Origin of the sequence: Azospirillum oryzae, from assembly GCF_008364795.1 — a bacterium.
Lineage (GTDB): Bacteria > Pseudomonadota > Alphaproteobacteria > Azospirillales > Azospirillaceae > Azospirillum > Azospirillum oryzae.
This window is the reverse complement of the sequence record NZ_VTTM01000004.1, coordinates 56,537-114,207: the sequence shown is the minus strand read 5'-3', so window position 1 is coordinate 114,207 and position 57,671 is coordinate 56,537. Positions and strand designations below refer to the sequence as shown.

31 protein-coding genes (2 of these 31 running past the window's edge) are annotated in these 57,671 nt (G+C 67.9%); 19 read left to right on the top strand and 12 right to left on the bottom strand.

Annotated features, from left to right (window positions below):
- From FZ938_RS13995 to FZ938_RS13980, 3 genes are all read left to right on the top strand, one after another.
- A protein-coding gene (locus tag FZ938_RS13995) for an ABC transporter permease subunit (protein WP_149199105.1) crosses the window boundary here: on the top strand, window positions 1–226 show its final stretch. It extends 719 nt beyond the left edge of the window; only the last 226 of its 945 coding nucleotides appear in the window; the start codon falls outside the window, past its left edge; it ends in the stop codon at window positions 224–226.
- The gene (locus tag FZ938_RS13990; RefSeq protein WP_149199104.1) at window positions 223–1,056 is read left to right on the top strand and encodes an ABC transporter permease subunit; all 834 of its coding nucleotides are present in this window, start codon (window positions 223–225) and stop codon (window positions 1,054–1,056) included. Before FZ938_RS13995 ends, FZ938_RS13990 begins: the two co-directional genes overlap by 4 nt.
- Before the next feature lie 534 nt (window positions 1,057–1,590).
- Complete coding sequence (locus FZ938_RS13980) at window positions 1,591–2,622, top strand: agmatine deiminase family protein (protein WP_149199102.1); 1,032 nt, start codon at window positions 1,591–1,593, stop codon at window positions 2,620–2,622.
- A gap of 23 nt (window positions 2,623–2,645) precedes the next feature.
- Here FZ938_RS13980 and FZ938_RS13975 read toward each other — a convergent pair whose 3' ends face one another.
- Complete coding sequence (locus FZ938_RS13975; protein ID WP_174757024.1) at window positions 2,646–3,854, bottom strand: MFS transporter; 1,209 nt, start codon at window positions 3,852–3,854, stop codon at window positions 2,646–2,648.
- 203 nt (window positions 3,855–4,057) lie between these two features.
- Here FZ938_RS13975 and FZ938_RS13970 point away from each other — a divergent pair, with 203 nt between their 5' ends.
- The gene (locus FZ938_RS13970) at window positions 4,058–5,953 is read left to right on the top strand and encodes an AI-2E family transporter (protein ID WP_149199100.1); all 1,896 of its coding nucleotides are present in this window, start codon (window positions 4,058–4,060) and stop codon (window positions 5,951–5,953) included.
- Here FZ938_RS13970 and FZ938_RS13965 read toward each other — a convergent pair.
- The 5 genes from FZ938_RS13965 to FZ938_RS13945 are packed head-to-tail and all read right to left on the bottom strand — an operon-like array spanning window position 5,950 to window position 10,309.
- Window positions 5,950–6,762 carry a GGDEF domain-containing protein gene (locus FZ938_RS13965; protein WP_149199099.1) on the bottom strand — a complete coding sequence of 271 codons (813 nt, stop codon included), beginning with the start codon at window positions 6,760–6,762 and terminating at the stop codon, window positions 5,950–5,952. The two genes, FZ938_RS13970 and FZ938_RS13965, sit on opposite strands and share 4 nt — an antisense overlap.
- The gene (locus tag FZ938_RS13960) at window positions 6,759–7,661 is read right to left on the bottom strand and encodes a sensor histidine kinase (RefSeq protein WP_149199098.1); all 903 of its coding nucleotides are present in this window, start codon (window positions 7,659–7,661) and stop codon (window positions 6,759–6,761) included. The genes FZ938_RS13965 and FZ938_RS13960 overlap by 4 nt, the downstream gene beginning before the upstream one ends.
- Window positions 7,662–7,681: 20 nt before the next feature.
- A complete protein-coding gene (gene siaC / locus FZ938_RS13955; protein WP_149199097.1) occupies window positions 7,682–8,056 on the bottom strand; it encodes a biofilm regulation phosphoprotein SiaC in 375 nt (124 codons plus the stop codon).
- Window positions 8,057–8,076: 20 nt separating this feature from the next.
- Window positions 8,077–8,622 (bottom strand): SiaB family protein kinase, encoded by a 546-nt coding sequence (locus tag FZ938_RS13950; protein WP_149199096.1) that lies wholly within the window; start codon window positions 8,620–8,622, stop codon window positions 8,077–8,079.
- 19 nt (window positions 8,623–8,641) lie between these two features.
- On the bottom strand, window positions 8,642–10,309 hold the full coding sequence (locus tag FZ938_RS13945) for a SpoIIE family protein phosphatase (protein WP_149199095.1): 1,668 nt from the start codon (window positions 10,307–10,309) through the stop codon (window positions 8,642–8,644).
- A 478-nt stretch (window positions 10,310–10,787) separates the two neighbouring features.
- Between FZ938_RS13945 and FZ938_RS13940 the strand changes: the two genes are divergently transcribed.
- The 4 genes from FZ938_RS13940 to FZ938_RS13925 all read left to right on the top strand — a co-directional run bounded on the left by FZ938_RS13940 (window position 10,788) and on the right by FZ938_RS13925 (window position 16,216).
- Complete coding sequence (locus FZ938_RS13940) at window positions 10,788–11,624, top strand: substrate-binding periplasmic protein (protein WP_246457217.1); 837 nt, start codon at window positions 10,788–10,790, stop codon at window positions 11,622–11,624.
- 118 nt (window positions 11,625–11,742) lie between these two features.
- Window positions 11,743–12,510: a response regulator transcription factor gene (locus tag FZ938_RS13935; protein WP_149199094.1), complete on the top strand. Its 768-nt coding sequence runs from the start codon at window positions 11,743–11,745 to the stop codon at window positions 12,508–12,510.
- 85 nt (window positions 12,511–12,595) lie between these two features.
- A complete protein-coding gene (gene polA, locus FZ938_RS13930; protein ID WP_149199093.1) occupies window positions 12,596–15,499 on the top strand; it encodes a DNA polymerase I in 2,904 nt (967 codons plus the stop codon).
- A gap of 132 nt (window positions 15,500–15,631) precedes the next feature.
- Window positions 15,632–16,216 carry a hypothetical protein gene (locus FZ938_RS13925; protein WP_149199092.1) on the top strand — a complete coding sequence of 195 codons (585 nt, stop codon included), beginning with the start codon at window positions 15,632–15,634 and terminating at the stop codon, window positions 16,214–16,216.
- Between the two features lie 66 nt (window positions 16,217–16,282).
- Here FZ938_RS13925 and FZ938_RS13920 read toward each other — a convergent pair whose 3' ends face one another.
- Window positions 16,283–18,571, bottom strand: coding sequence for an FdhF/YdeP family oxidoreductase (locus FZ938_RS13920; RefSeq protein ID WP_149199091.1), 2,289 nt, complete (start codon window positions 18,569–18,571; stop codon window positions 16,283–16,285).
- A 364-nt stretch (window positions 18,572–18,935) separates the two neighbouring features.
- Here FZ938_RS13920 and FZ938_RS13915 point away from each other — a divergent pair, with 364 nt between their 5' ends.
- Window positions 18,936–20,468 carry a PAS domain-containing sensor histidine kinase gene (locus FZ938_RS13915; protein WP_149199090.1) on the top strand — a complete coding sequence of 511 codons (1,533 nt, stop codon included), beginning with the start codon at window positions 18,936–18,938 and terminating at the stop codon, window positions 20,466–20,468.
- Between the two features lie 208 nt (window positions 20,469–20,676).
- Window positions 20,677–21,378: a LuxR C-terminal-related transcriptional regulator gene (locus FZ938_RS13910; RefSeq protein WP_149199089.1), complete on the top strand. Its 702-nt coding sequence runs from the start codon at window positions 20,677–20,679 to the stop codon at window positions 21,376–21,378.
- 19 nt (window positions 21,379–21,397) lie between these two features.
- Here FZ938_RS13910 and FZ938_RS13905 read toward each other — a convergent pair whose 3' ends face one another.
- Entirely contained in the window at window positions 21,398–22,960 is a 1,563-nt protein-coding gene (locus FZ938_RS13905; RefSeq protein WP_149199361.1) for a hypothetical protein, read from the bottom strand.
- A gap of 319 nt (window positions 22,961–23,279) precedes the next feature.
- On the opposite strand from FZ938_RS13905, the gene FZ938_RS13900 reads away from it, so the two are divergent.
- Complete coding sequence (locus FZ938_RS13900; RefSeq protein WP_149199088.1) at window positions 23,280–23,480, top strand: hypothetical protein; 201 nt, start codon at window positions 23,280–23,282, stop codon at window positions 23,478–23,480.
- A gap of 104 nt (window positions 23,481–23,584) precedes the next feature.
- On the opposite strand, the gene FZ938_RS13895 is transcribed toward FZ938_RS13900, so the two are convergent.
- Both FZ938_RS13895 and FZ938_RS13890 read right to left on the bottom strand, forming a co-directional pair.
- Window positions 23,585–24,919 (bottom strand): HlyD family type I secretion periplasmic adaptor subunit, encoded by a 1,335-nt coding sequence (locus tag FZ938_RS13895; RefSeq protein ID WP_149199087.1) that lies wholly within the window; start codon window positions 24,917–24,919, stop codon window positions 23,585–23,587.
- A 42-nt stretch (window positions 24,920–24,961) separates the two neighbouring features.
- Complete coding sequence (locus FZ938_RS13890) at window positions 24,962–29,026, bottom strand: peptidase domain-containing ABC transporter (RefSeq protein ID WP_246457216.1); 4,065 nt, start codon at window positions 29,024–29,026, stop codon at window positions 24,962–24,964.
- 339 nt (window positions 29,027–29,365) lie between these two features.
- Here FZ938_RS13890 and FZ938_RS13885 point away from each other — a divergent pair, with 339 nt between their 5' ends.
- Window positions 29,366–45,751 (top strand): tandem-95 repeat protein, encoded by a 16,386-nt coding sequence (locus FZ938_RS13885; protein WP_149199086.1) that lies wholly within the window; start codon window positions 29,366–29,368, stop codon window positions 45,749–45,751.
- 48 nt (window positions 45,752–45,799) lie between these two features.
- Here the strand turns inward: FZ938_RS13885 and FZ938_RS13880 are convergent, their stop codons facing one another.
- On the bottom strand, window positions 45,800–46,276 hold the full coding sequence (locus FZ938_RS13880) for a MarR family winged helix-turn-helix transcriptional regulator (protein ID WP_149199085.1): 477 nt from the start codon (window positions 46,274–46,276) through the stop codon (window positions 45,800–45,802).
- Between the two features lie 254 nt (window positions 46,277–46,530).
- Between FZ938_RS13880 and FZ938_RS13875 the strand changes: the two genes are divergently transcribed.
- Both FZ938_RS13875 and FZ938_RS13870 read left to right on the top strand, forming a co-directional pair.
- Window positions 46,531–47,229 carry an HAD family hydrolase gene (locus FZ938_RS13875; RefSeq protein WP_149199084.1) on the top strand — a complete coding sequence of 233 codons (699 nt, stop codon included), beginning with the start codon at window positions 46,531–46,533 and terminating at the stop codon, window positions 47,227–47,229.
- 247 nt (window positions 47,230–47,476) lie between these two features.
- On the top strand, window positions 47,477–47,662 hold the full coding sequence (locus tag FZ938_RS13870; protein ID WP_149199083.1) for a hypothetical protein: 186 nt from the start codon (window positions 47,477–47,479) through the stop codon (window positions 47,660–47,662).
- 278 nt (window positions 47,663–47,940) lie between these two features.
- Here FZ938_RS13870 and FZ938_RS13865 read toward each other — a convergent pair whose 3' ends face one another.
- On the bottom strand, window positions 47,941–49,224 hold the full coding sequence (locus FZ938_RS13865; protein WP_149199082.1) for an MFS transporter: 1,284 nt from the start codon (window positions 49,222–49,224) through the stop codon (window positions 47,941–47,943).
- A gap of 826 nt (window positions 49,225–50,050) precedes the next feature.
- On the opposite strand from FZ938_RS13865, the gene nifJ reads away from it, so the two are divergent.
- From nifJ to FZ938_RS13835, 5 genes are all read left to right on the top strand, one after another.
- Entirely contained in the window at window positions 50,051–53,581 is a 3,531-nt protein-coding gene (nifJ, locus tag FZ938_RS13855; protein WP_149199359.1) for a pyruvate:ferredoxin (flavodoxin) oxidoreductase, read from the top strand.
- A 330-nt stretch (window positions 53,582–53,911) separates the two neighbouring features.
- On the top strand, window positions 53,912–55,417 hold the full coding sequence (locus FZ938_RS13850; RefSeq protein WP_149199080.1) for a tagaturonate reductase: 1,506 nt from the start codon (window positions 53,912–53,914) through the stop codon (window positions 55,415–55,417).
- Window positions 55,418–55,482: 65 nt separating this feature from the next.
- Window positions 55,483–55,779 (top strand): hypothetical protein, encoded by a 297-nt coding sequence (locus tag FZ938_RS13845; RefSeq protein ID WP_149199079.1) that lies wholly within the window; start codon window positions 55,483–55,485, stop codon window positions 55,777–55,779.
- A gap of 33 nt (window positions 55,780–55,812) precedes the next feature.
- The gene (locus tag FZ938_RS13840) at window positions 55,813–56,877 is read left to right on the top strand and encodes a LacI family DNA-binding transcriptional regulator (protein WP_149199078.1); all 1,065 of its coding nucleotides are present in this window, start codon (window positions 55,813–55,815) and stop codon (window positions 56,875–56,877) included.
- Between the two features lie 103 nt (window positions 56,878–56,980).
- Window positions 56,981–57,671: the 5' portion of a serine hydrolase domain-containing protein gene (locus tag FZ938_RS13835; RefSeq protein ID WP_246457215.1), read on the top strand. The gene runs 428 nt beyond the window's last position; only the first 691 of its 1,119 coding nucleotides appear in the window; it begins with the start codon at window positions 56,981–56,983; the stop codon falls past the right edge of the window.

Below are 57,671 nucleotides of genomic sequence, written 5' to 3'. Positions count from 1 at the left end.
CGGGTCGCTGCTGGTCTTCATCCCGGCGGTGGGCGAGTTCGTGACGCCGGAACTGCTGGGCGGTCCCGACACGCTGATGATCGGCCGCGTGCTGTGGAACGAGTTCTTCGCCAACCGCGACTGGCCGGTGGCGTCGGCCGTCGCCATCGCCCTGCTTCTGGTCCTGGTGGTGCCGATCATGATCTTCCAGCATGTGCAGGGCAAACAGGCGGAGGCCGGGCGATGAAACGGTTCGGGTTCCTGTCCTGGGCGCTGCTGTTCGGCTATGCCTTCCTCTATGTCCCCATCGCGCTGCTGATCGTCTTCAGTTTCAACGAGTCGCGGCTGGTGACGGTGTGGAGCGGCTTTTCGACCAAATGGTATGGCGAGCTGATCCACAACGACACGCTGCTGGACGCCGCCCTGCTGTCCTTCCAGGTGGCGGCGGTGTCGGCAACGCTGGCGGTGCTGCTGGGCACCTGCGCCGGTCTGGCGCTGACCCGTTTCGGCCGGTTCCGCGGCCGGACGCTGTTCGGCGGCATGATCACCGCGCCGCTGGTCATGCCGGAGGTCATCACCGGCCTGTCGCTGCTGCTGCTGTTCGTGGCGATGGAGCAGTGGGTGGGCTGGCCCGACGGGCGCGGCGTCACCACCATCACCATCGCCCACACGACCTTCACCATGTCCTATGTCGCGGTGGTCATCCAGTCGCGGCTGGCCGGCATGGACGGCAGCCTGGAGGAGGCCGCGATGGATCTTGGCGCCCGCCCGGCCAAGGTCTTCTTCGTCATCACCCTGCCGCTGATCGCCCCGGCGCTGGTCGCCGGCTGGCTCCTGGCCTTCACCCTGTCGCTGGATGACGTGGTGGTGGCGAGCTTCGTCTCCGGCCCCGGATCGACGACGCTGCCGATGGTGATCTTCTCCAGTGTGAAGTTCGGCATCAGCCCGCAGATCAATGCCCTGGCGACCCTGATGGTGCTGGTGGTGGCGACCGGCATCTTCGTCGCCAGCATCGTGATGGCCCGCCAGGAACGCCAGCGCAAACGCGACGAGCAGATGGCGATCCAGAACGGCTGACCGAAGTCTGGAGGCCGGCCGGACGTCATGGTCCGGCCGGTCCACAGATCATGTCGGCACCCCATCCATCCGCGCAGAGGAGAATTCTGCCGCCATGGATGGCAATTGCCCGCTTCTTTTGCTATGTTGAAGCCATCTGCAACAGCGAAAGAGGCCGTGCCATGCGCGCGCTCCTGTGGTTCCCCTTGTTGAGGCTTGGATTCTTCAGTCCCGTTTCCAGCGCTTATTCGAACACCCGTACGGTCACCGCCCGCCGCGCCCTGCGCCCGCCGTCCGGCGCCTGATCGGCCGCTGACGGCCTTCATGCCGGCCCCCCTCCCGGCATGCCGACGCGATGTCGCGTCCGTTCAAAAGTTCCTCTGCCATAAGGCCAAGTGCCCGCTGCCGTGGACGCGATTGCCAAACGCGCGCTCCCGTGGTTAGGGTGGACCGGGACGGAAAATGTCCCAGTCTTGCGGTTTGAGGCTCGCGGCTTTTAGTCACGCGGCCGCCGTGACGGGCAGGGACTTTTAAAAAGGGTAGGGGGATCGACGCATGACGACACCGAACGCCCCGATGCCGACGGGCCAAGGCTTCCACATGCCCGGCGAATGGGCTCGCCACAGCGGATGCTGGATGGCGTGGCCGTGCCGGCCGGAAACCTGGCCGGAGGGTGCCTTCGACGCCGCGTGCGACGCCTACGCCGAGGTTGCGCAGGCCATCGCCCGCTTCGAGCCGGTGACGATGGTGTGCGACCCGGCGGATGTGGCGGAAGCCTCGCTCGCCTGCGGCCCCGGTATCCAGATTCTGCCGCTGCCGATCAGCGATTCCTGGATTCGCGACACCGGCCCCAGCTTCGTCATCGATGGCAAGGGCGGGCTGGCCGGCGTCCATTGGGGCTTCAACGCCTGGGGCGGCAATTACGAGGGCTGCGAGAAGGACCGTGAGGTCGGCCGCCTGATCCTCGACCACCTCAAGCTCCCCTGCTATTCCGCGCCCCTGGTGATGGAGGGCGGCTCCTTCCACGTGGATGGGGAGGGGACGCTGATCACCACCGAACAGTGCCTGCTCAACCCCAACCGCAATCCCGGCCTGTCGCGCGAGGAGATCGAGCGGCAGTTGAAGGACCATCTCGGCGTCGAAACGGTGATCTGGCTGGGGCAGGGCTATCAGGACGACGAGACCGACGGCCACATCGACGAGATCGCGCTGTTCGTCCGCCCCGGCGTGGTGATGGCGATCACCACCGATGATCCGGGCGATCCCAACTTCAAGATCTTCCAGGACAATCTCGACCGGTTGAAGCGCGCCCGCGACGCAAAGGGCCGCGAACTGGAGGTCATCCCGATCCAGCAGCCCGCTCGCCGCGACCTGAACGGCGTGCGCCTGACCCTGTCCTACACCAACCTCTACATCGCCAACGGCGGCATCGTCATGCCGGCCTTCGAGGATCCGGCCGACGACGAGGCCTTCCGCGTCGTCCGCAAGGCCTTCCCCGACCGCGAGGTGGTGCAGATCGCGGCCTTGGACATCGTGCGCGGCGGCGGCGGCATCCACTGCATTACGCAACAGCAACCGCTTCCCTGAAACCGGCGCTCTGATCCGGCCGGTCAGGCCGCCATGGCCGGGGACGGCCGCAACGCGCGGCGCGCCAGTTCGAACGGGATCAGCCCGACGGCAACCAGCGCCAGCAGCGCGCAGCCGAACTCCACGGTGACGAGGTCGCTGCCGGTCCGGTCGCGGATCAGGCCGGCCAGCATCTGGATGAGCGTCATCAGGATATAGAAGACGGTCATGAACCAGCCCAGCGACCATGCCGTGTCGCCCGGGGCGGAGTGGCGGGCCGGCAGGGCCAGGATGCCGCCAGCCGGCAGGCCGAGGAACAGGCCGACGATGATGCAGCTCAACATGGGCGGCGCTCCCAGGCTGAAGGCCGTCCCCGCCGCCGCGGCACCCAGCGATCCGACCGCCACCGGCATCAGCGGCCGGCCGCAACGGTCGGTCAGCAGGCCGCCCAGCGGCATGGTGGCCATGGTCACCCAGACGGTCAGGCTGACGGTGCGCGACGCCTCGGTCACCGATATGCCGGTGGAGGCCAGCAGGGCCGGCGCATAGGTCAGGAAAATCACCTGCCCGACATTGTAGGCGGTCCAGATGATGCCGGCCAGGGTGGGGAGGATGCTTTGCCGCCGGGCGATCAGGCGCAGGCTGGGCATGCTCCGCCGCCCTGCGGCGGTGGGCGTGGCGGTGGGCGTGGCGGCGACGGTGCCGGGGGGCGAGCGGTAGGTCAGCGCCACCAGAGCCGCCACCGTCAGGCAGACCAGGGTCGTCAGATGGCAGGCCCAGCGCCAGGACGCCGCCTCCGCGATCGCCGGGAACACCGCCAGCGCGACGGCAAGGCCGAACTGCCAGCTGATGAACACGATGGACAGCGCCGTCGACAGGTCGCGGTCACGGAACCATTCGGCCACCATCGCCGACACCAGCACGCTGAGCACCGCGTTGCCGGCCCCGCCGACCAGACGCCCGGCCAGGGCGGTGCCATAGTCGTGACTGACCGAAAACAGCGCGCTGCCGCCGGCCAGCAGAAGCAGGCTGAAGACCGCCAGCCGCCTCAGCCCGAACCGGCTGCTCAGCATGCCCGCCGGCAAGGCCAGCACGATGCCCGGCAGCATGAAGAGGCCCATCAACTGGCCCATGGCCGCATAGTCGCTGTCCAGATCCACCCGCGCGAACGGCATCACGGCGCCGAGGATCTGGAACTCCAGCGCCATGCAGGTGCGGGCGATGAACAGGATGGCAAGAATGAACCAGCGCATGGTCGTCGCGTCCCCTGTCCGCCGTGATCGCCGCCGTGCCCGTGCCGAAGATGACACCGAAACGCGCCTTGTCCAGCGTCCGCACCGGATCGGTGTGTTCCCGCGCGGAATGCCTGCGCCTCCTTCAAGCGCGGCGGCAGGGAACGTGGCGGCACGGCCGGTGTTCCTGTCGGGCATTCTCCCTTCCGGAAAGCCCGACGATCATGGCCGAGGACACCGCCCGCCGGCTGCAGGCACGCCCCATCGCGGTGACGAAGGCCGCTCCCCCCGTTTCCACCCAGACCATCCTGCTGATCATCACGCTGATCGTGGTGACGCTGTATCTGGCGGCGGACATCCTGATGCCGATCGCCCTGGCGGTGCTGCTCGGCTTCGTGCTGACGCCCATCGTCAGCCGGCTGGAGCGCTGGCGCCTCGGCCGCGTGCCGTCGGTGCTGGCGGTGGTGGTCCTGCTGCTTCTCGCCATCATCGGATTCGGCGCGGTGGTGGGCAGCCAGCTCGGCGATCTGGCCGACAATCTGCCGACTTATCAGCGAAACATCCACACCAGGATCGAATCCCTGCGCAGCGCCACCACGTCGACCGGCGACCGCGGTGTCATCAAGCAGGCGACCGAGGCCTTCCGCGATCTCAAACAGGAGTTGGAGAACGCCACCGGCAGCGCGACGCCGGAGCAGCAGGGCACCACCGCCGCGCCGTCGCCGCAGGGCGGTCCCGCCACCCCGCCGCGCCGCGAACCCGTGCCCGTGCGCATCGACCAGTCCGACACCGGCGTGTTCGACCTCGTGCGCCGGTTTCTCGGTCCGGCGATGACGCCCATCGCCACAGCCGGCATGGTGCTGGTCTTCACCATCTTCATGCTTCTGAAGCGGGAGGATCTGCGCGACCGCCTGATCCGTCTGGTCGGGTCCGGCGACCTCAGCCGCACGACGGAGGCGATGAACGACGCCGGCGAACGGGTCAGCCGCTATCTGCTGATGCAGGTGGTGGTGAACGTCACCTACGGCATTCCCATCGGCGTCGGGCTGTGGCTGCTGGGCGTGCCGAACCCGCTGCTGTGGGGATTGATGGCCACGGTGTTGCGCTTCATTCCATTCCTGGGGCCGGTGATCGCGTCGGCCTTTCCGATCCTGCTGTCCTTCGCGGTCGACACCGGCTGGACCCTGCCGCTTCTGTGCATCGCCCTGTTCGTGGCGGTGGAGCTGTTCTCCAACAATGTGGTGGAGCCCTGGCTCTACGGCACTGCGACCGGCTTGTCCTCCCTCGCCATCATCGTCGCGGCGGTGGTGTGGACGACGCTGTGGGGGCCGGTCGGGCTGCTGCTGGCGACGCCGCTGACCGTCTGTCTGGTGGTGCTGGGGCGCCATGTGCCGCAGCTGCATTTCCTGGAAGTGATGCTGGGCGACCGTCCTGTCCTGCCGGACGAGGCGAAGGTATACCAGCGCCTGCTCGCCCGCGATCCCACCGAGGCGACGGAGCTTGCCGAGGAGCGGCTCGCCGCATGCAGTCCGGTCGAACTGGCCGACGGCCTGCTGCTTTCCGTCCTGTCGCTGGCCGAGCAGGACCGCCAGCGCGGTACCCTGAACCCGGAGGGCCGCCAGGCGGTGGCCGAGGGCATGGCGAGCCTGCTGGACGAGTTGAGCGACACGGTGGCCCCGGCCGGCGACGCCCCCCATGTGCTCTGTGTCGGCGTCCGCAACAATCTGGACGAGGCGGCGGCCGGGCTTCTGGCCTATCTGCTGACCGGCCGCGGCATCCAGACCGATGTCGTGCCGTGCGAGAAGGTGTCATCGCGCACCATCGCCAGCCTGGGCACCGCCGGGGTGGATGCGGTGGTGCTGTCCTCCCTCAACCCGTCCGCCCTCGGTCACAGCCGGCGGCTGGTGCGCCGCCTGCGCCTGCATTTCGGCCCGCGCGTGCCGATCCTGCTCTGCCTGTGGAGCGCCCATCCGGAAGCCGAGGTGCCGGAGCGCGCCAGCGCCGAGACCGACGCCAGTCTGGTCGCCACCGGCATGGCCGGCGCCCTGGCGCAGCTGGAGGAACTAAACTTCGGTATGGTTGCGGCCCCGGCTGCGGAGCCGACGTCTCCGCAGCTTTAGGCCGCCGCGGCCCAGCGGTTGCGCCCGGCGCGCTTGGCGATGTACAGCGCATCGTCGGCCGCCTGGATGCAGGCATCGGCCGTCCGCCCCTCGCGGTACGCGGCGACGCCCAGGCTCAGAGTCACGATGATGGCGTGGTCCTGATGAGTGATGGGTTGGCGGGCGATGATCTCCCGCAACTTTTCCGCCACCGCTTCGGCGTGGACCTGATCGGTGTCGGGCAACAGGATCAGGAACTCCTCGCCGCCCCAGCGGGCGCACAGATCGTGCCCGCGCAGGTTCCGCCGAAGGAGGCCGGCGGTTTCCACCAGAACATGGTCGCCGGCGGCATGGCCGAAGGCGTCGTTCACTTCCTTGAAATGGTCGATGTCCAGCATGATGAGCGCGAAGCCGCCACCGCTGCGGCCGACGCGGCACAGCTCAGCCTCCAGCCGTTCGATCATCTGGCGGCGGTTGGGCAGATCGGTCAGCGGATCGGTCTGCGAGGCGGCGTGCAGCGCCCGCGCCATCTGGCGGGTGTCGGTCTGCATGCGGTCGCTGATCTTGGCGATCTTGGTCAACTGCCGCATCAGCTTCAGATGGTCGTCGGCGAGCGCGCGGAATTCCCCCATCAGCGGATGGGAGGCGTAATCCGGGTTCTCCGCAAGGCGGGCGAGCCAGTCCTGGATCTTCTGCTCCTGCAGCATCATGCCCACCGTTCCCCGCCGCAAGGCCCAGCGCCTGGGCAAACCCGTCACCTTCGCACCCTCAAGCCCGGTGCCAAGCCCGGTGCCAAGCCCGGTGTCAGCGGATTTGGTGTCGCCGGTCATGACGCCTCCTCTGCCACCGGGACCGTGGCGGTCGCACGAACCTCGGCCCGCGATACCGGCAGCCGGACGGTGAAGGCCGATCCCCGCCCCAGTTCGCTCGTCACCGAGATACCGCCGCCGTGGGTGTCCACGATGCAGCGGGCAAGGTGGAGCCCAAGCCCGGCACCGGTCGTCCCGGCGGCGTTGGACGCGCGGAAATACTTGTCGAACAGCCGCGCCGCGTCGGCCGCATTGACGCCGATTCCCTCGTCCGCGATCCGCACCGTGACCTGACCCTCGCCGGCCGAGAGATCGACACGGATCGTCCCCCCGTTCGGCGAATATTTGACAGCGTTCTCCAGCAGGTTCGAAAACACAATGGCCAAAAGGTCGCGGTCGCCAGGGATCGGGAGCGGACGGTCGGCGCCATGCAGTTCGACCCGGTGACCGCAGGCCGAAGCACCCACCTCGCCCGTCAGGGCGGTCAGCATCGCCGCAAGGTCGAAGGCCATCGGCCGCGCCGCCGCGGTGCCCAGCCGGTCGTTGGTCAGGCAGCGTTCGATCAGGTGCAGCATCCGCTGGACCGCGTTGCGGATCTTTCCCACCCGCGGCATCGCCGAAACCGGCAGCTTCGGCTCGAGCTCCAGCATCTGCGAGGCGCTGTCGATGATCGCCAGCGGCGTGCGGAATTCGTGGCTGACCATCAGCACGAACTGGCGCTGCTGGAGCGCCATCTCCTTGGTCTCGGTCTGGAGGCGGTCGCTGATCTTGGCGATCTTGCGGAACTGGCGCAAAAGCTTGCCGTGCCGTTCCGCCAGCGCTTGGAATTCCGCCAGCAGCGGGTTGTCGGCATTGGCCGGATCCTCGGCCAGCCGCTGAAGCCACTGACGAAGCTCCTGTTCCTGCGACCGCATCGTCATCCCGGGTGCTCAGTGCGCGATCAGTGCGCCAGAATTTCGAAAGGCAGCGACACGTCCTCGGCAAATTCCTCGGCCATGTCGAGCGCGCGGTCATTGTCGCGGTCGTAATGCCAGCGCACCGACACCGTCTGCCCGTTCTGATGGGCGCCGTCCAGCATCTCCAGCACGTCGATCATGCATTTGATGCTGCTGGTGTTGAGATAGCTCAGCCCGATGTCCAGCACCACCGCCGGGGCGGGGGCCTTCAGATACTCCTCCAGCCAGCCGAACACCGGCGCATAGAAGTCGAAGGAGTTCTCCGGATAGGATTCCCCTTCGATGCGCAACAGCCCGGCCGCCGGATCGAAATCGATCAGGGGCGAGCAGGAGGTTGCCTCGATCCGTAAACTGTCCATTATGCGTGTTCCGTGATTTCTTATAGCTGGACTTCAAGGCTGAAGAAGAAATAGGCGTCGTCCACGGCGCGCAGCGAGTATTCCAGCGGCCGGGTGGCCTTGCGCGCCATGTCGATCAGCCCCAGCCCGGCGCCGCTGGCGCCCGGCTCGCGCGGCTTGCGCGACTGTTCCTTGTAGACCGCCTTGAGGCCGGCCTTGTCCAGCCCGCGCAGCTTCTCCAGCATCGCCGACAGGCCGGGAACGTCGTCCGCCTCCACCAGATTGCCGGAGCTGACGACGTAATGGTCGCCATCCTTGCCGATCACCACGATGCCGCTGTTGGCCGGGATCGGCCGGCCCAGCGTTTCGCGCGACGCCGTGTAATTGCGGACGTTCTGGGCCTGCTCCACATAGACGGAGAAGACGTCCATGATCGCCGACTTCTCGATCCGCTCATTTTCCAGATGGTTGCGGACCGCCTTGCCCAGCTCCTCGATGACGCTGTGGCTGAAGGGGCCGCTGAAGCAGATCAGCAGCTTCTGCCGCGACAGCAGTTCCTGCAGGTTGAAGAGTTCGTTGCCTTTCATCGTGACTTGACGACCTGCCTTACGGGTGGACGGGGTGGGATGAGGATGCGTCCGCAGCCGAAACCGCCGCGAATGCCGGTGAAACGGTGAAGCCGACCAGAGTGATGTCGTCGCGCTGGGGCCGCTCGCCCTGATGCTCGGCCAGGGCCTGCACGAAGGCGGTCCTGCGCTCGGCCATCGGGATCGCGTCGTGCTCCAGCAGCATGGTGCTGAAGCGGCGGTTGCCGAAGCCGAAGCCGCGGGCGCCGCCGGCCTGATCGAGGAAACCGTCGGTGGTCAGGTAGAAGCTGCGGCCCGGCGCCAGTTCCACCCGGTGGGTGGCGAAGCGGTGGCCGATGTCGGAGCGGCGATAGCCCAGGCTCTGCGGATCGCCCTTCACCTCGCCGACCTTGTCGGTGCCGGAGTCGACGATGTGCAGGCCGATCCGGCCGCCGGCGAACAGCAGGTCGCCCTGGTCCGGCCGCACCAGGCACAGCCCGATGTCCAGCCCGTTGTCGAAGCGCGGGTTGTCGCGTCCGCGGGCCAGCGCCGCGCGCACCATGCGGTTCAGCCCGCCCAGGATCGCCGCCGGATCGCTGCCCGGCGTTTCCGACAGCACATGGTCTAGGATGGCCGACACCGTCATCGTCATGAAGGCGCCCGGCACGCCATGGCCGGAACAGTCGGCGACGCCGATCAGGAAGCGGCCATCCTCCAACTCGCGGAAGATGTGGAAATCGCCGCCCACCACGTCGCGCGGCCGCCACAGCACGCACAGCCCGTCCAGCCGCCGCGCCATCTCGCGCTCGTCGGGCAGGATGGCCGACTGCAGAAGGCTGGCATACTGGATGCTGTCCATCACCTGCCGATTGACGACGGCCAGCTGGTCGTTGGACTGGCGCAGTTCCTCCGTCCGTTCGGCGACGCGCTGTTCCAGCCGCTCGGTATAGTCGTGGACTGTTTCCGCCATGTGGTTGAAGGCGAGGGTCAGCTGGCCGATTTCGTCGGAACGGCTGTTGCGCAGGCGCACGCGGTAGTCGCCGGCGGCGATGGCCCCCGCCGACCGCGTCAGCCGGGCGAGCGGCGCCAGCACCAGCCGGTTCAGCAGAACGCTGATCATGCCGATGACGGCGAGCAGCGAGAAGAAGACAAGTCCGGCCATCGGCGCCAGCGCCGTCAGGGTGGCGCTTTCCGCCTCCTCCAGCGAATAGGTCATGCGCAGCAGGCCGACCATCGTGCGCTCGCCGTTGCTGCCGGACATCACGATCTGCCGTTCGACGGTCGCCAGTTCCGCCCGGCCGGCCGGCCGGTCCAGTTCCACCAGCGGTTCGCCATGGCCGCCGCGCCCGCCGGTCGCCGCCCATACCTTGACGCCGCGCACCGCCGGGTCCTCGGCCATCAGGCCACGGATCATCGCCTCCACCGCGCGGGTGTCGAACTCCCACACAGCCTGCCCCATGGCCGACGCCTGCAGCGTGCCGACCAGGGTCGCGCGGTGGGTCAGGGCGTCGCGCTGCTGCCGGCCGACCAGCACGGACGACACGCCCATGGCGATCAGCCCGACCAGCAGCGTGCAGCCGACGATCATCAGAATGACGCGTGTCAGCAGAGACGATCCGCCGGCGCGGGCGACCTCGTCACCCGATCCACGGGGGCCGGCGCCGCGAAGCGTATAGGATTCGGTGTCGTCCCATCCCGTGACGCTCATCCACATCCTCCTGACCCGGCCGATCGTGGCCTTTGCATCCATGGCGGGTTTCATGCCACCCCCGGCCCGGAGGTTCGGGGGTGCGGTAGTCCCATTTCCATCAGTAAATCCACCCCCGCGTGCAACATGCCGACAGTCATCAAGCCAGCCGGCGGGCGTCATGCGAGTGGCCGATGAGCCTATCCATAGCACGATCGAATTACTCAGTCCTGAAATAACATTTGGCAAAGGGGTGTTCATTGTCGGAGTGACCGGAAAAATCGGAACGACCGGCAACGGCCGGCGACCAAACCCAACCAAATGCGACGAACTGTGACATGCCCTCCCTTTCAAGTCGCCGAAGCCTTTGCCGGACGCGGGAATTTCCGTGGACGACCGCGCCGTCGTCCATGCTACTTTCCGGGACGGACAGCCTCCGGGCTGGCCGCGGCGGTTGCGGCGGACTTGATCTCAGGCTGGCAAGGACGGAGTGCGAAGGATGGCGTTCGGTGTTCGTGCATTCGCTGCCCCGATGGACGTCGCGGCCCGCCTCGCCCTGATCATCGGACTCGTCTCCGCGGCGCTGCCCGCTGCGGCCCGCCCGGTGACGATCCTGGCGCCGGAACTGCCGCCGATGATGACCGCCGACGGCACCGGGCGCGAGGCGTCCATCATCACGGAAACCCTGGCCGCCTGCGGGCATGAGGCGCATTTCAAGGTTGTCCCCTTCGGCCGCCACTGGAACGATTATCGCGACGGTGTGCAGGCGGGCGGCCACGTGGATGCCGTCACCACCGTTCCGGCGGGAATGGAGATGCCGGGGTCCCGCTCCGTCCCCTATATCTTCTACCAGAACGGCGCCTCGGTGCTGAAAAGCAGCGGCCTGACGGTGCGGTCGCTGGCCGATCTGGCGGGCAAGCGGGTCATCACCTTTTCCGGCGCGCCGGACGTGCTGCCGGGCCTGCGCGCCGCGATCCCCAGCTTCGGCGATTTCCGCGAGCGCGCCGACCAGATGGTGCATTCCAACCTGCTGTTCGCCGGCCGGGTGGATGCGGTGCTGGCCGACGGCCTGATCTTCGCCGAATACAACCGCCAGCTTCAGGAAAAGGCGAAATCTGCCGGCGGGTTGCCGTTCGATCCGGCCCAGCCGGTGCAGTTCACCGCCATCTTCCCGCCGACGTCCTACAGCATGGTTTTCCGCGACGAGTCGCTGCGCGCCGACTTCGACCGCTGCTTTGCCGAGCTGAAGGCGAAGGGCCGCGTCGACGCCATCGACCGCGAGTGGGTTGCGCGCTATGCCGCGACGGTCGGCGACCGTTACCTGTCCAATCGGTAAGGCAGCGGAACCGATATTGCGCGGCTTCGTTTATTCCATTCGTCCGATAGGGTTTGCGTAACCCGTCCAGGCGTTTAAGATAACCTCATACGAATGTGAATTGGGGGCGTGAGGCGTCGTGGCCCGGATCATTGTGGTCGAGGACGAAGCCGACCTTCGTGACGATCTTGTCGAATATCTCGACCGTTGCGGCTTCGAGGTGCGGGGGGCGTCGCGCGGTGCGGAACTGGACCGGCTGCTGGAGGCAGGGCCGGCCGACGTGATCGTGCTCGACATCAACCTGCCGGACGAGGATGGCTTTTCCGTCGCCCGCCGGATCCGCGCCGGCTCGCCGGCCGCCATCATCATGCTGACGGCACGCTCCAGCCTGATCGACCGCGTCATCGGTTTGGAACTTGGCGCCGACGTCTATCTGGTCAAGCCGGTCGATTTCCGCGAGGTGGAGGCGCAGGTCAAGGCGTTGATGCGCCGGATGCAGAAGGGCGCCGATTCGCCGCCCGCCGCGGACCATGTCCCGCCGCCGCCCGCCGCTCCCGTCGGTGCACCGTCGGCGGACCTGCGCAAGGCGTGGCTGTTCGACGACATCGAATGGCGCATCCAGCCGCCGACCGGCGCCGCCGTGCCGCTGACCGCGACGGAGTACAAGTTCCTCTCGCTGCTGGTCACCGCGCCCGGCGAAGCGGTGAGCCGCCAGGACATCTCCTTGGCGCTGACCGGCCGTGACTGGGACCCCTACAGCCGCTCCATCGACTCGCTGGTCCGCCGCCTGCGCATCAAGGTGGAGGAGCGCAGCGGCTGCGCCCTGCCGGTCCAGGCGGTGCACGGCGTCGGCTATGCCTTCGTCGGCCCGGTGGTGACCAGCGCGGTGGAGGACAGCACCGGCTGAGGGCGCTTTACCCCGGTCTCGGCACTCGACTCCCGGCCCTCCTTCGGCGATGGTAGCGCCCGCAAGGAAGGGACGAGAGACCGCCATGACTGATGCCACCGCCTCCGAGAACACCGCGACCGAAGCCAAGGCCAATCCGGGCGGCGACGGCAGCGGCCTGTATCTGGTCGACGGGTCGGGCTTCATCTTCCGCGCCTTCCACGCGCTGCCGATGCTGACGCGGCCGGACGGCACGCCGGTCAACGCGGTGCTGGGCTTTTCCAACATGCTGCTGAAGCTGCTGGCCGACGCCAAGGCGGAAGCGGTGGCGGTGGTCTTCGACAGCAAGCGGCTGAATTTCCGCAACGAATTCTATCCCGACTACAAGGCCCACCGCCCGGAACCGCCGGAGGAGTTGAAGCCGCAGTTCGCCCTGATCCGCGAGGCGACGGAGGCCTTCTGCCTGCCCTGTCTGGAGCTGGAGGGCTTCGAGGCCGACGACCTGATCGCCACCTACGCCCGTCTGGCGCAGGAGGCCGGCCGTCCGGTCACCATCGTGTCGTCGGACAAGGACCTGATGCAGTTGGTCCGCCCCGGTGTCGGCATGTTCGACCCGATGAAGAACAAGACCATCGGCCCCGACGAGGTGTTCGAGAAGTTCGGCGTCCCGCCGGACAAGGTGGTGGACGTCCAGGCGCTGGCCGGCGACAGCGTCGACAATGTTCCCGGCGTGCCCGGCATCGGCGTGAAGACCGCCGCCCAACTCATCACCGAATATGGCGACCTGGAAGCGCTGCTGGCCAATGCCGAGAAGATCAAGCAGCCGGCCCGTCGCCAGAAGCTGATCGAGTTCGCCGATCTGGCCCGCGTCTCCCGCCGTCTGGTCCTGCTGGACGATCAGGTGCCGCCGCCCAAGCCGCTGGACGAGCTGCGGGTGCGCGAGCCCGACCACCAGCGTCTGATCGATTTCCTGAAGGCCCAGGGCTTCCGCAGCATCGTCTCTCGCGTCGAGATGGAGATGCAGAAGGACGGCCGCATCGCCGACGGGGCCGGTGGCACGCCTGCGTCCTCCCATTCGGCAGCCACCCCCGCCGCAACCTCTCCGGCGCCGGCCGAAGGCCCGGCCGGAGAGGACCGCCCGGCCCGCAAGACGGTGCTGCATGTGCCGGAGGTGCGCTATGAGCTGGTGCAGGACGCCGACGCGCTGCGCCGCTGGGTCGAGCGGGCGCGCGAGACCGGCGTGCTGGCGGTCGATACCGAGACCGACAGCCTGACCCCGGCCACCGCCACGCTGGTCGGCGTCTCGCTGTCCACCGAGCCGGGCATCGCCTGCTACATCCCGCTCGCCCATGGCGCCTCGACCGCCGCCGCCGGCCAGCTGGACTTCGACGCCCCGCCGCCGCCCAAGCAGATCCCCACGACCGAGGCGATGGCGATCCTGAAGGACGTGCTGGAGGACCCGTCGGTCCTGAAAATCGGCCACAACTTCAAGTTCGACCACCAGCTGTTCGCCCGCAACGGCATCAATGTCTCGCCGGTGGACGACAGCATGCTGATCTCCTACGTGCTGGAGGGCGGGTCCCACGGCCACGGCATGGACGAGTTGGCGGAACTGCACCTCGCCTACACGCCGATCCCCTTCAAGGAGGTCTGCGGCACCGGCAAGAACCAGATCACCTTCGACCGCGTGCCGCTGGATAAGGCGCTGGCCTATGCCGCCGAGGATGCCGATATCACGCTGCGCCTGTGGACGCTGCTGAAGCCGCGTCTGGTGGACGACCGCATGGTCACCGTGTACGAGACGCTGGACCGCCCGCTGGTCCCGGTGGTGGCGGACATGGAGCGGGCCGGCGTGCGCATCGACAAGAAGGCGCTGTCCGACCTGTCGCAGAGTCTGTCTGTCCGCCTCGCCGAGATCGAGAAGGACGTCCACACGCTGGCCGGCCAGACCTTCAACATCGGCTCGCCCAAGCAGCTGGGTGAGATCCTGTTCGACACGATGAAGCTCGGCACCGGCAAGAAGGGCAAGACCGGCGCCTATTCCACCGACAGCAGCGTGCTGGAGGAACTGGCGGAGCAGGGCCACAGCATCGCCCAGCGCGTGCTCGACTGGCGCCAGCTTGCCAAGCTGAAAAGCACCTACACCGACGCGCTGCAGGAGAAGATCTCGCCCATCACCGGCCGCGTCCACACCGCCTTCGCGCTGGCGGCGACCAACACCGGGCGTTTGTCCTCCACCGACCCCAACCTGCAGAACATCCCGGTACGGACGGAGGAGGGCAAGAAGATCCGCCGCGCCTTCGTCGCCTCACCCGGCCATAAGCTGCTGAGCGTCGATTACTCGCAGATCGAACTGCGTCTGGTGGCGGAGATGGCGAACATCCAGGCGTTGAAGGACGCCTTCCGCGACGGGCTGGACATTCACGCCGCCACCGCCGCCCAGGTCTTCGGCATCCCGCTGGAGCAGATGACGCCGGACATCCGCCGCAAGGCCAAGGCGATCAACTTCGGCATCATCTACGGCATCTCCGGCTTCGGCCTCGGCCGCCAGCTCGGCATCGCGCCGGGGGAGGCCAACGCCTTCATCAAGACCTATCTGGAACGCTTCCATGAGCTGAAGGTGTGGATGGAGTCGATCAAGGCCTTCGCCCGCCAGCACGGCTATGTGGTGACGCTGTTCGGCCGCCGCTGCTACATGCCCGGCATCCAGGAAAAGAACGCCGCCCGCCGCGCCTTCGCCGAGCGTCAGGCGATCAACGCCCCGATCCAGGGCACCGCCGCCGACATCATGAAGCGTGCGATGAACCGCATGCCGGCCGCGCTCGCCGCCGCGGGCAGCAGCGCACGGATGCTTCTGCAAGTGCACGACGAACTGCTGTTCGAGGTGCCGGAAGCGGAGGCGGTGGACGCCGCGCGAATCGTGCGCGAGGTGATGGAGGGGGCGGCGCACCTCGGCGTGCCGCTGGTGGCGGAGGCTGGGATCGGGGATAATTGGGAAGAGGCGCACTGAGGGGGTGTTGCGCACTTCGAGGACGGCAAAATTCATCCGCCGCACCCGAAGTGCGCAACATGTTGAGTCTGCATCGTTATGTGTGTTAGCCCGGACGGATCGAAAATATCCCTTTGATAGGGAGGGGTTATCGTGACGTCCGTTGCCCAGAAGATCGCTTTCGCTCCGGCGGAGACCCGGCGCGCCCTGGTCTATGCCGCCTTGTCGCGGAGCCAGGGGGCGATCGCCAAGAACATGGATGTGGATTCGGTCGAGACATCGATCGACCGTCTCAAACGGGTACTGTTTCCTTGGATGGTGCTGGATTTCCGCGCCGAGCCGACCAAGACGAAGGCGTTGTGCATCTTCAAGATGTTTCTCGGTGACCGTGACGACGACAGCGCCGCCTACGCCAAGCTCGCCAGTGAGATGAAGACGGTCGAGCAGAACTCGAAGCTCGCGAAGAGCATGAGCTGGTTCAAACGTGTGAAGACTTCGAAGTCCCGCACCGTCGACAGCAACATCTTCGACGACATGTTCCTTCTTCATCTGGAAAGCGACCCCAAGGACACACTGAGATACCAGATGAATCAGGAGCTTTTCGCACAAATTCTCCGCACCTCGCCGACGCTCAGCCAGAGCAAGGAACTGCTGGCCGCCGTCCGCAAGGTCCGCCAGACCTGCAAGGATGCCGGCTTCAACCTGAAGAATCTCGGGTTGGGCGACAACTTCACCTGATCCGCTTCGGTGCGGAACGCGCCGGCATCGACGGGCAGCCGCTCAGGCCCCGCCCACTGCCACCCCCTACACAACAATCCGCACCGGCACCCCCTTCGCCGCCGGCGTCTTCGACGCCTCGTCGTGGTACCATAGCGGAATCAGCGGGTTCATCTCCGGGTAGTACGCCCCGACGCAGCCGCGCGGCAGGTGGAAGGGAGTCACCGTCAGCCCGCCCACCCGGCGGTCGACATCGTCGCCGGCATCGCTCGCCAGCGCGACCACCTGACCCTCGCGCAAGCCCGCCGCGGCGATGTCGAGCGGGTTCATCAGCAGCACGTCGCGGGTGCCCTCGATCCCGCGCAGGCGGTCGGAATAGCCGTAGATCGTCGTGTTGAACTGGTCGTTCGACCGCATCGTCATCAGCCGCCAGCGCCCCGGCGCATCCTCGAAGCCGATGGCGCGCAGGCGGCCCGGCGGGGTGAAGTGGGCCTTGCCGGACTCGGTCTTCCAGATCCGCTCGCGCGCCGGATTGCCGCGGTAGAAGCCGCCGGGGGTGAAGACCCGTTCGTTGAAGCGGTGGAACTGGTCGGGATAGGTCTCCTCGATCAGCGCGCGGATGCGGCGGTAATCGGCCACCCACGCGTCCCACGTCACCTTCGGGTTGGGCGGCAGGGTCGCCTTGGCCATGCCGGCGACGATGGCGACCTCCGACTTCAGGTGCGGGCTGGCCGGCGTGTTGTTGCCAAGCGAGCCGTGGATGCAGCTCAGGCTGTCCTCCATCGTTACCGCCTGCGCGCCGCTCTCCTGCATATCCTCCTCCGACCGGCCGAGGCAGGGCAGCAGATAGGCGACCTCGCCGTTGATCAGGTGGCTGCGGTTCAGCTTGGTCGCGATCTGCACGGTCAGACGCATGCGGGTCCAGGCCGCCTCCATCCGCTCGCGTTCGGGGATCGCGCGGACGAAGTTGCCGCCGAGGCCGATGAAGGCCTTCACCTCGCCCGACAGGATCTTCTCGCAAGCCTTGACGGTATTCATCCCCTCCTTGCGCGGCGGTTCGAAGCCGAACTGCCCGGCCAGCCGGTCGAGCGGCACCAGCTCCGGCTTTTCGGAGATGCCGACGGTGCGCTGTCCCTGGACGTTGGAATGACCGCGCACGGGGGAGATGCCCGCGCCGTCGCGGCCGATGTTGCCCTTCAGCAGCCATAGATTGACGAGCGCCGCCAGCGTCTCCGACCCGTGCACCTGCTGGGTCAGGCCCATGCCGTACATGGCGATGGAACGGTCGGCCTCGACATAGATGTCGGCGGCCTGCTTCAGGTCGGCGCGGGTCAGGCCGGATTCCTCCTCGATCTGCTCCCAGCCGATGGCGTTGACCCGCGCCTTCATCTCCTCGAAGCCGACGGTGTGCTGGGCGATGAAATCGGGGTCGAGGACATGCTTGCCCTCCCGCTGCCGTTCCTCCTCCGCCGCCAGCACATGCTTGATCAGGCCGGTGATCGCCGCGATGTCGCCGCCGGCCTTCAACTGGAAATACAGGGTGGAGATCTGGGTTTCCTTGCCGGTCAGCATCTCCAGCGGGCTTTGCGGATTGCGGAAGCTTTCCAGCCCCTTTTCCCGCACGGGGTTGAAGGTGACGATCTTCGCCCCGCGCTTCACCGCCTCCTGCAACGGATGGAGCAGGCGGGGGCTGTTCGACCCGGTGTTCTGCCCAAAGAAGAAGATGGCGTTGCAGCTGTCGAAATCGTCCAGCACGCATGTACCGACCGGCGAGCCGATGACCTTCTTCAAGCCAACCGAGGTCGTCTCGTGGCACATGTTGGAGCTGTCGGGCAGATTGTTGTGCCCATAAAGCCGCGCGAACAGCGCATAGAGATATGAGGTCTCCAGGCTGGCGCGGCCCGACGAATAGAACACCGCCTGTTCGGGGTCGATGGCGCGCAGCTCCGCCCCGATGGCGGCGAAGGCCTCGTCCCAGCCGCAGGGCACATAGCGGTCGCTTGCCCGGTCATAGCGCATGGGGTGGGTCAGCCGCCCCTGCTGTTCCAGGTCGTAATCCTTCCAGCCCTTCAACTCGGTGACGGTGTGCTCTGTGAAGAAGTCGGGCGTGCAGCGCCGGCTGGTCAGTTCCCAGATCGTCGCCTTGGCCCCATTCTCGCAGAACTCGAAGGTGTGCGGCTTGGCCGGTTTGGCCCAGGCGCAGGACACGCACATGAAGCCGCCGGGCTTGTTCTGCCGGCGCAGCGTGTCGAGCACGGCGGGGGTCGGCCGTTCCTCTCCCATGATGCGGGCCATCGACCCGACCGAACCCCAGCCACCGGCCGGACCGTCGTAATGCGGGGTGTCGTTGTCGTCCGACAGTCCGTCGATGCTCATGGGATGCGTCTCTTGCTGCTTGCGGGGCATGTCTTGCGGGGGGCTGCCTGCGTCCGTCTCCAGTCCAACCCTTCAGAGGCCATCCGGTTCCGGCCCATTTCTCCATCGCCTCGCCCAGTGCCTTCTTCATGCTGTCATGCTGAAGACAACCGGATTTGGAATGATCGTTTTCGGCAAGCATGTATCGGCCGCGCCATGGCTTGTCGCTGCGACGCGAACGGCATCCAAATACCAGACCAGATCTCCGAAGTCATATGACCGAAACGACTTCGCCTCCTGACAGTTAACAGTACATTTCAGACGCTGGTGTCCTGATTTGGCATCTTGCACCCCGGATGCCGGTCTTGAAGTGGACTGCATTGCCATGTCGAATGCACAGGGATTGCGGGATTCCAAAGCTTGGCCACTGGTGATCCAACCGATCTGGGACCGGCTGGACCAGGCGGTCATCATTACCGACCGGGCTCTTGCCGCGCCGGGGCCGGTCATCCGCTATGTCAACGGGGCCTTCACGCGCATCACCGGCTATCGCGCGGATGAAGTGATCGGCCGGTCGCCCCGCATGCTGCATTGCGGGCGCACCGACAAGCCGGTGTCCGCCGCCATCATGCGCGACCTGCTGGACGGCCGGTTCGCCCGCGGGACCCTGGTCAACCGGCGTAAGGACGGCAGCGAATATCTGTGCTCGATGGTCATCGCCCCCCTGATCGGACCCAGCGGCGAGACCGAGCATTTCATCTGTGTCGCCGACGAGTTGAAGGAGGATCGGTCGTCATCGGCTTTCCAGCGTCTTTACGACGAACTTGAGCGGGCGCAGACGCTGATCGAAGATCTGGAACGCCGGCAGACGGAGACGGACTCCGTGATCGCACGCCAGCGCTGCGAGTTGAACGCCTTGACTGTGCGGCACGACGCAACCCTTCTGCAACTGGATCAGGTGCAGGAACGTCTGGCACTGCGCGAGAGCGCATTGGATCGGTTCAGCAAGGCTTCCAACGAGTCGAGCACCGAGCTGCGGGCCTCCCGGGAAGAGCTGCGCATTATGGGCGAGGAACTGCGCATCTCGCTGAAGCAGGTCGAGGAAGCCAACGCCCATCTCGCCAAATCCAACGAGGAACTGCAACGTCTCCGTGCCGCCGATGCCGCCAAGCTCCGGCTTCTCGCTTCGGCCAGCCATGACCTGCGCCAGCCGGTGATGTCGATGGGGCTGTTCCTGGACGTGCTGCGCCATCGGCTCGGCGACGCCGAACGGCCGATCCTGGGCGGGCTTTTGGCGGCGCATCTGTCGATCCGTACCCTGCTGGACGGCATGTTGGACACCGCGCGGCTTGATGCCGGGGCGCTTGAACCGGCCATCGAGCCGGTGCCGATGCCGGTCATGTTCGAAAGCATCGCAGGCGAGTTCGCCATACAGGCGGAGATGCGTGGGATCCGCTTCCGTGTCGTCCCCTGTCATGCCGAGGTGCTCAGCGATGCGCAGCTTCTGGAGCGTATCCTGCGCAACCTTCTCGCGAATGCGCTGAAGTACACCGCTTCGGGAACCATCCTGCTGGGCTGCCGCCGCTGCCGCGACGCGCTGGGGCGGCGCTGTCTGCGCATCGAGGTGTGGGACACCGGCCCCGGCATCGAGGAGGCCAACCAGGCCGCTATCTTCGAAGAATTCCGTCAACTCGACACCACCAGTCGTGACCGGCGGCGCGGGGTCGGGCTCGGCCTCGCGATCGTCTCGCGGCTGGCCCGTCAACTCGACCATCGGATCGGGTTGCGGTCCTGTCCGGGGCGGGGGTCGGTCTTCTCGGTCACGGTGCCGCTTGTGCAGCAGTCCGGTGGCCGTCGGAGCAGGAGGCGAGGCGTCCGGGGAAGGCGGCGCAGCACCGCTGGAAACGGTATCCAATGACGGCTATGCCACCTTCGATTTGATTACTCCTTAGCCCCTTGCGCCTTGAGGCCAGCCGGATGGGGTGGTTCATCCTCGCTGTCATTTGGCCCTACTCTCGCTAAGGAGACCCACGAAATCGGTGGGAGATTACACCTGAATCAAGCTGAGAAGAGGAACAAACGTGGATCATCATGGGCAGTACGCTCAAGGCTCTCTGGAGCAGGACATGGTGTCTGACCGTCGGACCCCCTCCGACGATCCGCTCAAGTTCCTGATTGTCGACGATCATGCGCTGGTTCGTTACGGCCTGTCGCTGGCCCTGCGGCAGCGCTACGAGCATGTCGCGATCGTCGAGGCGGGTTCGCTGGCCGAGGCCGTGCGCAAGGTGCGCTCTGAGCCGGACCTCGCCGCCATCCTCTACGACCTTCAGATGAGCGACAGCGACGAACACAGCGGCCTGACCGACATGCTGGAGGCGGCCGGCGACGTGCCGCTGATCGTCGTCTCCGGAACGACCGACGTCAATGTCATCGCGTCCTGCATCCGCGCCGGCGCGCGTGGCTTTGTCCACAAGGGCTGCGAGGGCGTGGTGCTCGACCAGGCGCTGCCGATCGTGCTGGAGGGCGGCATCTTCGCACCGGCACCGCCGACGTCGCCCGACGGCAGGCCGGTCCGCATCGCGCTGGGCTCCGCCGCCGCGCCGGTGCGCAGCGAAAGCGAAGCGGTCAGCGGCCTGACCGAACGTCAGCGCGAGGTGTTGCGCCTTCTGCTGGAAGGCCGGTCGAACAAGGAGATCGCCCGCTCGCTGGGGGTGCTGGAGGGCACCATCAAGGTGCATCTGCGCACGGTGATGCAGCGGCTGGGCGTGCGCAACCGCACCCAACTGGCGCTGGCCACCGTGAAGGCGGGGATCAGGCTGTCGTCCTGAGTGGGCTTGCCGGTCAGACTTATTGCGGAGTCGGGCCGATGCCGCGCTGCTGGGCGGCGTCCAACAGGCTGACCAGTTCGCCCGACACCCACCAGCGGCAGCGGCGGCGTTCCTCGGTGGCGACGGTGACGACGCGCTCGATCAGCTTGCTTTCGGCGGCGCTCAGTTCGCGCCCGTCGCGCAGCGCCCGCTCGGCGATGGCCAGCAGTGTCTTGTCGATGGCGGTCACCTCGATGGGATAGCCGGTTTCTTCCGCCAATTCGCAAAGCTCGGCCATGGCCGACAGCGCGTCCTCCCGGCCATAGGCGCCGATCTGCCGGAACAGGCCGGCCAGATGCTCGCCGATCGCCGTCAGCCAGGGGTTGGTCGAAGCGGCGATGCCGCGGCGGCGAAGCCGGTGGTTGAAGCCGTTGATGAAGCGCACCGGGTCGATCAGCGGCCGGGCCGAACTGCTGGCGTTCAGCGTCAGCAGGCGGTGGCTCAGCACCGGCACCACCTCTCCCTCCACCAGCCCGGTCACCCGGCCGACGGCGGCGGACACCGCCGCCCAGTTGCGCCCGCCGCGCTCGACGCCGAAGCCCTGAAGCGCGTCGTACCAGCGGAAGGCGCGCTCCTGCAGCCGGTCCACCGTCTCGCCGGCGGTCAGCTGCGGCGGGGCGGGGCGGCCGAGATGCAGGTCCTCCAGCTTCTGGCGCAGGCATTGCCAGGCGAACTGAACATGCCCGACCGCCGCCTCGACCAGAGCCGGGTTGGGCGACAGGCCATGGAGCGCCAGCGCCTGATCGGGATCGCGCGATCCGTTCAACAGGGCCAGGGCGTAGTGCATCGCACCGTCCGCCCCACCACCCGTGGCGGCGCCGCGCTCCGCCATCTCCGACACGATGTGCAGAATGCCGATGGTGTCGCGCGGACGGACGGCGCCCTTCCACAGCGGGGCATGGTCCAGCATGGCGTCCAGCATCGCCAGATCGCCGAACGACAGTGGCGCCACGCCGGCCAGTCCGCGCTTGCGCAGCAGGGTGATCCGCTCGGCGTTGGCGGTCGCCAGCAGCGGTCCGGCCGCGCCGCGCCGGTGCAGGATTTCCAGCGAACGGATGCGAAGCTCCTCCGCCCACTCCGCGGCGGCGGGGGAGGCGAGGACGGCGTCGAGCGGATTTTCGCTGGCGCGGTCGGCGATGTCGGCCTGGACCCGCCCGGCAAGCTCACGCAGATGCGGCAGCAGGGCGAACCACCAGGCGCTGGCGTCGACCACATGCATGCAGCCGGGCGGCCGGCTTTCCGCCAGCATCAGCGCATCGGTGCGCAGCATCACCGGGTCGAACCAGCCGGTCCAGATGCGCCGGGCATGTTCGGTGCGCGGGCCGTTCAGCATGGCGACGATCAGGCGGCCGACCTCCACCGTCATCTGGTCGTCTTCCAGATGGCCTGCCTGCACCAGTTCGAACAGCTTGGACTTCTGCGCCCGGTCCAGCGGGGCCAGGATCGCCTTGACCTTGTCGAGGCTGACGGCTGCCGGATCCGGTTCCACCGCGTGGAGCGGAACGGTCTGAAGGGAGGCGCTGCGGTTGGGGCGGCCGGCCATGGCGTTCACGGGCGCTGCTGAGTCGCGGCAATTTTAGGTACTGGCACCAATGATTGCTACTGGTATGTCGTGACATATTCTGTCGAGCTGTGTCGGAGCTGTGCCGCGCTTGCGGTTTGCCGCTTTTCGCCACCGGCCGCAGGCACATGAAACGAGATGTATCAAATGCAGCCTAAATTTATTTCATTTAAGCGCTAAATCGCACCTTCACACCCGACGGTCGTAGACCCATTATTCGGGTAGGCCACGCGTCCAGCATCAAGGCGCCCCGATGATTCCCCAGAAGCTTGCCGACACGAACTCCAGGTTGTTTTCCGTCATGACCCAAGTCGACACCCGGAAGGCCGAACAGGTGGTGGACGACTTCGTCGCCCGTCTCGCCGCGGCGGGCCTGCCCGATGGAGAGCGCGCCGAGGTCTACGAGGCGGCGCTGAAGCGCCTGATGGGCCACCTGATCGAGCAGGAAGGCTGGCTGGCCGAGGAATTCACCGCCGCCGCCCGGTCGCTCGGCGCCTACTGACCGCCGCACCACCGCTCCTTCCCATCGCGGGCCGCCCGTCCAATTCCGGACCGGCGGCCTTTCGTGTTTCCGGGGGAGGGCAGCGCCTCCCCCGCCGGTCGCCCTCACCGTTCGTTGAAGCTGTCGGACAGGGCGAAGTAGATCGGTTTCAGCAGATATTCCAGCAGCGACCGCTCGCCGGTGGGCATCTCCACCTGGGTGGTCATGCCGGGCAGAACCGGATGCTGGACGTCGTCGCGGCCGACATGGTTGCGGCTGAGCGCCACGACCGCCTTGTAGTAGGGGCGCTTCTGCTCGTCCAGGAAGGTGGAGGCGGAGATGCGCTGCAGCGTGCCGGTGATGGCGCCGTAGCGGGCAAAGTCGTAGGTCAGCACCTTCACCGTCGCCTCCTGCCCGACCTGGAGATGGCCGACGTCGCGCGGGGTGACGTGCGCCTCCACCGTCATCTCGTGGTCGACCGGGACGATCTGCATCAGCACGCCGCCTTCCGGCACCACGGCGCCGATGGTGTTGACCCGCAGATCCTGCACCAGCCCGCGCACCGGCGACGGCACGGTCAGCCGCTCGGCGCGGTCGTCCAGTTTGGCGCGGGCCTCGCGCAGTTGGGCGATCTCGGCGGTGACGGTGCCCATCTCGGTCACGGCGTCCTGCGACAGCTTGGCCGACTGGTCGAGGATGCGGTTGCCGGCCTCGGTGATCGCCTGTTGGGTGGCGATGATCTGGCCCTCGATCCGCCGCTGCTCGCCCATCAGGCGCGACTGCTCGCGCTGGGTTTCCAGCGACTGCAGCTTCGACGACAGGCCCATGGATTCCAGCCTGTTGCGGATGTCGACCGATCCGGTGATGAAGGTGATCTGGTCCTTGATGTTGGCCAGCTGCCCTTCATACAGCGCCAGCTCGGCCTCGCGCTGCGACACCTGGGCCTGCAGCACGGCGATGGCGGTGTCGCGCGCCTTGCGCTGGGTGTCGTAGATCAGGCGCTGGTCGGCGATTTGCGCCTCCTTTTGGGCCTCCGCCTGTGGCGTTCCGGGACCGGCGACGCGGGCGAAATCGGGCTCCCGTCCGGCGGCGAAGGCGCGCAGCCGCTCCGCCCGCAGCTCCAGCGTCAGCAGGCGGGCGTTCATCTGCTCGCGCTCGGCCCGGACCTGCTTGGGATCGAAGACGATCAGCGGCTGGCCGGCCTCGACCAGATCGCCCTCCTTGACCAGGATGGCCGACACGATGCCGCCTTCCAGATGCTGGACGACCTGGGAGTTGCCGGACGGCACCACCTGCCCGGCGGTGACGACGGCCTCTTTGACCGGCATCAGCGTGGCCCAGGTCAGCAATGCTGCCAGCAGCAGGACCAGCACGAGGATGGTCGCACGGACCAGCGACAGCGTCGCGTCGTCGGCGCTGAGCGATTTGCCGGTGGGGCGGGCGAGGTCTGAAGCGGCCATCTGCGGATCACACTGAAATCGAGGAGGAAGGAGCGAAACGGGTCAGCGTTGCGGCGTGGCGGCGACGCCGGGCGGGCGTTGCAGCCCGATCCCGCCCAGCAGTGCCCCGGCGATGCCGTTGGCGACGCTGCTGCCACCCCCCGGACCAACCGGTCGGGGACCGGGCAGGCCGCCGGCCGGGTTGGCGGGTGCGATCATGCCGGCATCCATGGTCAGCACCGTGTCGGCCAGCGTCAGATGGCTCGGCCGGTGGGTGACCAGGAAGATGGTGCTGTGGCCGCGCAGCGCGGCCAGCGCCGCGTGCAGGGCCTTGTCCCCCTCGAAATCCAGCCGGCTGGCCGGCTCGTCCAGCAGCAGGATGCGCGGACGGCGGATATAGGCGCGGGCCAGGCAGATCTTCTGCGTCAGGCTGGGCGACAGGCGCAGCGACTGGTTGTCGCCGATGCGGGTGTCCAGCCCCCGCGGCAGCGCCTCCACCTCGTCCAGCGCGCCGGCCAGCGACAGCGCCCAGCGCAGCTCGGCCTCGTCGGCGGTCTGGTCGGCGAAGCGCAGGTTCTGGGCGATGGTGCCGTAGAACAGCGAGCTGGCCTGCGGCACATAGCCGATGGACTTGCGCAGGTCGACCGGGTCCATCTGGCGGATGTCGACGCCGTCGATCCGCACATTGCCGGCCTGCGGCGCATAGAGCCCCAGCATCACCTTCAGCAGCGACGACTTGCCGGCGCCGTCCGAACCGACGATGGCGACGATCTGCCCCGGCTTGACGGTAAAGGTCACGCCGACCAGCGCCGGATCGGCGTCGTTGCGATAGCGCAGCGAAACGCGGGAGAAGGAGACCTCGCCCTTCAGCTTGCGCGGCTGCAGGGTGGCACAGCGCGGCTCGCGTTCCGGCCGGATGTTCATCAGGCCGTTGATCTGGCGGGCGTTGGCGCGCAGCTGCTCGATGCGTGGCAGCATGGAGACGGCGGTCTGCAGCGGCACCATCACCCGCCACAGCAGCATCATCGACGCCATCAGCGCGCCCGGCGTCATGGCGCCGGCGAAGACCTGCAAGGCGCCGACGCCGACGGTGGCGAGCCCGGCGATCGGCACCACCAGCCCGGCCAGCGCCGCATGGGTCGCCGACAGGTTGGCGGCGGTGTGGCCCGACCGCGCGGTGCGGGCCGACAGCCGGTCATAGCGGTCGCGCCAGTGGGCCAGCCCGCCGATGGCGCGCAGGGCCGGCATCTTGGCGACCATCTCCACGAAGAACTCCTGCCGCTCGGTGTCGGCCCGCGCGGTGGTGCCGGTGCGGGCGCGTACCAGCGGATGGACGGCGGCGCCGATGGCGGCGGTCACCAGCACGGCGGCCAGCGGCACCAGCGCCAGCGGCCCGCCCAGCATGGCCATCACCCCCAGATAGAACAGGGCGAAGGGCACGTCGAACAAGGCCGCGACCTGCCCCTGGCTGATGAAGTCGCGGATCGACTCCAGATCCTTCACCCGGGCGATCTGCGTGCCGATGGCGGCGCGCTCGCTCAACCCCACCGGCAGCATCAGGATGCGCTCGATGGTGGCGTTGCTGATGCTGCGGGCGATGCGCGACCCGGCATGGGCCAGCGCCCGGCCGCGGATCTGGCGCAGGGCGAAATCGCCGGCGATCACCAGGAACGCGCCGACGGCGATGGTCGCCAGCGTGTCGAAGGATCCGGTGCCGATGACCTTGTCGTAGATCGCCATGGTGAAGAGCGGCGCGGCGACGGACAGCAGGTTGATGACCGCGCTCAGCCCCAGCACGGCCCACAGCAGCGGCAGATAGGCATGGATGACCGTGCCGACCCAGTTCTGGTTGCCGGCGCCGGCCGCCGCCTCCAGCGGGGTGAAGACAAAGGCGGTGCCCTTGCCGAAATTCAGCAACACCGTCTCGCGTGACCGGCCGCTGAAGGCGGTGACGCCGTCGGCGTCGGCGGACAGCAGGGTGTAGATGCCGCCGTCGCGGGCCTGGAACAGGCAGGGCAGCACCGACGGCTCCGGCCGGCCGAGATCGAAGCGCAGGCTGCGCCCGTCGAAATGCAGGCGCTGGAGCACGTCACACAGCTCCTCAACCGTCTGCACCTCGGAGAAGTGGGGCAGTGCCTCCGCCAGCGTCTGCGGCGCGCCGCGCCATCCCAGCGCGTCCAGCAGCGGGACCATGCAGGCGCCGACCGCCGACGCTTCGGCCAGCCGGCGGCGCAGGATGTCGCCGTCGTCGTGGGCGGCGCGGATCGGCTCCGCGGCGGTCCTGGCCTCCGCCTCGGCAGCCGGGGAGGGGGCGGCGGTGACCAGGGCCGGCTGCCCGCCGACGCTCCCGGCATCCGGGTTGCGGGTGACGGCATGGCCGTCGACGATCTGCACCACCCGGTCGGCCAGCGACAGCAGCGACGGACGGCTGGTGACCAGCAGGATGGTGACGCTGCCGCGCAACTCGTCCAGCGCGCGGCGGAACGCCTTGTCGGACTCGACGTCGAGGGAGGAGTTCGGCTCGTCCAGCAGCAGCACCGCCGGCTCGCGCACCAGCGCGCGGGCAAGGCAGATCAACTGGCGGGCGCCGCGCGGCAGCGCCTCCTGCGAGGCGTCGCCGACGATGGTCTCATAGCCCTGCGGCAGGCTGGCGATGCGGCGGTCGAGGCCCAGCCGGCGGCAGACCTCCATCGCCAGATCGGCCCGGCCGGGGTCGAACAGGGTCAGGTTCTGCAGGATGGTGCCTTTGAACAGCTCCGGATGCTCGCCGACATAGACGACGCCGCCGATGCCGATCATGGCATCGGCCTCGGTCAAGGCGCGCACGCCGACCCGCACCTCGCCCGAACTCGGCCGCAGCACGCCCAGGATCAGGCGCAGCAGCGTGGTCTTGCCCGAACTGTTGGTCGCCACCACGCCCAGGAACTCGCCCGGCCCGACGCTCAGCGACAGGCCGCTCAGGATCTCCGGCCCGCGATCGTAGGCGAAGCGGACCTTGTCCATCTCGATGGAGCCGGGGGCCAGCGGCGTGGTGACCGCGCCCTCGGACTTGCCGCCCGCTTCGGTCTTGCCCGGCTGCGCCGCGGCGCCGTCAACTCCGACCTCCAGCAGGACATGGCCGATGCGGCGCAGGGCCAGCGACACCGACTGGTAGCGGACCCAGCGGTCGAACAAGGCCTGCACCGGCTGCACGCAGCGTCCGGCCAGCATCGAGCAGGCGGTGAGCACGCCGGTGGTCATCGCCCCGTCGATCACCGAAACGCTGCCCAGGATCACCACCAGCATCATCGTCGCCTGCGCCAGCGTGGCGGCGACGACCGAGGCCGTGCCGCTGAGCCGCGCGACGGTGAAATCCTCCTCGCTGCAGCCCTGCTGCAGGCGTTCGTGGCGGCGCAGCAGGCCGGCCTCGGCCCCCAGCCCCTTCACGGTATGGACGCCGGCCAGCACCTCGCTGATGAAATTCAGGCGCCGCTCCTCCAGCGTGTGGCGGCTTTCCAGCGCCCGGCGCATCCGCCGGCCAAGCACGGCGCCGACGATCAGGAACAGCGCCAGCACCGCCACCGGGATCACCGCCAGCCAGCCCGCCAGCAGGGCGATCAGCCCCAGGTAGAGAACGGCGAAGGGAATGTCGATGGCCGACTGCAGCGCCTGGCCCGAATAGAATTCCCGCACCATCTTGATGGCGCGGTAGACCTCGAAATGGGTGCCGATCCCCTGCTGGGAAAAGGCGTTGAGCGGCATGTGCATCAGCCTGTCGATCAGCGACGCGCTCGACCGATGCTCGATCCTGGCGCCCATCCAGGTGGTCAGCGCCGAGCGCGCGACGCGCAGGATCGCCTCCATCACCGCCGCCGCCCCGCAGCCGAGGCCGAGCAGAAGCATGGTTCCGTACGACTCGTTCGGCAGGATGCGGTCGTAGACGTGCAGCAGCGTGACCGGCAGCGCCAGCGCGAAGATGTTCAGCGCGAAGGACGCCAGAACCAGCATCGCCCGGTCGCGGCGCGGCCCCAGCATGCCGGACAGCAGGCGTCGGGCCGCCTTTTCGGCCGCCCGGTCGCTGCCGGGGGACGCATTTGCCGCGGCGGTGCGCGGTGCGGTGCGGATGGTGGACGGGGCTGCGGACTGCAAGACGACCAACCTGTTCACGGAGTTAACCGGGCGCTAATCAACACCACAATTGCTAGTGATAGGTAAATCCGCGAATAGCAACAAAAGGCAACCGAGTGACAAAATGTGTTCCGCCGGGCGCTTCCGAGCTTGCGCGGAAGTGGTGGAAAACCAAGCGTTTCAAGGCGGTTTCGTGTCGTCGAGCACAGGCGGCGAAATGGTTTCGATCGTCGTTTCAGCATCCAACATGTTGAAACTCATCACAGGATGTTTCTTATCACAAGCAAGTCAGAGCGCTAGAACCTAGGGTCGTGACGAGTGGCGTGGTGCGACTTCGCATCCCTCTTATGGAGCGGTCCGATGGCTGAGGAAGCGGTTCAAGGCAATGTCCCGGCGGTCGACGATCGTCAGATCCTGGACGATCTGACCCTCCTGCAGCAGGTCGACGGCACCCGGCTGGGCGGCGTCATCCACGAGGCGAGCGCGGTCCAACTGCAGCGGCCCGACGACACGCTGGGCTATGTCCAGACCGACTACCGCGGCGCCGAGGATCTGATGGTCGGCGGCGCGGTGCAGACCGGCACCGTCGTCGGCGAATCCGTGGCGGTCGCCTCCGACCGGGCGGTGAACGCGCTGCTTCTGAACGGCGATGTCCTGCGCACCGAAGGCACCCGCGGCTCCGGCCCGGCCGGCCCCGAAGGATCGGGCCTGTCGGAGGGGGAGAGCCGCGAGGGCAACGGCAGCGCGGTGGAGCGGGCCGAACTGCTGTCAAACGCGCGCACGACGACCACCTATACCGAACTCGCCGTCGCGCTGCCGGAAATCCCCGTGCCCGAGACGCCCGATCAGGTGATCGACGACGGAACCGTACCCAACGCCGACCCCGTCACCTTCCTGGACGCTGCGACCACTGCGCCCGACCTTACCGCCGCTGCCACCACCACGTCGGCGCCGGTGTCGGACACGCCCAGCCTCACGGTGAACGGCGTGTCGGGCGACGAGGACACGGCCATCGCCCTGAACATCGCCGCCGCCCTGACCGACACCGGCGGGACGGAGGTGCTGACCGTCACCCTGTCCGGCATTCCGGACGGGGCGGTGCTGCGCGACGGGTCCGGCACGGTGCTGACGGTGGTGAACGGCAGCATCGTGCTGACCTCCTCGCAGATCCCCGGCCTGACGCTGACCCCGCCGGCCAACAGTGGCGACAGCTTCTCCCTGACCGTGACCGCCACCAGCACCGACGGCAGCGCCACCCCCAACAGCGTCACCGCCACGCTACCGGTCATCGTCAATCCGGTCTCCGACACGCCGACGCTCAGCGTCGCGGCGGTGACGGGGGCGGAGGATACGGCGATCCCGCTGACGATCAGCCCGGCCCTGTCCGACACCGACGGATCGGAGACACTGAGCGTCACCATCGGCGGCATCCCGGACGGGGCGGTGCTGACCAACGCGGCCGGCGAGGCGCTGATCATCTCCGGCGGCTCGATCACCCTGACGCCGGCCCAGCTGGCCGGTCTGGCGATCACGCCGCCGCTGAACAGCGACGCGGACTTCACCCTGACCGTCACCGCGACCAGCCGGGACGGCACCGCCGCTCCGGCCAGTACCAGCATGCCGCTGGTGGTCACGGTGACCCCGGTGACCGACACGCCGACGCTGACGGTCAGCGCCGCGTCCGGCATCGAAGACACCGCCATTCCGCTGACGATCAGCCCGGCCCTGACCGACCTCGACGGGTCGGAAACGCTGACCATCACCATCAGTGGTGTTCCGGGCGGCGCGACGCTCAGCGCCGGCACCCACAATACCGACGGTACCTGGACGCTGACCCCGGCCCAGCTCGCCGGCCTGACCATCACGCCGCCGCAGAACAGCGACGTTGACTTCACCCTGACCGTCACCGCCACGGCAAAGGACGGCACGGCCGACCCGGTATCGGTGACGCAGACCCTTGCGGTGGCCGTCGCGCCGGTGTCGGACACGCCGACGCTCACCGTCCAGACGGCGGCAGGCGACGAGGACACGGCAATTGCCCTGACGATCAATCCGGCCCTGACGGACACGGATGGATCGGAAACCCTGAGCATCACCATCTCCGGGATTCCGGACGGGGCGGTGCTGACCAACACAGCCGGCGAGGCGCTGACCATCTCCGGCGGCTCGATCACCCTGACGCCGGCCCAGTTGGCCGGTCTGAAGATCACCCCGCCGCAGAACAGCGACGAGGATTTCACCCTGACCGTCACGGCCACCGCCAAGGACGGCGATGCCGGTACGGCAAGCACCAGTGCGCCCTTGCAGGTCACCGTCAACCCGGTGTCCGATACCCCGACCCTGGCCGTCACCGCCGCCCAGGGCAACGAAGACACCGCCATCCCGCTGACGATCAGCCCGGCCCTGACCGACACCGACGGGTCGGAGGCGCTGACGATCTCCATCGCCGGCGTTCCGGCCGGGGCGACGCTGAGCGCCGGCACCCACAATGCCGACGGCACCTGGACTCTGACTCCGGCCCAGCTCGCGGGCCTGACGATCACGCCGCCGTCGAACAGCGACGTGGATTTCGACCTGACCGTCACCGCCATCGCCAAGGACGGTGTCGCCGTCGAGGCAACCAAGAGCGAGACCCTGCACGTCACCGTCGATCCGGTGACCGACACCCCGACCCTGACCGTCACTGCCGCGAGCGGCAACGAAGATTCCGCCATCGCCTTGGCGATCAGCCCGGCGCTGACCGATCTGGACGGATCCGAGGCGCTGAGCATCACCATCAGCGGCATTCCCGCCGGTGCGACCCTCGGCAACACGGCGGGCAACGTGCTGACCGTCACCGGCGGCTCGATCACGCTGACCAAGGATCAACTCGCCGGCCTGACCGTCACGCCGCCGTCGAACAGCGACGTGGACTTCACCCTGACCGTCACGGCCACGGCCAAGGATGGTAGCGCCGATACGGTATCGGTGACCCAGACGCTGCCGGTGACCGTCAATCCGGTGTCGGACACCCCGACGCTGAGCGTCACTGCCGCGCGTGGAAACGAAGACACCGCCATCGCGCTGACGATCAACCCGGCGCTGACCGACAGCGACGGCTCGGAAGCCTTGAGCATCGTCATCGCCGGCGTTCCGACCGGGGCGACGCTCAGCGCCGGCACCCACAACGCCGATGGCACCTGGACCCTCACCCCGGCCCAGTTGGCTGGTCTGACGATCACGCCGCCGTCGAACAGCGACGTCGATTTCGACCTGACCGTCACCGCCATCGCCAAGGACGGCGTCGCCACCGAAGCGACCAAGAGCGAGACCCTGCATGTCACCGTCGATCCGGTGACCGATACCCCGACGCTTTCCGTCACTGCCGCGCGTGGCAACGAAGACACCGCCATCGCGCTGACGATCAACCCGGCGCTGACCGACACCGACGGCTCGGAAGCGCTGAGCATCGTCATCGCCGGCGTTCCGACCGGGGCGATTCTCAGCGCCGGCACCCACAACGCCGATGGCACTTGGACCCTCACCCCGGCCCAGTTGACCGGCCTGACCATCACGCCGCCGTCGAACAGCGACATCGATTTCGACCTGACGGTGACTGCCATCGCCAAGGACGGCGTCGCCGTCGAAGCCACCAAGACCGAGACTTTGCACGTCACCGTCGATCCGGTGACCGACACCCCGACGCTCTCCGTCACCAGCGCCCGCGGCAACGAAGACACCGCCATCGCACTGACGATCAGCCCGGCCCTGACCGACACCGACGGCTCGGAAGCGTTGAGCATCACCATCGCCGGCGTTCCGACCGGGGCGACACTGAGCGCCGGCACCCACAATGCCGACGGCACCTGGACTCTGACTCCGGCCCAGTTGACCGGTCTGACCATCACGCCGCCGTCGAACAGCGACGTCGATTTCGACCTGACCGTCACCGCCATCGCCAAGGATGGCGTCGCCACCGAAGCGACCAAGATCGAGACCTTGCGCGTCACCGTCGATCCGGTGAGCGACACCCCAACGCTGAGCGTCACCGCCGCCCGCGGCAACGAAGACACTGCCATCGCGCTGGCGATCAACCCGGCGCTGACCGACCTGGACGGCTCGGAAGCGCTGAGCATCGTCATCGCCGGCGTTCCGACCGGGGCGACGCTCAGCGCCGGCACCCACAACGCCGATGGCACCTGGACCCTCACCCCGGCCCAGTTGACCGGCCTGACCATCACGCCGCCGTCGAACAGCGACGTGGATTTCACCCTGACCGTCACTGCCATCGCCAAGGACAGCGTCGCCACCGAGGCAACCAAGAGCGAGATTCTGCACGTCACCGTCGATCCGGTGAGCGACACCCCGACGCTGAGCGTTACCGCCGCGCAGGGTAACGAAGACACTGCCATTGCGCTGGCGATCAACCCGGCCCTGACCGACCTGGACCGCTCCGAGGCGCTGAGCATCACCATCAGCGGCATCCCCGCCGGTGCCATGTTCGCCAACACGCTGAACGGCACGCTGACGGTTACCGGCGGCTCGATCACGCTGACCAAGGATCAGCTCGCCGGCCTGACCGTCACGCCGCCGTCGAACAGCGACGTGGACTTCACCCTGACCGTCACGGCCACGGCCAAGGACGGCACTGCCGATGCGGTATCGGTGACCCAGACGCTGCCGGTGACCGTCAACCCGGTGTCGGACACCCCGACGCTGAGCGTCACTGCCGCGCGTGGAAACGAAGACACCGCCATCGCGCTGACGATCAACCCGGCGCTGACCGACAGCGACGGCTCGGAAGCCTTGAGCATCGTCATCGCCGGCGTTCCGACCGGTGCGACGCTCAGCGCCGGCACCCACAACGCCGATGGCACCTGGACCCTCACCCCGGCCCAGTTGGCTGGTCTGACGATCACGCCGCCGTCGAACAGCGACGTCGATTTCGACCTGACCGTCACCGCCATCGCCAAGGACGGCGTTGCCACCGAAGCGACCAAGACCGAGACCTTGCGCGTCACCGTCGATCCGGTGACCGATACTCCGACGCTCTCCGTCACCAGCGCCCGCGGCAACGAAGACACCGCCATCGCACTGACGATCAGCCCGTCACTGACCGATACCGACGGCTCGGAAGGACTGAGCATCGTCATCGCCGGTGTTCCGACCGGGGCGATTCTCAGCGCCGGTACGCACAACGCCGATGACACCTGGACGCTGACCCCGGCCCAGTTGGCTGGTCTGACGATCACGCCGCCGTCGAATAGCGACGTTGATTTCGACCTGACCGTCACCGCCATCGCCAAGGACGGCGTTGCCGTCGCAGCGACCAAGAGCGAGACCCTGCACGTCACCGTCGATCCGGTGACCGATACTCCGACGCTCTCCGTCACCAGCGCCCGCGGCAACGAAGACACCGCCATCGCACTGACGATCAGCCCGGCGCTGACCGACACCGACGGCTCGGAAGCCCTGAGCATCATCATCGCCGGCGTTCCGGCCGGGGCGATTCTCAGCGCCGGCACCCACAACGCCGATGGCACCTGGACTCTGACGCCAGCCCAACTGTCCGGTCTGACGATCACGCCGCCTTCGAACAGCGACGTCGATTTCGACCTGACCGTCACCGCCGTCGCCAAGGACGGCGTCGCCGTCGAAGCGACCAAGAGCGAGACCCTGCGCGTCACCGTCGATCCGGTGAGCGACACGCCGACGCTGAACGTCACCAGCGCCCGTGGCAATGAAGACAGCGCCATCGCACTGTCGATCAGCCCGGCGCTGACCGACACCGACGGGTCGGAAGCCTTGAGCATCGTCATCGCCGGCGTTCCGACCGGTGCGATTCTCAGCGCCGGCACCCACAATGCCGACGGCACTTGGACTCTGACTCCAGCCCAGCTGACCGGTCTGACGATCACGCCGCCGACGAACAGCGACGTCGATTTCGACCTGACGGTCACCGCCGTCGCCAAGGACGGTGTCGCCGTCGCAGCGACCAAGAGCGAGACCCTGCACGTCACCGTCGATCCGGTGACCGACACCCCGACGCTCTCCGTCACCAGCGCGCGTGGCAATGAAGACACCGCCATCGCGCTGGGCATCAACCCGGCCCTGACCGACACCGACGGGTCCGAAGCCTTGAGCATCCGGATCACCGGCATCCCCGCCGGTGCCACGCTCGCCAACACGCTGAACGGCACGCTGACGGTCACCGGCGGCTCGATCACGCTGACCAAGGATCAGCTCGCCGGCCTGACGATCACGCCGCCGTCGAACAGCGACGTGGATTTCGACCTGACCGTCACCGCCATCGCCAAGGACGGTGTCGCCGTCGCAGCGACCAAGAGCGAGACCCTGCACGTCACCGTCGATCCGGTGACCGATACTCCGACGCTCTCCGTCACCAGCGCCCGCGGCGACGAAGACACCGCCATCGCGCTGGCGATCAATCCGGCGCTGACCGACCTGGACGGGTCGGAAACGCTGAGCATCACCATCAGCGGCATTCCCGCCGGTGCCACGCTCGGCAATACGGCGGGTGACGTGCTGACCGTCACCGGCGGCTCGATCACGCTGACCAAGGATCAGCTCGCCGGGCTGACCGTCAAGCCGCCGTCGAACAGCGACGTGGACTTCACCCTGACCGTCACGGCCACGGCCAAGGATGGTAGCGCCGATGCGGTATCGGTGACCCAGACGCTGCCGGTGACCGTCAACCCGGTGTCGGACACCCCGACGCTGAGCGTCACCAGCGCCCGTGGCAATGAAGACACCGCCATCGCGCTGACCATCAACCCGGCCCTGACCGATACCGACGGTTCGGAAGCCTTGAGCATCGTCATCGCCGGCGTTCCGACCAGGGCGATTCTCAGCGCCGGCACCCACAACGCCGATGGCACCTGGACCCTCACCCCGGCCCAGTTGGCTGGTCTGACGATCACGCCGCCGTCGAACAGCGACGTGGATTTCGACCTGACCGTCACCGCCATCGCCAAGGACGGTGTCGCCGTCGCAGCGACCAAGACCGAGACCCTGCACGTCACCGTCGATCCGGTGACCGACACCCCGACGCTGAGCGTCACCAGTGCGCGTGGCAATGAGGACACTGCCATCGCGCTGACCATCAACCCGGCGCTGACCGATACCGACGGTTCGGAAGCGCTGAGCATCGTCATCGCCGGCGTTCCTACCGGCGCGACGCTCAGCGCCGGCACCCACAACGCCGATGGCACCTGGACCCTCACCCCGGCCCAGCTGACCGGCCTGACGATCACGCCGCCGTCGAACAGCGACGTCGATTTCGACCTGACGGTGACCGCCGTCGCCAAGGACGGCGTCGCCGTCGAAGCGACCAAGAGCGAGACCCTGCACGTCACCGTCGATCCGGTGAGCGACACGCCGACGCTGAGCGTCACCGCCGCGCAGGGTAACGAAGACACCGCCATCGCATTGTCGATCAGCCCGGCGCTGACCGATCTGGACGGCTCTGAAACACTGAGCATCCGGATCGCCGGCATCCCCACCGGCGCCACGATCTCCAACACTCTGAACGGCACGCTGACGGTCACCGGCGGCTCGATCACGCTGACCAAGGATCAGCTTGCCGGCCTGACCATCACGCCGCCGTCGAACAGCGACGTCGATTTCGACCTGACCGTCACCGCCGTCGCCAAGGATGGCGTCGCTGCCGAAGCGACCAGGAGCAAGACCCTGCACGTCACCGTCGATCCGGTGACCGACATCCCGACGCTGAGCGTCACCGCCGCGAGCGGCAACGAAGACACCGCCATTGCACTGGACATCCGGTCCGCCCTGACCGATCTGGACGGTTCGGAAACGCTGAGCATAGTCATCGCCGGCGTTCCGACCGGGGCGACGCTCAGCGCCGGCACGCACAATGCCGATGGCACCTGGACTCTGGCCCCGGCCCAGTTGACCGGCCTGACCATCACGCCGCCGCACGACAGCGACGTCGACTTCACGCTGACCATTACCGCCACGGCCACCGACCGCGGGCTGTCCCCTGTCTCCGTGCAGACGACGCTGACCGTCACTGTGGTGGCGGTGGCCGACACGCCGACGCTCGGCGTGACGCCCATCACCTACGACCTTGCGACCGGCCAGAACGACGTGTTGACCGGCACCGCCGGCAACGACACGCTGTCGGGCGGTGCAGGCAAGGACACCATCCGGGGCGGCGCCGGCGACGACCTGATCTATGGCGACGGCACCGGCACCTTCACCACCGGCCTGACCATCACCCCCGCCGTGACGGACGTCGACGGGTCGGAGTCGATCTCCAGGGTGACGATCTCCGGCGTTCCGGCCGATGCGACGCTCAGCGCCGGCACGCACAATGCCGACGGGACCTGGACGCTGACCCAGGCCCAGCTGTCCGGCCTGACCCTGACCGCCAAGGAGGGGGACAGCGCCACCCCCATCACCCTCACCGTGGTCACGACCTCGGAAGAGCGGGAGAACGGCAGCACCGCCAACAGCGTCGCCCAGACGCTGACCATCAAGTTCACCAACACGCCCAAAGGCGCCGACAGCCTCGAAGGTGGGGACGGCAACGACACCATCTATGGCGGGGCCGGCAACGACACCCTGAGCGGCGGTCTCGGCGACGACGTCCTGGATGGCGGAGCGGACAACGACACGGTGACCTACGCCGCCTCGGCCACCGCGGTGAACGCCAATCTGGCGACCGGCATCGGCACCGGCGAGGGCACCGACACCCTGCGCAATCTGGAGAACGTCACCGGCTCGGCCTTCGACGACGTCATCACCGGCGACAGCGGCGCCAACATCCTGCTTGGCGGTGGCGGCACCGACACCATCACCGGCGGCGCCGGCACCGACACCGTCCGCGGCGGCGCGGGCGACGATCTGTCGATCTTCACCGTCGGCACCGACGGCGGCACGTCGTCCAAGCCGGAACAGCAGGACGGCGACACCGGCATCGACACCTTCCGGGTGATGCTGACCGGGGCGCAGCTGTCCGATGCGTCGATCCTGGCCGACCTGCGCACCCTGCGCAACCAGATCGAGACCGCCGGCGCTCTTCCCAACGCCTCGAGCCAGGACACCAACGTCGCCAACGCCACCACCCTGAACGCGCTCGGCATCAAGGTGGCGGATTTCGAGAAGCTGGAGCTTTACGTCGACGGTCGACCGGTCGATGTGCGCACGGCGCTGAACTATGCGCCGACCGCAACGGCGGCCACCACCGGAACCACGGAGGACACCGTCGTCACCGGACGGCTGGGCGCGACGGACCAGGACACGGTCAATGGCCGCACCGACGACACGCAGACCTTCAAGGGACCTGGCGACGCCGGGCAGCCGGTGCGTCTGGCCCACGGCACGCTGGTGGTGAACGCCGACGGCACCTTCACCTACACGCCGGACGCCGATTTCAGCGGCACGGAAACCTTCTCCTTCACGGTGACCGACGGCTATGGCGGCACCTCCACCGCCACGCAGACGATCAAAGTCACGCCTCAGGCCGATGCCATCACGCTCTTCACGCTGGCCGCGCGCGGCAACGAGGACGCGTCCGGCGGCATCGCGCTCGCCCCGACCATCACGCTGAGCGATATCGACGCCGCCAGCCCGGAAAAGGTGGAGAGCGTCACCCTGACCATGGCCGCCTCGCAGCAGGACGTGGCCGGCGCCAAGTTGTACGTGAACGGCGTGGAATTGACCCGCAGCGGTCCCGATGCCTCCGGCAACTACAGCTGGACGATCCCGACCACGGCGCTGGCGGCCGGCGGGACGGCGGGGACCTGGACGGTCCAGGGGCTGACGGTCGTCACCGCCCACAACTCCGACGCCGACCTCGCCTATACGCTGAAGGTCGGGACGATCGACAGCACCAGCGCCGGCACGGCGCGCGGCACGCAGACGGCGACCGGCACCATCACCGTCGATGCGGTGGCCGATGCGCCCACCGTGACCGCCGCCGCCGCCGCGACGGATGAGGACACCGCCGTCGCCCTGAAGATCACCCCGGCCCTGACCGACACCGACGGGTCGGAGAGCATCGGCTACGTCACCATCTCCGGCGTCCCGGACGGGGCCAGCCTGAATTTCGGCAGCGTTGTCAGCACCCAGAGCGACGGCAGCAAGACCTGGAAGGTGGATGCGGCCGATCTGCCGAACCTGCGCCTGACTCCGCCGCACGACTTCTCCGGCACCATCACCCTCAGCGTCACCGCGACCTCGGTGGAGCAGGAGAACGGTTCCACCGCCGTGTCGGCGCCGGCAACCCTGTCGGTGACCGTCACCGGCGTCGCCGACGCCCCCATCGTCATCCCCACCGCGGCCACCGGCAACGAGGACAGCGCCATCCCGCTGACCATCGACGCCCACCTGTCCGACGTGACCGGGGAGACGCTGGACCACATCACCATCACCGGCGTGCCCGAGGGGGCGACCCTGTCCGCCGGCACCCACAACGCCGACGGCAGCTGGACCCTGACGCCGGGCCAGCTGAGCGGCCTGAGCTTCACGCCGCCGCTGAACTATTCCGGCACGGTGACGCTGAAGATCACCGCCACCTCGGTGGAGGGAACGACCACCGCCACCTCGGCGCAGCAGTCGCTGGCGGTGACCGTCAACGCGGTCGCCGATACGCCGGTGCTGTCGGCCTCCGACGCGGTGGGGCGCGAGGACACAGCCATTCCGCTATCGGTGGTCGCCGCCCTGACCGACCGCGACGGTTCGGAAAGCCTCAGCATCCTGGTCGGCGGCGTGCCGGCCGGGGCAACGCTGAACCATGGTCATTACGACGCGGGCCTCGGCAAGTGGGTGCTGACCCAGGCCGACCTGACCGGCCTGACCATCACCCCGCCGGCCAACTCCAACACCGGCTTCGATCTGACCTTCACCGCGCGGGCGACGGAAAGCTCCAACGGCTCCATCGCCGATGCGGCGGCGATGACCGTCCATGTCGACGTGCAGGGCGTGGCCGACGTGGTGACGCCCAACGGCACGCTCACCGCCCGCGGCAACGAGGACACGGCGATCAACCTGCGGCTCGGCGATCTGGTGATGGTCGACAATGACGGGTCGGAGCGCCTGTCGCTGGTCGTCAGCAACCTGCCGTCCGGCTCCTGGCTGTCGCTGGCGACGGGGCATGAGAGCGGGCTGGTCTATCTCGGCAACGGCCGCTGGTCGGTCGATGTGGAGTATCGCAACGAACTGACCCTGACGACCAAGCAGGACTTCGCCGGGACGATCACGCTGAAGGTGGACGTCATCACCACCGACAGCAACGGCGCGCCGATCATCTCGGTGAACGGCGCGACCTCCGGCGGGATGCTGAAGGACACCCGCGACCTGACCGTCACCGTCGACCCCAAGACGGACGAGCCGGTCGTCTCCATCGGCGCCCATGCGCAGGAGGACGCCGTCGGCGGCATCCCGCTGACCATCTCCGCCCTGACCGGCGACAGCGACGGGTCGGAGCATATCTCCTCCATCGTCATCTCCGGCCTGCCGGCCGGGGTCACCCTGACCAGCACGGATGCCGGCGCGCTGACCGACAACCATGACGGCAGCTGGACCGTCGATCCGGCCAAGCTTGGAAATCTGCGGCTGAACGTGCCGGCCAACAACGCCGACGACTTCACCATCACCGTCAAGGTGACGGCGGTGGACGGCACCGACAGCCTGACCAGGACCTACACCCCGACCGTCACCGTCAGCGCGGTGGCCGACGCGCCGGTGTCGCACGGGGCGAACGGCGCGGTCGAGGCCTACCATGTCGACGACCAGTCGGTGGCCGGCGTGCCGGACGGCATGGTGCTGAACCTGAACGCCTTCCTGCAGGACACAGACGGCTCGGAAACGCTGGCGGTCACCATCTCCGGCGTGCCGAAGGGCACGGTGCTGTCGCGCGGCCTCGACAACGGCAACGGTACCTGGACGCTGACCGCCGAGGAGTATGCCAAGGCGCTGGGCGAGGGCGGCCTGAAGCTGACCGTCAAGGACGCCAATGCCGCCGGCATCACACACAGCGTGTCGGGCACCGTCGACACGGCCAGCGTCACCCTGACGGTCAATCCCTACAGCATCGAGAGCGAGGGCGACCGCAACACCAGCGTGTCCGACAGCTTCGTGCTGAGCTGGACCACCACCGCCTCGACGGTTGGCGGGTCCACCGGTGGGGGAGGCACTGGCGGTGGATCGACCGGTGGTGGATCGACGGGCGGCGGCTCGACCGGTGGAGGATCCACCGGCGGCGGCACCGGCGGCACGACCCCTGATCCGGCGACCGGCGTCGGCAGCGACCGCCCGTCCGGCGTCACGACGGCGGAGGACAGCACCGTCGCCCTGCATCTCGACACCGGCCTGCATGACTGGAGCGGCGTCAGTTCCGTCACTCTGTCCGGCATTCCGACCGGGGCCGTCCTGACCAACACCGCCGGCGACACGCTGACCATCGCCAACGGCTCGATTACCCTGACGCCGGCCCAGTTGGCCGGGCTGTCGCTGACGCCGCCCTCCAACAGCGACGCCGATTTCACCCTCGGCATCGAGGTGGTTTCCGGCACCGGCAACACCCACACCAGCCTGACACAGGCGGTGACGGTCACCGCCGTCGCCGACAATCCGCTGCTGACCGTGCAGGCCGCCTCCGGCAACGAGGACACGGCCATCGCGCTGGACATCACCGCCGCGCTGGCCGACACCGACGGGTCGGAGGTTCTGGCCAGCATCGTCATCGAAGGGGTGCCGACCGGTGCCTCGCTGTCGGCCGGCTATCTGGACTCCGCCACCGGGAAGTGGGTGCTGACCCCCGACCAGCTGTCCGGGTTGAAATTCACCCCGCCGCACGACGCCAGCGGGACCTTCCAACTGACGGTGACCGCGGTCGCGCGCGAAAGCGGCAACGCCGACCGGGCGACCACGACCAAGACCCTGGCGGTCGAGGTGGCGCCGGTCAGCGACGCCCCCTCCATCAGCGCCAGCTCCGTCACGGCGCAGGAGGATCATGCTGCCAGCCTGTCCATCTCCGCCGCCGTCACCGATCTGGTCGGCACAGGCGAGGTGATCACCGCGCTGCGGGTGACGGTTCCGGCCGGCTTCACCCTGTCGGGCGGCGCCTCGCTCGGCAACGGAGTCTATGATCTCACCGGCCTGTCCGCGTCGGATCGCGCGGCGCTGACGCTGACGCCGCCGGCCAACTATGCCGGCACGGTGACCCTGACGGTGGAGGCGGCCGCCCAGGACGGCACCGCGACGCCCGCCTGGTCGACCAAGACGCTGTCCGTCACCTACACGGCCGCCGCCGACGCGCCCGCCGTCATCGTCCATAACGCGACCGGCGCGGAGGACACGCCCATCGCCCTGGACCTGTCGGCCAGCCTCGTCGACACCGACGGGTCGGAGACGATGGCGGTCATCCTGTCGGGCCTGCCCGAGGGCGCGGTGCTGAACCACGGCTCCAACAACGGCGACGGGTCCTGGACCCTGAAGACGTCGGAGCTGTCGGGCCTGACAATCACGCCGCCGCGCAACTATTCCGGCGGCATGGACCTGACGCTGACCGCGACCAGCCTGGAAAGCTCCAACAAGGACACGGCGAGCACGACCGCCAGCATCCATGTGGAGGTGACGGCGGTCACCGACGCCCCCACCGTCATCGTCGCCAACGCGTCCGGCAACGAGGATTCGCTGATCGCGCTGAACCTGACGGCGGCACTGGTCGACACCGACGGGTCGGAGACGATGGCCATCGTCCTGTCCGGCCTGCCGGCCGGCTCGGCGCTGGTGGATGCCAACGGCAACATTCTGACGCCCACCGCCGGTTCGGTCAGTCTGACCGCCGCCCAGTTGTCGGGCCTCAAGCTTCAACCGCCGGCCAATGCCGGCACCGACTTCAACCTGACGCTGACCGCGACGACGACGGAGACTGTCGGCGGCGCCACCGCGACCACCAGCCAGCTGTTCCGCGTCAGCGTCGATCCGGTCGCCGACCAGCCCATCCTCATCTGGTCGCCGATCACCGGTACGGAGGATACGGCGGTGCCGCTGAACCTCGCCGTGGCGCTGGCCGACACCGACGGGTCGGAGCGGCTGGGGCTGCTGACCATCACCGGCGTGCCGACAGGTGCGCTGCTGTCGGCCGGCACCCACAACGCCGACGGCAGCTGGACCCTGACGCCGGCCCAACTCAACGGCCTGAGCCTGACGCCGCCGGCCAACAGCGATGCGCCGATCAATCTGACCGTCACCGCCGTCAGCATCGAATCCAACGGCAGCACGGCGACCAGGGTCGTCACCGTGCCGATCACCCTTAACGCCGTGTCGGATACCCCGACCCTGTCCGTCACCGCCGCCGGCGGTAACGAGGACTCGGCCATCGCCCTGGCGATCACCCCGGCCCTGACCGATCTCGACGGGTCGGAGACGCTGACCGTCACCATCGCCGGCATTCCGGACGGTGCCCACCTGTCCAACGCGGCGGGTGACGTGCTGACCGTCACGGGCGGGTCCATCACGCTGACGGCCGGGCAATGGACCGGTCTGGCGATCACGCCGCCGCCCAACAAGGGCGAAGACTTCACCCTGACCGTCACGGCGACCGCCACCGACGGCACCGCTGCGCCGGTCAGCACCAGCGCGACGCTGCCCGTCACGGTGTCTCCGGTGACCGACACCCCGACCCTGTCCGTCACCGCCGCCACCGGTGACGAGGACACCGCCATCGCGCTGACGATCACCCCGGCGCTGACCGACCTGGACGGGTCGGAAACGCTGACGGTCACCATCGCCGGCATCCCGGCCGGCGCCCATCTGTCCAACACGGCGGGCGACGTGCTGACCGTCACGGGCGGGTCAATCACCCTCACGCCCGGCCAGCTCGCCGGTCTGGCGATCACGCCGCCGTCGAACGACGACCGTGATTTCGCCCTGACCGTCACCGCCACCGCCAGGGACGGCAGCGCCAGCCCGGTCTCGGTGACCTCCACCCTGCCGGTGACGGTCAACCCGGTGTCCGATGCCCCGACCCTGACCGTGGCCGCGGCGACGGGCGACGAGGACGCGGCGATCCCGCTGACCATCACCTCGGCCCTGACCGACAGTTCGGAGCTGCTGAGCATCACCATCGCCGGCGTTCCGGCCGGCGCGACGCTCAGCGCCGGGACGCACAACGCCGACGGGACCTGGACCCTGACCCAGGCCCAGCTTGCCGGCCTGAAGATCACGCCGCCGCTGAACGACGACGGCGACTTCACCCTGACCGTCACCGCGACCTCCACCGACGGCGGCGCCGCCCCGGCCTCCGTCACGGCGCAGTTGCCGGTCACCGTCCACGCCGTGTCCGACGCGCCGACCCTGCAGGTCGATCCGGCATCGGTGGCGGAGGACGGCACGGTCGCCCTGTCGATCATTCCGGCCCTGACCGACGCGTCGGAGACGCTGAGCGTCACCATCGCCGACATCCCGGCCGGCGTCACCCTGTCGAACACGGCGGGCGACACGCTGACCATCGTCAACGGCTCGATCACGCTGACGCCGGCCCAACTGGCCGGGCTGGCGATCACGCCGGCCCACGACAGCGGCAGCAGCTTCACCCTGTCGGTCACCGCGACCTCGACGGACGGCACCGCCGCGCCGGCGACCGCCACCCGCTCGCTGGCGGTGACGGTGGCCCCGGTCGCCGACACGCCGACGCTGACCACCCCCGCCGTGCATGGAAACGAGGACACGGCGATCGCGCTGACGATCACCGCCGCTTCCACCGACAGCGACGGGTCGGAGACGGTGACGGTGCGGATCAGCGGGATGCCCGACGGCGCCAGCCTGAACCACGGCACCCACAATGGCGACGGCAGTTGGACCCTCTCCGCGTCGGATCTGGCCGGCCTGACCTACACTCCGCCGGCCAACGCGCATGGCACGGTCGATCTGTCGGTCGCCGTGACCGCCCGGGACGGAACCGACACCGCGGTGGTGACGCAGACGCTCAGCGTGACGGTCGATCCGGTGAACGACAAGCCGACCCTGGCCGCCGCCCACGCCACGACCGTCATCGCCACGGACGCGACCGATCATCCGGCGGTGGTCTCCGACACGACGATCACGGATGTGGACAGCAGCGTCATGTCCGGCATGTCGATCCGCATCGCCGCCGGATCGCAGACCGGCGACGCGCTGAACCTCGACAGCCTGACCATCGACACCGACCCGTCGACCGGCCGCAAGACTGTGTCGGGCACCGGGATCGAGGTCAGCTGGGACGACAGCACCCACCAGCTGTCATTGTCGGGCAGCGCCTCCACCTCGACCTACACCGACATCCTCCAGCATCTGGCGCTCAGCCCCAATGGCGGCGGTGCCCGGACGCTGGAGGTGACGGTCAGCGACGATCAGGGGCTGTCCAGCGATCCGCTGGCGGTGCAGGTGCTGGTCTCGGCCGATGCGACGATGACCGGCAGCACCGGTGCCGACATCCTGCATGCCGGAAGCGGCACGACCGGCATGTCCGGCGGGGCCGGCGACGATCTGTTCATCTTCGCCCCGCGCGGCGGCAACCTGACCATCGACGGCGGGGTGGGCTGGACCGACGTGGTCGAGGTCGGCGCCTTCGTCGCCAACGCCGGCGCCAACTGGCTCCAACAGCTGGACGGGCACGCCTATACCGTGGATCCGTCGGGCCACGGCCTGACCTTCACCCAGGAGACGACCGTCACGCTGGAGGACCAGAACCATCACCAGCTGGTGTTGCAGAACATCGAACGGCTGACGTTCTGACCGGATGGAAGCAGCGGGAAACGGGACGGCGGGGTGGGGCGGGGCTGGTCAGCCGACCGGCGCCCCGTCCTCCGCGGTCGCGGCGCCTGCCTGCATGTGGGTGATGATCCGCCTCATCAGGCGGCCCAGCATCGCCCGTTCATCCTCCGCCATGGCGGCCAGCGGCGGGGTCAGCGACTGGCGCAGGGGATCGCGGTGCAGCAGGGCCCGCCCCTCGTCCGTCAGGTCGAACAGCCAGCCGCGCTTGAATCCGGGATGTGGACGGCGGGCCAGAAACCCCTTGTCCACCAGGGTGGAGACCGTTCGCGACACCGGCGCCAGATGGATTCGCTGGAACCGGGCCAGCGCGGTCAGGGTGCGCGCCGGCTCCGGCGCGTCATGGAAATAGCGCAGCGCCACCCATTGCGCCGGGAAAAGCCCTTCGGTGAAGCTGATGCCATAGACAAGCCGGCTGACCTGATCCAGCAATGTGACCAGATCCTCATCTGTCGACCAAGCGTCGCCATGCCCCGGCCTTTCCGACACGCGCTTCTCTCCCTACAGGCATTGCGCCGAACATACCGGCGGCAAGCTTGGGCGCGGACTGTAGCGAAGTCAACGCGCCAGCGGAAGCGCCAGTCTTCGCGTCCGCGTGGTGAAACCATGGTGAAAGTTCGCGTGGATTATCGTCGAGGAAAATCCATCACCGTCCTGTGCAAATCCTTGGCGAAACGCGTGGGCCGGTCCCACTTCTGGTCCTGTCGAATTCGACCCGCCTCCACAACCTGCGGACAACGGACATGACCGGCTTCCCCCACCTGACCAACGCCTTCCTGTTCGACCTGGACGGCACGCTGACCGACACGGTGTACCAGCATGTGCTGGCCTGGAAGGAAGCGTTGGACGAGGAGGGTATTGCCCTGTCGGTCTGGCGCATCCACCGCAAGATCGGCATGAGCGGTGGGCTGTTCACCAACATGCTGCTGCGCGAGACCGGCCTCGCCATCGACCAGGACCTGCTCGACCGGCTGCGCCACCGTCATACGCAGGCCTACAAGCGGCTGGCGGCCGGCGTCGTCCCGCTGCCCGGCGCCCGCGATCTGCTGGACACGCTGACGGAACTGAATATCCCCTGGGCCATCGCCACCAGCGGCCGGATGGAGACGGCGCGGCCGGCGCTGGAAAAGCTGGGCGTCGATCCCGAGCGCGCCGCGGTGGTCACCCGCGACGAGGTCGAATATGCCAAGCCCGACCCCGACCTGTTCCTGGCCGCCGCTGCGCGCATCGGTGTCGACATCGCCAGTGCCTTCGTGGTCGGCGACAGCATCTGGGACATGATCGCCGCCAAGCGGGCGCGCGCGCTCGGCATCGGCCTGCTGTCCGGCGGCTATGGCCGGGAGGAGTTGGAGCGCTCAGGCGCGTTGCGCGTCTATGAGGATCCGGCCGACATGCTGACTCATCTGGACGAGGTCGGCGGGCGCCGCGGACTGGCACAGTAAAAGATCGAAATATACCAAGTAACCGTCCCGTATCCCGCTTGCAAAATTGATCGGAGCGCTGCGATCACCTTCTGCAGTCTGCATCATGCACAGTCACAGCGCTATGATGCAGTGCAACATCGTCATGTAGGACATGCGGGATCGGCGCGTTTCACCGCGGCGCGACGATGGCAGCATGGGTTTGCCGATGACGCCGACGCCGCTCCCCGACGCCCGATCATCGCAATCCCAGCCAAGGAGCCGTCGCATGTCCTCCCATCTGCCGTCATTTCACAAGCCCGCCGCGCGCCACACGATCGCCCGCGCTCTGATCGCGTCCGCCTTCGCGCTCGCCTCGCTGCTGTCGGTCGCCGCCGCTGCCGCCGTCTCCGCCCAGCCGGACCGCGCCGCCCCCGCGTTCGAGATCGACAGCCAGTCCTTCCTGTTCAACTGAACGACTCCGGACAAAAAAAGAGCCGTCGGTGACACCGGCGGCTCTGAAGTCCGAGAGGAACGTCCAACAAGTTGTGCCGGGTCAACCCACGGCGCATCCAGCGGTACGGCGCTAATATACTAATATCTCATCCGCGTAGCAAGCGACTTCGCCACATCGCGGTCAGCTTTTTTGTCCATCGGTCTCGTCGGTCCGGCCCGATGCGAAACGCCCCCCGGCGCTGTGCCGGAGGGCGTTCCAATCGCGGTGTAAGGTAAAAGTCGGGACCGGATGGACCGTCAGTCGGCGCCGGCCGTGGCGTTCGGCATGGCGGCGGCGGACTTGCCGCCGCGCTGACCCAGCACCAGGGCGATGATGACGAAGGCGGCCAGATCGAACACCGTCAGGCAGGCGAACAGCGGCTCGTACCCGATGGTGGTGGCCAGCTGGCCGATGATCAGCGAGAAGATCATGCCGCCCATATAGCCGGCCATGCCGCCGAAACCGGTCGCCGTGGCGACGTCCTGCTTCTCGAAGGTGTCGGTCACCAGGGCATAGAGCAGGCTGGACAGCATCTGGTGGGCGAAGGCGCCGAGCGAGAACAGGAAGATGGCGGCGATCGGGCTGACGGTGAAGCTGATCAGGGCCGGGCCGACCATGCACACCGCACCCACGCCGACACCGGCGATGCGGGAGTTGACCAGCGACATCTTGAAGCGCTTGACGAAGAAGGGCGACATGTAACCGCTGAGGATGCAGCCGATGTCACCGGCCAGGAAGGGCAGCCAGGCGAACAGGGCGAACTGCTTGATGTCCATGCCGCGGGTCGAGACCATGTACAGCGGGATCCAGAAGCTGAAGGTCTGCCAGGCCGGCTCGGTCAGGAAACGGGCGGCGGCGATGCTCCAGAACTTGCCCTTGCCCAGCACGCGCTTCACCGACGGCTTCGGCAGTTCGACATGCGCCTGGCCTTCCAGGATATAGTCGTGCTCTTCCTTGGTCAGGCGCGGATGGTTCTCCGGGTTGCGGTACAGCGTGTACCACAGGGCCGACATGCCGACGCCCAGCAGACCGGTGACGATGAAGGCTTCCTGCCAGCCATAGGTCAGCGACAGCCAGATGACGAAGGGCGGGGCGACCATCGCGCCGATCGAGCTGCCGGTGTTGAACCAGCCCGTGGCGATGGAGCGTTCCTTGGCCGGGAACCACAGGGTGGAGGTCTTCACGCCCGACGGCATCGCCGCCGCTTCGCTGACGCCCAGCAGGCCGCGGAAGAAGGCCATCGACTGCCAGCTGCCGGCCAGTGCATGCGCGGCGGCGGCGGCGCCCCAGACGAAGGCGAACATCGCGTAGCCCAGCTTCAGCCCGACCAGATCGGTGATGTAGCCGGCGACCGGCTGCATCAGGCTGTAGCAGAGCTGGAAGGCGCTGACGATGAAGGAATACTGCTCGGTCGAGAAGTGGAGCTGCTCCTTGAGCGTCGGCGCCAGGATGCCCAGCGTGTTGCGGTCGATGTAGTTGACCACGGTGCCCAGCATCATCAGGGCAAGGATTTGCCACCGCAAACCACGGATCTTGTTCATGTTTTCCTCACATGCCTGCCACGGCAGGCGCCGGTGCGCACGTACGGGCCCTAAGGCGGCGATCCTTGGCGGGGGATGCCTTGCCGGCGGGTGTTCGGTGCCGGGCGACGGGGTCGCTTCCGCTCCGTTTCAAGAGGGCGGGAGCATCGCTGGTGGAGTTATATTAATATATCAGTGTGCGTCGCAAGTGTTTTCCGGGACCGCCGTCTGCCCCTGCGAAAATGTCGCAGGACGATGGTGCGGTGCGCTGATTTATTCGCAACTGCAGCGTAATCACGCCGGCTGCCGACCGGCGCTTCTTTGCTGCAATGCAACGTAATTGATGGTTGAAATGCCTGTTCTTCTGTTCGGATTCTTCCGCCGGGGTTGATCATCCCCGGCGCATCCGCATGCAAGAAGCCACAGCGCCGGGTCGGGATAAATGACCTGGATCAACGGTCTGCACCCGCCTTGCGCCGCATCATGCGGTTGTTTCACCCCCATCGTCCGCCCGCAATCCCGCGGCAACGCTCGCCTTCCACCCGATGCTGCGCTGCGACAAAGTGGGGCCTTCCTTGCAAAAGTAATATATTAGACGCTGGTGCAGCGCAGAACGGCGTCGCCCGGAAATTCCCGATCCGACTGACGCGTGTCAATGTGTCCGGCCCGCTCCGGATGGACCATTCCCCCTGGTCGACAGCCGTTTTCCGCCGGCTTTTCAAAAAGCCGCCCCGTCATCGAAGACGTGGCCATGGAGACGACCGTCGCCAGCAGAGAGGACATTTCCGGCATGACCCAAAGCCCAACCTCCACCGCCTCCCCCCGGCCGGCCGCCGCCATCCGCATCATGGACGGCAACGAGGCGGCGGCCTCGGTGGCCTACCGCGCCAGCGACGTCATCGCCATCTATCCCATCACGCCAAGCTCGCCGATGGGGGAGTTCGCCGACGAATGGTCGGCCGCGCGCCGGCCCAACCTGTGGGGCGGCGTGCCCCAGGTGGTGGAGATGCAGTCGGAAGGCGGGGCGGCCGGGGCGGTCCACGGCGCGTTGCAGGCGGGGGCGCTGGCGACGACCTTCACCGCGTCGCAGGGCCTGCTGCTGATGATCCCCAACATGTACAAGATCGCCGGAGAGCTGACGCCCTTCTGCATGCATGTGGCGGCGCGCACGCTGGCGACCCACGCGCTGTCGATCTTCGGCGACCATTCCGATGTGATGGCCTGCCGCCAGACCGGCTTCGCCATGCTGGCCTCGGCCAATGTGCAGGAGGCGCAGGATCTGGCGCTGGTCGCCCATGCCGCCACCTTGCGGGCGCGCGTGCCCTTCCTGCATTTCTTCGACGGCTTCCGCACCTCGCATGAGTTCAACTGCGTCGAGCCCCTGGCCGACGACGATCTGCGCGCCCTGATCGACGATTCCTGCGTCGACGCCCATCGCCGCCGCGGCCTGACGCCCGACCATCCCGTCGTCCGCGGCACGGCGCAGAATCCCGACGTCTTCTTCCAGGCCCGCGAGGCCGCCAATCCCTGGTACGAGGCCTGTCCGGCCATCGTGCAGGAGATGATGGACCGGCTCGCCGCCCGTACCGGCCGCGCCTATCGCCTGTTCGACTATCACGGCCATCCGCAGGCGGAACGGGTGGTCGTCGTCATGGGATCGGGGGCCGAGACCTGCAACGGCGCGGTCGACCGGCTGGTGGGGGAGGGCGAGCGTGTCGGTTGCCTGACCGTCCGCCTGTTCCATCCCTTCGCGATTGCGGATTTCGTCTCTGCCCTGCCGCCGACGGTGCGCCGCATCGCCGTGCTCGACCGCACCAAGGAGCCGGGGGCGGTCGCCGATCCGCTCTATCTCGACGTGGTCGCCGCATTGGCCGAGGCCCGCGCCACCCAATCGAATGCCGGCCCGTCCGCCATCGACCCCGTGGTAATCGCCGGCCGCTACGGTCTGTCGTCCAAGGAATTCACCCCCGCCATGGCGAAGGCGGTGTTCGACGAGTTGGGCCGCGACCGGCCGAAGCGCCGCTTCACCATCGGCATCACCGACGACGTCACCCACCACTCGATCCCCTGGGACCCGGCTTGGGGCATGAAGGAGCCGGGCGTGTCCCGCGCCGTCTTCTTCGGCCTCGGCGCCGACGGCACGGTGGGCGCCAACAAGAACTCGCTCAAGATCATCCAGTCCCGCAACGGCGGCCACGCCCAAGCCTATTTCGTCTATGACAGCCGCAAGTCCGGCTCGACCACCGTCTCGCATCTGCGCTTTTCCAAGGACCCGATCCGCGCCCCCTATCTGATCGGCCGGGCCGAGTTCGTCGCCTGCCACCATCTGCCGCTGATGGAGCGGGTGGAGGTGGTGGAGATGGCCGCGCCCGGCGCCACGATCCTGCTGAACGCCCCCGGCACGCCGCAACAGGTATGGGACTGCCTGCCGGCCGAGGTGCAGCGCCTCTGCATCGAGCGCAGGCTGTCATTGCACGCCATCGACGCCGGCGCGGTGGCGCGGGAGGTCGGGCTGGGCCGTCGCGTCAACACCATCATGCAGACCTGCTTCTTCAAGCTGTCCGGCGTGATGCCCGTCGAGGACGCCATCGCCGAGATCAAGGCGGCCATCGCCAAGACCTACGCCCGCCGCGGCGAGGAGGTGGTGGCGCGCAACGTCGCCGCCGTCGATCAGGCGCTGACCCATCTGCGCCCGGTCCCGGTGCCCGACCATGTCACCGCCGACCACGACCGCCCGGCCCCGGTGCCGGAGACCGCCCCCGATTTCGTCAAGCGCGTCACTGCGATGATGATCGCCGGCCATGGCGACCGACTGCCGGTGTCCGCCTTCCCGGTGGACGGCACATGGCCGACCGGCACGTCCAAATATGAGCGCCGCAACATCGCGGCGGAGGCGCCGGGCTGGAACGCCGATCTCTGCATCGAGTGCAACAAGTGTGTGCTGGTCTGCCCGCATGCCGCCATCCGCGCCACCGTGGTGCCGGAGTCGGCGCTGACCGACGCACCCGCCGGCTTCGAGACCATCCCCTACAAGGGGCGCGAATTCCCCGGCGGGCGTTATCGCTTGCAGTCCTCGCCCGCCGACTGCACCGGCTGCACGCTGTGCGTCGCCGTCTGTCCGGCGGAAGAGAAAGATGGCTCCGGCCGCAAGGCCCTGGAGATGCGCCCGATCCAGGCGTTGGCCGGCCAGCAGGAGGCCTTCGACTTCTTCCGCGGCCTGCCCGCCATCCCGCGCGAGTCGGTGCCGGTTACCGTCAAGCACAGCCAGCTTCTCGAACCCTTGTTCGAGTTCTCCGGCGCCTGCGCCGGCTGCGGCGAGACGCCATACATCAAGATGCTGACCCAGCTGTTCGGCGACCGCATGGTGATGGCGAACGCCACCGGCTGCTCGTCGATCTATGGCGGCAATCTGCCGACCACGCCCTACACCACCGACGCCAGCGGCCATGGTCCGGCCTGGGCCAACTCGCTGTTCGAGGACAATGCGGAGTTCGGCCTTGGCCTGCGCGTCGCCATCGACGGCATGGCCGAACAGGCGCGCGACACGCTGGCGCTGCTGTCGGCCCGACTGGAGCCCGGTCTGGTGACCGCATTGCTGGAGGCCGACCAGACCGACTCCGCCGGCATCGCCGCCCAGCGGACCCGCGTTGCCATGCTGATTGCGCAGCTCGCGCCATGCAAGGACCCGCTGGCCCGCCGGCTGGAGCAACTGGCCGACTATCTGGTTCGCAAATGCGTTTGGATCGTCGGCGGCGACGGCTGGGCCTACGACATCGGCTATGGCGGGCTGGACCACGCGCTGGCCTCGGGCCGTGACGTGAACATCCTGGTGATGGACACGGAGGTCTATTCCAACACCGGCGGCCAGCAGTCGAAGGCCACCCCGATCGGCGCCTCGGCCAAGTTCGCCACCGCCGGCCGGTCGGCGGCCAAGAAGGATCTGGGGCTGATGGCGATGGCCTACGACCATGTCTATGTCGCCCGCACCGCCTTCGGCGCCCGTGACAGCCACACGCTGAACGCCCTGATGGAGGCCGAATCCTACCACGGCCCGTCGCTGGTCCTGGCCTACAGCCATTGCGTCGCCCACGGCTTCGAGCTGTCGCATGGGCTGGAGCACCAGAAGCTGGCGGTGGAGAGCGGCCATTGGTCGCTCTACCGCCGCGACCCGCGCCGGCTGGCCGACGGCAAGACCGCCCTGCAACTGGACAGCGGCGCCCCCTCCGCCGGCCTCGCCGCCTTCATGGCCGGCGAGTCCCGCTTCAGCGCGGTGGAACGCGCCAACCCCGAGCGCTACCACGCGCTTCTCGATGAGGCCGAGGCGGAGATCCGCCGCAAGCGCCACCTGTTCGAGCATATGGCGGGGTTCAAGGAGTAGGGGAGGTGTTAGACCCCCACCCTAACCCTCCCCCGCTCTCAGCGGACCTACGGTCCGCCTGCCGCGTCAGCACAAAGCGAAGCTTTGTGCGAGAGCTGGGCGGGGGAGGGGACAAGTGCTTGTTCGGAAAAGATGCGGCAGTCCCTCCCCCGCCCAGCGGGGGAGGATAGGTGGGGGTCTGACTCCGCGAAACTCCAGCACCCGCACCACAATGCCGCACCCTTTTCCCCTTGCCTCACCCATTAATATATTAGTATATTTATCCCATCGCCCGCGCCTGCCGTCAACGCACCGGGCCCGGATTTTCAGCTCCTGTAAGGATGCCCAGTCATGCGTTCCCTGACCCGTGACCAGCTTGCCGGCGGCGCGTTCGACGTCGCCCACACCGATGGCGCTCCGACGCTGCCCGTGACCATCGTCCAGGTCGGCGACGGCAATTTCCTGCGCGGTTTCGTCGATTGGATGGTCGATGTCGCCAACGGCCAAGGGCTGACCAAAGCCGGCGTCGCCATCGCCCAGCCGCTCGACCAGGGCATCGCCCACCTGCTGAAGGCGCAGGACAACCTTTATACCGTGCTGTTGCGCGGCATCGAGAATGGGCGCGAGGTCGAGTCCCGCCGCGTCGTCTCCTGCGTGTCCGAGGCACTGAACCCCTACGCCGACTGGGCGCGCATGGTCGAGCTGGCCTCGTCCCCGGCTCTGCGTTTCTTCGTCTCCAATACCACCGAGGCCGGCATCGCCGACCGCGAGGAGGCCTATGCCCCCGGCACCTGCCCGGACAGCTTCCCGGCCAAGGTCGCGGCCCTGCTGCATGCCCGCTACACGGCGCTGGGCGGCAGTGCCGACAGCGGTCTGGTCTTCCTGCCCTGCGAACTGATCGAGGCCAACGGCACCAACCTGAAGCGCATCGTCCTGGCCCACGCCAAGCGCTGGGGGCTGGAGGCCGGCTTTGCCGACTGGATCGAGACCCACAACCATTTCCTGAACACGCTGGTCGACCGCATCGTCCCCGGCTATCCGAAGGACGAGGCCGCGGCCCTCTCCGCCAAATGGGGCTACGAGGACAAGCTGGCCGTCGCCGCCGAACCCTTCCATGTCTGGGTGATCGAGGGTCCGGCCCATCTGGCCGAGGAGCTGCCGCTGCACAAGGCCGGGCTCAACGTGGTGTGGACCGACGACCTTCAGCCCTACCGCACCCGCAAGGTCCGCATCCTGAACGGCGCCCACACCGCCAGCGCGCTGGCCGCCTATTGCGCCGGTCTCGACACCGTCAAGTCGATGATGGACGACCCCGCCGTGTCGGCCTATCTGAACAAGGTGATGTTCGAGGAGATCGTCCCCTACGTCCCGCTGCCGGAGGCGGAGCGACAGGACTACGCCCGAACCATCATGGAGCGCTTCGGCAATCCCTATATCCGGCACGAGCTGATCTCGATCACGCTGAACTCGGTGTCGAAGTGGCAGGTGCGCGTCCTGCCCAGCCTGAAGGATGCGGTCGTCCGCAACGGCTCGGCCCCCGCCGGCCTGTCCTTCTCGCTGGCGGCCCTGCTGCGCTTCTACCGCGGCCGGCAGGCCGACGGCGCCTATACCGGCGAGCGAGTGGCCGGGTCCTACCCGATCAGCGACAATGCCGAGGTGATCGCCGCCATGAGCGCCGCCTGGGCCGCCAGCGCCGGTGACGTCAAGGCCCTGGTCGCCGCCGTCCTGTCCGACGCCCGCCTGTGGAAGGAGGACCTGACCGCCATCCCCGGCCTTGCCGCGCGCGTGGCCGACAGCCTCGCCGCCATCGAGGCAAAGGGCATGAAGGCCGCCATGGCGGAGTTGGTTGCCGGCTGATCCGGCTGCCGTGACAAGGAGGCGGGGCGTGTCCGATCGGATGCGCCCCGCTGGGCATGACATCGATGACACCCCTTCTGACCCGGCGGATCGCCGAACTGGAACTCGATGCGGCGGTGCTGCGCCATCGCCTGCTGCATATCCCGCTCGCGCTGCAAGAGGATTGCGGACTGCAGGCTTGCCATAGGATCATCGGCCGCGAAGCGCTGACCCTGTTCCGGGCCGTCCGGCAGGAGACGTGCGACGATGACGACGAATGCGACCGTGCGCTCTGCCGGATCGAGGCCGCCTATCAACTCGTTCACGACGCGATCGAGGCCCTGGCCGTCCTTGCGCTCGCCGATCCGCCGACGCGGCATTGACGGCCGCCCCCTGATGCGTGAGGAAGACCGACGATGCAGGTGACCGAAACCAGGAAGCGGACGCGCCGCGGCACCCAGCGGGTGACGATGACCGACGTGGCCACCGCCGCCGACGTGTCGCCCAGCACCGTCTCGCTCTTTCTCCGCCGGCCGGAATCGGTGTCGCGCCACCTCGCGGAACGCATCGCGCGGGTGATCGACGAAATGGGCTATGTGCCCAATCTGGTCGCCGGCAGCCTCGCCGCCGCGCGCAGCCGCACCGTCGGCGTCATCCTGCCGTCGATCCTGAACTCCTTCTTCGCCGAGACCTACAACACGCTCCAGGGCATGTTCCAGGCGGCGCATTACCAGACCCTGCTTGGCGTCAGCGAGTTCAGCCCGGAGGAGGAGGAAAGCCTGATCCGCGCCTTCCTCGCCTGGTCGCCGGCGGCGATGGTGGTGACCGGCTTCCACCACACCGAACGGACGCGCTCCATGCTGGCCTCCTGCGGCGTGCCGGTGGTGGAGATGTGGGACATGCCCGGCCATCCCGGCGAGGCGGTCGGCATCAGCGTCGGCTTCTCGCACTTCGAGGTCGGCCGCATGCAGACCAGTCACCTCTACGATCAGGGCAGCCGCAAGGTCGCCTATATCGGCGCCGCCGCCAGCCAGGATCTGCGCGTGCGCAGCCGCACCGACGGCTATGAGGCGGAGGTGATGCGCCGCGGCCTGCACGACCCCATCGACTTCACCGTCCCCGACGCCGCGACGACGGAGGTTGGTCGCTGGCTGATCGACGAGATCCTGACGCGCCATCCCGACATCGACGGCGTGGTCTGCTCCAACGACGCGCTGGCGCTGGGCGTGCTGTTCGAGGTGACCCGCCGCGACCTGCGCGTGCCCGACGATCTGGCGGTGGTGGGCTTCGGCGATCTTCCCTTCAGCAACTCCTGCCCGCCGCCGCTGACCACCGTCCGCCCACCCCAGCGCGAGATCGGCCGCCTCAGCGCCACCCAGATCCTGGCCGCCTTGGACGGTGTCCGCGTGACGCAGAAGCACCACAACCTGGACTGCGAACTTGTGATCCGCGGCAGCACCCGTCCGGTCGCGAAGCGGTAGGTTCCGCTCCTTGCCGTTTTCCGATTGCAAGGCATACCCTCGATTCCGGTTATGGCTTTCGGCGTAGCTCCGCCGAGCCGCTCATTGGACGGGGGCAGGGTGAATGCAGACGCAAGGATGGGACGATTCCGGCCGCTTTCCGAACCGCAACGGGCGTCTGCCCCGGCTCATGTCGGGTCTGACGCTCCTGCTGGCCCTTGCGCTTCCGCTGTCCGAAGCTGGCGCCGCCAAGCCCGATCGCCTGCAACGGCTGCTCGACCGCTTCCTCGCCGACGAGGAGCTGGATGGCGGCATCCTGCTGGTGTCGGGTCCAGACGGGCGGCGGGTGGTGGTGTCCGGGATCGCCGACCGCAAGGGAGGGCGGCCGGTGACGGAAGACACCCGCTTCTACGTCGCCTCCGTCGGCAAGATGGCGACCGCCGCCGCCGTGCTGCAACAGGTGGAAGAGGGGCTGCTCGCACTCGACCAGCCGGTGCGGGATCTGGCTTCCGACCTGCCGCTGGACAGGGTCGCCAACGCCGGCCGGGCGCGTCTGGTCCATCTGCTCGACCACAGCTCGGGCATTCCCGATTACATCACCGATGCTTATCAGGAGGATGAGGCTGCCAAGCCGGAAAAGCTGCCGCGCAACGGCGCCTTGCTCGCCTATGCAGCGGGGGAGAAAGCGACCGGGCCGGTCGGCGGGCATTACGAATATTCCAACAGCAACTACGTCCTGCTCGGCCACATCGCATCGCGGCGCGACGGCGTTCCCTTCGCGCAGGTTCTGCGGAACCGCGTGCTGGAGCGGGCCG

Bases quoted from the DNA above. Each gene is read 5' to 3' on its own strand.
- FZ938_RS13990 (WP_149199104.1), top strand. From the start codon at position 223: ATGAAACGGTTCGGGTTCCTGTCCTGGGCGCTGCTGTTCGGCTATGCC.
- FZ938_RS13980 (WP_149199102.1), top strand. From the start codon at position 1,591: ATGACGACACCGAACGCCCCGATGCCGACGGGCCAAGGCTTCCACATG.
- FZ938_RS13975 (WP_174757024.1), bottom strand. From the start codon at position 3,854: ATGCGCTGGTTCATTCTTGCCATCCTGTTCATCGCCCGCACCTGCATG.
- FZ938_RS13970 (WP_149199100.1), top strand. From the start codon at position 4,058: ATGGCCGAGGACACCGCCCGCCGGCTGCAGGCACGCCCCATCGCGGTG.
- FZ938_RS13965 (WP_149199099.1), bottom strand. From the start codon at position 6,762: ATGACCGGCGACACCAAATCCGCTGACACCGGGCTTGGCACCGGGCTT.
- FZ938_RS13960 (WP_149199098.1), bottom strand. From the start codon at position 7,661: ATGACGATGCGGTCGCAGGAACAGGAGCTTCGTCAGTGGCTTCAGCGG.
- siaC (WP_149199097.1), bottom strand. From the start codon at position 8,056: ATGGACAGTTTACGGATCGAGGCAACCTCCTGCTCGCCCCTGATCGAT.
- FZ938_RS13950 (WP_149199096.1), bottom strand. From the start codon at position 8,622: ATGAAAGGCAACGAACTCTTCAACCTGCAGGAACTGCTGTCGCGGCAG.
- FZ938_RS13945 (WP_149199095.1), bottom strand. From the start codon at position 10,309: ATGAGCGTCACGGGATGGGACGACACCGAATCCTATACGCTTCGCGGC.
- FZ938_RS13940 (WP_246457217.1), top strand. From the start codon at position 10,788: ATGGCGTTCGGTGTTCGTGCATTCGCTGCCCCGATGGACGTCGCGGCC.
- polA (WP_149199093.1), top strand. From the start codon at position 12,596: ATGACTGATGCCACCGCCTCCGAGAACACCGCGACCGAAGCCAAGGCC.
- FZ938_RS13920 (WP_149199091.1), bottom strand. From the start codon at position 18,571: ATGAGCATCGACGGACTGTCGGACGACAACGACACCCCGCATTACGAC.
- FZ938_RS13915 (WP_149199090.1), top strand. From the start codon at position 18,936: ATGTCGAATGCACAGGGATTGCGGGATTCCAAAGCTTGGCCACTGGTG.
- FZ938_RS13910 (WP_149199089.1), top strand. From the start codon at position 20,677: ATGGTGTCTGACCGTCGGACCCCCTCCGACGATCCGCTCAAGTTCCTG.
- FZ938_RS13905 (WP_149199361.1), bottom strand. From the start codon at position 22,960: ATGGCCGGCCGCCCCAACCGCAGCGCCTCCCTTCAGACCGTTCCGCTC.
- FZ938_RS13900 (WP_149199088.1), top strand. From the start codon at position 23,280: ATGACCCAAGTCGACACCCGGAAGGCCGAACAGGTGGTGGACGACTTC.
- FZ938_RS13895 (WP_149199087.1), bottom strand. From the start codon at position 24,919: ATGGCCGCTTCAGACCTCGCCCGCCCCACCGGCAAATCGCTCAGCGCC.
- FZ938_RS13885 (WP_149199086.1), top strand. From the start codon at position 29,366: ATGGCTGAGGAAGCGGTTCAAGGCAATGTCCCGGCGGTCGACGATCGT.
- FZ938_RS13875 (WP_149199084.1), top strand. From the start codon at position 46,531: ATGACCGGCTTCCCCCACCTGACCAACGCCTTCCTGTTCGACCTGGAC.
- FZ938_RS13870 (WP_149199083.1), top strand. From the start codon at position 47,477: ATGTCCTCCCATCTGCCGTCATTTCACAAGCCCGCCGCGCGCCACACG.
- FZ938_RS13865 (WP_149199082.1), bottom strand. From the start codon at position 49,224: ATGAACAAGATCCGTGGTTTGCGGTGGCAAATCCTTGCCCTGATGATG.
- nifJ (WP_149199359.1), top strand. From the start codon at position 50,051: ATGGACGGCAACGAGGCGGCGGCCTCGGTGGCCTACCGCGCCAGCGAC.
- FZ938_RS13850 (WP_149199080.1), top strand. From the start codon at position 53,912: ATGCGTTCCCTGACCCGTGACCAGCTTGCCGGCGGCGCGTTCGACGTC.
- FZ938_RS13845 (WP_149199079.1), top strand. From the start codon at position 55,483: ATGACACCCCTTCTGACCCGGCGGATCGCCGAACTGGAACTCGATGCG.
- FZ938_RS13840 (WP_149199078.1), top strand. From the start codon at position 55,813: ATGCAGGTGACCGAAACCAGGAAGCGGACGCGCCGCGGCACCCAGCGG.